This is a genomic window from Arthrobacter sp. BB-1 (assembly GCF_006151685.1).
Lineage (GTDB): Bacteria > Actinomycetota > Actinomycetes > Actinomycetales > Micrococcaceae > Arthrobacter.
Map to the genome: position 1 here is coordinate 55998 of NZ_VDEV01000002.1, position 55582 is coordinate 111579.

Annotated in this window: 58 protein-coding genes (1 of these 58 running past the window's edge); 29 read left to right on the forward strand and 29 right to left on the reverse strand. The window is 64.9% G+C overall.

Annotated elements, in window-relative coordinates; genetic code table 11:
• The 3 genes in view from FHJ30_RS00610 to FHJ30_RS00620 are tightly spaced (at most 24 nt apart) and all read right to left on the reverse strand, a layout consistent with a single transcriptional unit that may run on beyond the window.
• Positions 1 to 414, reverse strand: partial view of an excinuclease ABC subunit UvrA gene (locus FHJ30_RS00610; RefSeq protein WP_139027337.1) — the 5' end (the start) only. Its footprint begins 1980 nt before the window's first position; 414 of the gene's 2394 nt are visible here — the first part of the coding sequence; its start codon is at positions 412 to 414; its stop codon lies beyond the left edge, outside the window.
• Between the two features lie 24 nt (positions 415 to 438).
• A complete protein-coding gene (locus FHJ30_RS00615) occupies positions 439 to 861 on the reverse strand; it encodes a VOC family protein (protein WP_139027338.1) in 423 nt (140 codons plus the stop codon).
• Positions 858 to 1265 carry a helix-turn-helix transcriptional regulator gene (locus FHJ30_RS00620; RefSeq protein WP_139027585.1) on the reverse strand — a complete coding sequence of 136 codons (408 nt, stop codon included), beginning with the start codon at positions 1263 to 1265 and terminating at the stop codon, positions 858 to 860. The genes FHJ30_RS00615 and FHJ30_RS00620 overlap by 4 nt, the downstream gene beginning before the upstream one ends.
• 306 nt (positions 1266 to 1571) lie before the next feature.
• On the opposite strand from FHJ30_RS00620, the gene FHJ30_RS00625 reads away from it, so the two are divergent.
• Positions 1572 to 1946, forward strand: coding sequence for a YgjV family protein (locus tag FHJ30_RS00625; protein WP_139027339.1), 375 nt, complete (start codon positions 1572 to 1574; stop codon positions 1944 to 1946).
• Positions 1947 to 2018: 72 nt separating this feature from the next.
• Here the strand turns inward: FHJ30_RS00625 and FHJ30_RS00630 are convergent, their stop codons facing one another.
• The 7 genes from FHJ30_RS00630 to FHJ30_RS00660 form a co-directional block, all read right to left on the reverse strand.
• Positions 2019 to 3143 carry a Gfo/Idh/MocA family protein gene (locus FHJ30_RS00630; RefSeq protein WP_139027340.1) on the reverse strand — a complete coding sequence of 375 codons (1125 nt, stop codon included), beginning with the start codon at positions 3141 to 3143 and terminating at the stop codon, positions 2019 to 2021.
• Positions 3128 to 3826: a ThuA domain-containing protein gene (locus tag FHJ30_RS00635; protein ID WP_139027341.1), complete on the reverse strand. Its 699-nt coding sequence runs from the start codon at positions 3824 to 3826 to the stop codon at positions 3128 to 3130. Before FHJ30_RS00635 ends, FHJ30_RS00630 begins: the two co-directional genes overlap by 16 nt.
• A gap of 72 nt (positions 3827 to 3898) precedes the next feature.
• Positions 3899 to 4903, reverse strand: coding sequence for a sugar phosphate isomerase/epimerase (locus FHJ30_RS00640; RefSeq protein WP_139027342.1), 1005 nt, complete (start codon positions 4901 to 4903; stop codon positions 3899 to 3901).
• Between the two features lie 37 nt (positions 4904 to 4940).
• A complete protein-coding gene (locus tag FHJ30_RS00645; protein ID WP_139027343.1) occupies positions 4941 to 6134 on the reverse strand; it encodes a Gfo/Idh/MocA family protein in 1194 nt (397 codons plus the stop codon).
• 13 nt (positions 6135 to 6147) lie between these two features.
• Complete coding sequence (locus FHJ30_RS00650; protein ID WP_139027344.1) at positions 6148 to 7053, reverse strand: carbohydrate ABC transporter permease; 906 nt, start codon at positions 7051 to 7053, stop codon at positions 6148 to 6150.
• A gap of 1 nt (position 7054) precedes the next feature.
• Positions 7055 to 7990, reverse strand: a complete 936-nt coding sequence (locus FHJ30_RS00655; RefSeq protein WP_139027345.1) for a carbohydrate ABC transporter permease — start codon at positions 7988 to 7990, stop codon at positions 7055 to 7057.
• Complete coding sequence (locus FHJ30_RS00660; protein ID WP_139027346.1) at positions 7987 to 9315, reverse strand: extracellular solute-binding protein; 1329 nt, start codon at positions 9313 to 9315, stop codon at positions 7987 to 7989. Before FHJ30_RS00660 ends, FHJ30_RS00655 begins: the two co-directional genes overlap by 4 nt.
• Before the next feature lie 244 nt (positions 9316 to 9559).
• On the opposite strand from FHJ30_RS00660, the gene FHJ30_RS00665 reads away from it, so the two are divergent.
• From FHJ30_RS00665 to FHJ30_RS00675, 3 genes are all read left to right on the forward strand, one after another.
• Positions 9560 to 10606: a LacI family DNA-binding transcriptional regulator gene (locus tag FHJ30_RS00665; RefSeq protein WP_139027347.1), complete on the forward strand. Its 1047-nt coding sequence runs from the start codon at positions 9560 to 9562 to the stop codon at positions 10604 to 10606.
• A gap of 21 nt (positions 10607 to 10627) precedes the next feature.
• Positions 10628 to 11815: a mandelate racemase/muconate lactonizing enzyme family protein gene (locus FHJ30_RS00670; RefSeq protein WP_139027348.1), complete on the forward strand. Its 1188-nt coding sequence runs from the start codon at positions 10628 to 10630 to the stop codon at positions 11813 to 11815.
• A 135-nt stretch (positions 11816 to 11950) separates the two neighbouring features.
• Positions 11951 to 12367: a polysaccharide deacetylase family protein gene (locus FHJ30_RS00675; RefSeq protein ID WP_240793535.1), complete on the forward strand. Its 417-nt coding sequence runs from the start codon at positions 11951 to 11953 to the stop codon at positions 12365 to 12367.
• 70 nt (positions 12368 to 12437) lie between these two features.
• Here the strand turns inward: FHJ30_RS00675 and FHJ30_RS00680 are convergent, their stop codons facing one another.
• The 3 genes from FHJ30_RS00680 to FHJ30_RS00690 form a co-directional block, all read right to left on the reverse strand.
• Complete coding sequence (locus tag FHJ30_RS00680) at positions 12438 to 12683, reverse strand: hypothetical protein (RefSeq protein WP_139027349.1); 246 nt, start codon at positions 12681 to 12683, stop codon at positions 12438 to 12440.
• A 277-nt stretch (positions 12684 to 12960) separates the two neighbouring features.
• A complete protein-coding gene (locus FHJ30_RS00685; protein ID WP_139027350.1) occupies positions 12961 to 14067 on the reverse strand; it encodes a GTP pyrophosphokinase family protein in 1107 nt (368 codons plus the stop codon).
• A 108-nt stretch (positions 14068 to 14175) separates the two neighbouring features.
• Complete coding sequence (locus tag FHJ30_RS00690) at positions 14176 to 14502, reverse strand: GYD domain-containing protein (protein WP_139027351.1); 327 nt, start codon at positions 14500 to 14502, stop codon at positions 14176 to 14178.
• A 105-nt stretch (positions 14503 to 14607) separates the two neighbouring features.
• Between FHJ30_RS00690 and FHJ30_RS00695 the strand changes: the two genes are divergently transcribed.
• Together FHJ30_RS00695 and FHJ30_RS00700 are read left to right on the forward strand one after the other, a co-directional pair.
• Positions 14608 to 15408 carry a S9 family peptidase gene (locus FHJ30_RS00695; protein WP_171058871.1) on the forward strand — a complete coding sequence of 267 codons (801 nt, stop codon included), beginning with the start codon at positions 14608 to 14610 and terminating at the stop codon, positions 15406 to 15408.
• 80 nt (positions 15409 to 15488) lie between these two features.
• Entirely contained in the window at positions 15489 to 16430 is a 942-nt protein-coding gene (locus FHJ30_RS00700) for a carbohydrate kinase (protein WP_139027352.1), read from the forward strand.
• Between the two features lie 17 nt (positions 16431 to 16447).
• Here the strand turns inward: FHJ30_RS00700 and FHJ30_RS00705 are convergent, their stop codons facing one another.
• Positions 16448 to 17317: a ThuA domain-containing protein gene (locus FHJ30_RS00705; protein WP_139027353.1), complete on the reverse strand. Its 870-nt coding sequence runs from the start codon at positions 17315 to 17317 to the stop codon at positions 16448 to 16450.
• A 118-nt stretch (positions 17318 to 17435) separates the two neighbouring features.
• On the opposite strand from FHJ30_RS00705, the gene FHJ30_RS00710 reads away from it, so the two are divergent.
• Together FHJ30_RS00710 and FHJ30_RS00715 are read left to right on the forward strand one after the other, a co-directional pair.
• On the forward strand, positions 17436 to 18728 hold the full coding sequence (locus FHJ30_RS00710; RefSeq protein WP_139027354.1) for a DUF6379 domain-containing protein: 1293 nt from the start codon (positions 17436 to 17438) through the stop codon (positions 18726 to 18728).
• Positions 18729 to 18760: 32 nt separating this feature from the next.
• The gene (locus FHJ30_RS00715) at positions 18761 to 20239 is read left to right on the forward strand and encodes a sugar phosphate isomerase/epimerase (protein ID WP_139027355.1); all 1479 of its coding nucleotides are present in this window, start codon (positions 18761 to 18763) and stop codon (positions 20237 to 20239) included.
• Between the two features lie 62 nt (positions 20240 to 20301).
• On the opposite strand, the gene FHJ30_RS00720 is transcribed toward FHJ30_RS00715, so the two are convergent.
• Positions 20302 to 21246 carry a LysR family transcriptional regulator gene (locus FHJ30_RS00720; protein WP_139027356.1) on the reverse strand — a complete coding sequence of 315 codons (945 nt, stop codon included), beginning with the start codon at positions 21244 to 21246 and terminating at the stop codon, positions 20302 to 20304.
• Between the two features lie 231 nt (positions 21247 to 21477).
• On the opposite strand from FHJ30_RS00720, the gene FHJ30_RS00725 reads away from it, so the two are divergent.
• The 12 genes from FHJ30_RS00725 (at position 21478) to FHJ30_RS00780 (ending at position 33063) form a co-directional block, all read left to right on the forward strand.
• On the forward strand, positions 21478 to 22764 hold the full coding sequence (locus tag FHJ30_RS00725; RefSeq protein WP_139027357.1) for an ABC transporter substrate-binding protein: 1287 nt from the start codon (positions 21478 to 21480) through the stop codon (positions 22762 to 22764).
• Positions 22765 to 22820: 56 nt separating this feature from the next.
• Positions 22821 to 23780, forward strand: coding sequence for a carbohydrate ABC transporter permease (locus FHJ30_RS00730; protein WP_139027358.1), 960 nt, complete (start codon positions 22821 to 22823; stop codon positions 23778 to 23780).
• A gap of 2 nt (positions 23781 to 23782) precedes the next feature.
• Complete coding sequence (locus FHJ30_RS00735) at positions 23783 to 24619, forward strand: carbohydrate ABC transporter permease (protein ID WP_139027359.1); 837 nt, start codon at positions 23783 to 23785, stop codon at positions 24617 to 24619.
• Positions 24620 to 24762: 143 nt separating this feature from the next.
• Entirely contained in the window at positions 24763 to 25539 is a 777-nt protein-coding gene (locus FHJ30_RS00740; protein WP_139027360.1) for a TIM barrel protein, read from the forward strand.
• Entirely contained in the window at positions 25536 to 27095 is a 1560-nt protein-coding gene (locus tag FHJ30_RS00745; RefSeq protein WP_139027361.1) for a GMC oxidoreductase, read from the forward strand. The genes FHJ30_RS00740 and FHJ30_RS00745 overlap by 4 nt, the downstream gene beginning before the upstream one ends.
• 40 nt (positions 27096 to 27135) lie before the next feature.
• A complete protein-coding gene (locus FHJ30_RS00750) occupies positions 27136 to 27531 on the forward strand; it encodes a DUF6379 domain-containing protein (RefSeq protein ID WP_139027362.1) in 396 nt (131 codons plus the stop codon).
• Positions 27528 to 28631 carry a sugar phosphate isomerase/epimerase gene (locus tag FHJ30_RS00755; RefSeq protein WP_139027363.1) on the forward strand — a complete coding sequence of 368 codons (1104 nt, stop codon included), beginning with the start codon at positions 27528 to 27530 and terminating at the stop codon, positions 28629 to 28631. Before FHJ30_RS00750 ends, FHJ30_RS00755 begins: the two co-directional genes overlap by 4 nt.
• Positions 28632 to 28647: 16 nt before the next feature.
• Complete coding sequence (locus tag FHJ30_RS00760) at positions 28648 to 29673, forward strand: sugar phosphate isomerase/epimerase (protein ID WP_139027364.1); 1026 nt, start codon at positions 28648 to 28650, stop codon at positions 29671 to 29673.
• A 9-nt stretch (positions 29674 to 29682) separates the two neighbouring features.
• Positions 29683 to 30453: a nuclear transport factor 2 family protein gene (locus FHJ30_RS00765; protein WP_139027365.1), complete on the forward strand. Its 771-nt coding sequence runs from the start codon at positions 29683 to 29685 to the stop codon at positions 30451 to 30453.
• Positions 30454 to 30462: 9 nt separating this feature from the next.
• The gene (locus FHJ30_RS00770) at positions 30463 to 30861 is read left to right on the forward strand and encodes a DUF6379 domain-containing protein (RefSeq protein ID WP_120692592.1); all 399 of its coding nucleotides are present in this window, start codon (positions 30463 to 30465) and stop codon (positions 30859 to 30861) included.
• A complete protein-coding gene (locus tag FHJ30_RS00775; protein WP_139027366.1) occupies positions 30858 to 32045 on the forward strand; it encodes a Gfo/Idh/MocA family protein in 1188 nt (395 codons plus the stop codon). Before FHJ30_RS00770 ends, FHJ30_RS00775 begins: the two co-directional genes overlap by 4 nt.
• A gap of 13 nt (positions 32046 to 32058) precedes the next feature.
• Positions 32059 to 33063, forward strand: a complete 1005-nt coding sequence (locus tag FHJ30_RS00780; protein WP_139027367.1) for a sugar phosphate isomerase/epimerase — start codon at positions 32059 to 32061, stop codon at positions 33061 to 33063.
• Positions 33064 to 33270: 207 nt separating this feature from the next.
• On the opposite strand, the gene FHJ30_RS00785 is transcribed toward FHJ30_RS00780, so the two are convergent.
• Positions 33271 to 33849 carry a recombinase family protein gene (locus FHJ30_RS00785; RefSeq protein WP_240793536.1) on the reverse strand — a complete coding sequence of 193 codons (579 nt, stop codon included), beginning with the start codon at positions 33847 to 33849 and terminating at the stop codon, positions 33271 to 33273.
• Positions 33850 to 34186: 337 nt separating this feature from the next.
• Between FHJ30_RS00785 and FHJ30_RS00790 the strand changes: the two genes are divergently transcribed.
• Both FHJ30_RS00790 and FHJ30_RS00795 read left to right on the forward strand, forming a co-directional pair.
• The gene (locus FHJ30_RS00790; protein ID WP_139027369.1) at positions 34187 to 34624 is read left to right on the forward strand and encodes a hypothetical protein; all 438 of its coding nucleotides are present in this window, start codon (positions 34187 to 34189) and stop codon (positions 34622 to 34624) included.
• A gap of 22 nt (positions 34625 to 34646) precedes the next feature.
• Complete coding sequence (locus FHJ30_RS00795) at positions 34647 to 35273, forward strand: hypothetical protein (protein ID WP_139027370.1); 627 nt, start codon at positions 34647 to 34649, stop codon at positions 35271 to 35273.
• A 38-nt stretch (positions 35274 to 35311) separates the two neighbouring features.
• Here FHJ30_RS00795 and FHJ30_RS00800 read toward each other — a convergent pair whose 3' ends face one another.
• From FHJ30_RS00800 to FHJ30_RS00815, 5 genes are all read right to left on the reverse strand, one after another.
• Positions 35312 to 35875, reverse strand: coding sequence for a hypothetical protein (locus FHJ30_RS00800; RefSeq protein ID WP_139027371.1), 564 nt, complete (start codon positions 35873 to 35875; stop codon positions 35312 to 35314).
• Positions 35876 to 36070: 195 nt separating this feature from the next.
• A complete protein-coding gene (locus FHJ30_RS21500; protein ID WP_205677025.1) occupies positions 36071 to 36241 on the reverse strand; it encodes a hypothetical protein in 171 nt (56 codons plus the stop codon).
• Positions 36241 to 36921 (reverse strand): response regulator transcription factor, encoded by a 681-nt coding sequence (locus FHJ30_RS00805; RefSeq protein ID WP_139027372.1) that lies wholly within the window; start codon positions 36919 to 36921, stop codon positions 36241 to 36243. Before FHJ30_RS00805 ends, FHJ30_RS21500 begins: the two co-directional genes overlap by 1 nt.
• Positions 36914 to 38266 carry a sensor histidine kinase gene (locus FHJ30_RS00810; RefSeq protein ID WP_139027373.1) on the reverse strand — a complete coding sequence of 451 codons (1353 nt, stop codon included), beginning with the start codon at positions 38264 to 38266 and terminating at the stop codon, positions 36914 to 36916. The genes FHJ30_RS00805 and FHJ30_RS00810 overlap by 8 nt, the downstream gene beginning before the upstream one ends.
• A gap of 151 nt (positions 38267 to 38417) precedes the next feature.
• Positions 38418 to 39434, reverse strand: coding sequence for a restriction endonuclease subunit R (locus FHJ30_RS00815; RefSeq protein ID WP_139027374.1), 1017 nt, complete (start codon positions 39432 to 39434; stop codon positions 38418 to 38420).
• A 68-nt stretch (positions 39435 to 39502) separates the two neighbouring features.
• Here FHJ30_RS00815 and FHJ30_RS00820 point away from each other — a divergent pair, with 68 nt between their 5' ends.
• The gene (locus tag FHJ30_RS00820; protein WP_139027375.1) at positions 39503 to 39919 is read left to right on the forward strand and encodes a DUF6379 domain-containing protein; all 417 of its coding nucleotides are present in this window, start codon (positions 39503 to 39505) and stop codon (positions 39917 to 39919) included.
• Between the two features lie 24 nt (positions 39920 to 39943).
• On the opposite strand, the gene FHJ30_RS00825 is transcribed toward FHJ30_RS00820, so the two are convergent.
• Positions 39944 to 41206: an ROK family protein gene (locus FHJ30_RS00825; RefSeq protein ID WP_139027376.1), complete on the reverse strand. Its 1263-nt coding sequence runs from the start codon at positions 41204 to 41206 to the stop codon at positions 39944 to 39946.
• A gap of 106 nt (positions 41207 to 41312) precedes the next feature.
• Between FHJ30_RS00825 and FHJ30_RS00830 the strand changes: the two genes are divergently transcribed.
• The 6 genes from FHJ30_RS00830 to FHJ30_RS00855 all read left to right on the forward strand — a co-directional run bounded on the left by FHJ30_RS00830 (position 41313) and on the right by FHJ30_RS00855 (position 48293).
• Entirely contained in the window at positions 41313 to 42353 is a 1041-nt protein-coding gene (locus tag FHJ30_RS00830) for a Gfo/Idh/MocA family protein (RefSeq protein WP_139027377.1), read from the forward strand.
• Positions 42350 to 43144 carry a hypothetical protein gene (locus FHJ30_RS00835; protein WP_139027378.1) on the forward strand — a complete coding sequence of 265 codons (795 nt, stop codon included), beginning with the start codon at positions 42350 to 42352 and terminating at the stop codon, positions 43142 to 43144. Before FHJ30_RS00830 ends, FHJ30_RS00835 begins: the two co-directional genes overlap by 4 nt.
• A 172-nt stretch (positions 43145 to 43316) precedes the next feature.
• On the forward strand, positions 43317 to 44813 hold the full coding sequence (locus FHJ30_RS00840; RefSeq protein ID WP_139027379.1) for an MFS transporter: 1497 nt from the start codon (positions 43317 to 43319) through the stop codon (positions 44811 to 44813).
• 16 nt (positions 44814 to 44829) lie between these two features.
• A complete protein-coding gene (locus FHJ30_RS00845; RefSeq protein ID WP_139027380.1) occupies positions 44830 to 46407 on the forward strand; it encodes a GMC oxidoreductase in 1578 nt (525 codons plus the stop codon).
• 54 nt (positions 46408 to 46461) lie between these two features.
• On the forward strand, positions 46462 to 47412 hold the full coding sequence (locus FHJ30_RS00850; protein ID WP_139027381.1) for a LysR family transcriptional regulator: 951 nt from the start codon (positions 46462 to 46464) through the stop codon (positions 47410 to 47412).
• Positions 47413 to 47510: 98 nt separating this feature from the next.
• The gene (locus FHJ30_RS00855; RefSeq protein ID WP_139027382.1) at positions 47511 to 48293 is read left to right on the forward strand and encodes an SDR family NAD(P)-dependent oxidoreductase; all 783 of its coding nucleotides are present in this window, start codon (positions 47511 to 47513) and stop codon (positions 48291 to 48293) included.
• A 91-nt stretch (positions 48294 to 48384) separates the two neighbouring features.
• On the opposite strand, the gene FHJ30_RS00860 is transcribed toward FHJ30_RS00855, so the two are convergent.
• From FHJ30_RS00860 to FHJ30_RS00890, 7 genes are all read right to left on the reverse strand, one after another.
• Positions 48385 to 49161, reverse strand: coding sequence for an SDR family NAD(P)-dependent oxidoreductase (locus FHJ30_RS00860; protein ID WP_139027383.1), 777 nt, complete (start codon positions 49159 to 49161; stop codon positions 48385 to 48387).
• A gap of 1 nt (position 49162) precedes the next feature.
• On the reverse strand, positions 49163 to 50173 hold the full coding sequence (locus FHJ30_RS00865) for a fumarylacetoacetate hydrolase family protein (RefSeq protein WP_139027384.1): 1011 nt from the start codon (positions 50171 to 50173) through the stop codon (positions 49163 to 49165).
• A gap of 10 nt (positions 50174 to 50183) precedes the next feature.
• Positions 50184 to 51257, reverse strand: a complete 1074-nt coding sequence (locus FHJ30_RS00870; protein ID WP_139027385.1) for an amidohydrolase family protein — start codon at positions 51255 to 51257, stop codon at positions 50184 to 50186.
• Positions 51254 to 52378, reverse strand: coding sequence for an FAD-dependent oxidoreductase (locus tag FHJ30_RS00875; protein ID WP_139027386.1), 1125 nt, complete (start codon positions 52376 to 52378; stop codon positions 51254 to 51256). Before FHJ30_RS00875 ends, FHJ30_RS00870 begins: the two co-directional genes overlap by 4 nt.
• Positions 52379 to 52445: 67 nt before the next feature.
• Positions 52446 to 53486, reverse strand: coding sequence for a cyclase family protein (locus tag FHJ30_RS00880; protein ID WP_139027387.1), 1041 nt, complete (start codon positions 53484 to 53486; stop codon positions 52446 to 52448).
• On the reverse strand, positions 53483 to 54445 hold the full coding sequence (locus FHJ30_RS00885) for a fumarylacetoacetate hydrolase family protein (RefSeq protein WP_139027388.1): 963 nt from the start codon (positions 54443 to 54445) through the stop codon (positions 53483 to 53485). The genes FHJ30_RS00880 and FHJ30_RS00885 overlap by 4 nt, the downstream gene beginning before the upstream one ends.
• 6 nt (positions 54446 to 54451) lie before the next feature.
• A complete protein-coding gene (locus FHJ30_RS00890) occupies positions 54452 to 55471 on the reverse strand; it encodes a VOC family protein (RefSeq protein WP_139027389.1) in 1020 nt (339 codons plus the stop codon).
• Between the last annotated feature and the right edge of the window lie 111 nt (positions 55472 to 55582).

A 55582-nucleotide genomic window follows, 5' to 3' on the forward strand; every position in this document is an offset into this window, starting at 1 on the left:
GGAGCCCAGCCGGCTGAAAAGGATGCGCAGCATCGCGTGGGCGTCGGTGGCCGTCCCCACGGTGGAGCGCGGGTTGGCGCCCATGCGCTCCTGGTCCACGATGATCGCCGTCGTGAGCCCTTCCAGGAAGTCCACCTCGGGCCGTGCCAGCGAGGGCATAAAGCCCTGGACAAAGGCGCTGTAGGTTTCGTTGATCAGGCGCTGCGACTCTGCGGCGATGGTGGCGAACACCAGCGAACTCTTGCCGGAGCCGGAGACGCCGGTAAACACGGTCAGCCGGCGTTTGGGCAGCTCGACGCTGATGTCCTTGAGGTTGTTCTCCCGTGCCCCCTGCACGCGGATAAGTCCGTGGGTGTCAGCGATGTGCACGCCAGTTGTTTCGGTATGGCTGTGGGTGCCTGTGTCCGTGCTCATGCGTCTCCCTGTGCTTGGTGCGGCTTACGGCTGCTGGTTGATGCGGACGGTGTTCCCTGCCGGGTCGCGGAAGGCGCAGTCGCGGATCCCGTACGGCTGGTCCACCGGCTCCTGGACCACGTCGGCCCCGGTCGCCTCGACTTTTGCGAACGCCTCGTCCACGTCAGGTGCGGACAGGATGACGGTGGCGTAGGTGCCCTTGGCCATCATCTCCGCGATGGTGCGGCGCTCGTCGTCCGTGATGCCCGGGTCCACGGCCGGCGGGTGCAGGACGATGGACACATCAGGCTGTCCGGCGGGACCCACGGTGATCCAGCGCATGGTGCCGCGGCCAACGTCGTTGCGGACCTCGAAGCCCAGGGCGTCGCGGTAGAACGCCAGCGAGGCGTCCGGATCGGTGTGCGGAAGGAAGGTTGAGGAAATGCTGATGTTGTTCATGGCAGTCATGCTAATTGCGGCTCCGGCGCGGGCGCTTCTCGATTCCTGACCGGTCTGGTGACCTGTTTCGCCACGCACGCGGGGATGCCCGCCGTGGACATCGCCGCTTCCTGTTTGTAGGTGCTGGGCGGCATCCCCACCAGTTCGGTGAAGCGGGTGCTGAACGTCCCCAGCGAGGAACAGCCGACGGCGAAGCACACCTCCGTGACGGAGAGGTCGCCGCGGCGGAGGAGCGCCATGGCCCGTTCGATGCGGCGGGTCATCAGGTAGCTGTAGGGGGATTCCTGGTAGGCGAGCTTGAACCTGCGGCTGAGGTGCCCGGCTGACATGTGGACTCCCCGGGCCAGGGATTCGACGTCCAGCGGCTGCGCGTACTCCCGGTCGATCCGGTCCTTGACGCGGCGCAGCAGCATGAGTTCGCGCAGGTGCGGGTCAGTAGCTGGATGGGGGGTCACAACTCAGATCGTGCTACTCCTTGGCGGAGTTGTCCAGAGGCCGGGGAGGCCCCCGCCGTGCGCGTTAATCTCATGTTCGCGCAGGGTATGATTATCCCGCCGACCAACAAACGAGGTCCTCGCCTGCTTACGGGCTCGAGTAAACGGTTTGTCCGGCAAGGCCTGATCCAGCCAGCAGTGGCCTCCGGCAATAACCCACCCCCAAAACCATCAACACCCTTTGCCTGGCCCCTGCCTGCCGGGCACAACCCCTGAGAGGACTCCATGGAACTGCTGTGGGAGATTGCCGGCTGGGCCGGCGCGGTTGCGATCCTCAGTGCATACCTGGCCGTTTCCATGGGTTGGTTGAAGGCCGGGAAAGGTTTCCAGACCGCGAACCTCCTCGGCGCCGTCGCCTTCATCATCAACGGATCAGTCCACGAAGCATGGCCTTCCGTGGTCACGAATGTGGCCTGGTTCCTCATTTCCGCCATTGCGCTTGTGCGCATGCGGTCGGGGGGCCAGCCGCCGGTGGTGCCGCCTGAGGACCCGCAGGTTCAGTTCCCTGGCGTCCCGGACACCACCGGCCAAATGGCTGTTGTTGAGGTTCTTACTGGTTCCGTTCACGGCGACGACGGCGGTCACCGCCCGGTGCGCTGAGGCGCTCAGCGCGCTGACCGGCTCAACGCGCTGACCGCCTCAACGCGCGCACGTCCGGGGGCGCAGGCCCTTTTAGGAAGCTTCCTGGGCCTGGAGCGCGTCCACATCCTCAGCGAGGACGGTCAATTCCACGCTCGTCGGCCGCTCAACCGTGCTGCTGATGCGTACGGCCGCACCGCTGTGCGCTGATTCGAGCACTGATTCCATGACTTCCAGGGCGTGGTAGGCGAGGGTGCCGCCTGCGCGGGGCTCAGCGCCCTCAGGGGTGGAGGCAAGGTCGGCGATGCCGAAGCCGCGCCCGGCGTCGACGTAGCCGGCGGACACTGGAAGGGTTTCCCAGTCCTCGGCACCGAGGGAGAACAGTTCCACGTCGCCGTCGAAGTGGTTCGGGTCCGGCACCACCAACGACCCGCGCTCGCCGTGGATTTCGATGTTCGGGGACTTGGACTTCACGGCGTCGAAGCTCATGAACAGCGTGGACAGCGCACCGGAGGCGTGGACCAGGACGCCGGTGACGTGGGAGTCGATGTCCACCGGGACCTTTTCGCCCTGGCGCGGTCCCGAACCGATGGTGCGCTCATTGCGCGTGTGGCTCGCTGCGCCGATGACCGAGACTACGGGGCCCAGCAGGGTGACAAGGGCGGTCACGTAGTACGGACCCATGTCCAGGAGCGGCCCGCCGCCGGGCTGGTAGTAGAAGTCCGGGTTCGGATGCCAGCGCTCGTGGCCGGGCGTCACCATGGTGGCGCTGGCCGAGATCGGCGCACCGATCAGTCCGTCATCAATGGCCTTGCGTGCCGTCTGGATGCCGGTGCCGAGCACCGTGTCAGGGGCGCAGCCGACGGCGACACCTGCCTTGCGTGCCGCGTCCAGCACCTCACGTGCTTCGGCAGTTGTTGCAGCGAGCGGCTTCTCGCCGTATACGCTCTTTCCGGCGGCGATCGCTTTCAGCGCCACTTCGGCGTGCGCGGCGGGGATGGTCAGGTTCAGGACAAGTTCGACGTCGTCCGCGACGAGCAGTTCGTCCACGGACAGCGCCCGGACGCCCTCGTACTGCTCCGCCACAGCCTGCGCCCGCGCCGGGTCCAGGTCCGCCACCGCCACCAGTTCAATCTGGTTGAGCTTGCGGAAGTTGGCGAGGTACTGGGCGATGATGGCTCCGCAGCCAACGATTCCCACTTTCAACGGCTTGCCCACAGCAGGCCCCTTTCGATGATGGTGCGGACGTTCTGGTCCTGGAGGATTTCCACACGGTGCCCGGGGGTGACCACGAAGATGCGGCCCTTGCCCCACTGGCGGGTCCAGATGGCGGGGGAGGTGACTTCGCGGTTCCAGGGGTCCCACTCGCGCACCTTCTGGGTGGTGGTGGCCAGGACGTCGATGTAGTCGTCGGAGAGCACCCAGTACTGTTCAGTCACCAGGTCAAAGTCCTTGATGCCCTTGGTGATGGGGTGCTCCGCGGCGGCTGGCAGCATGTTGACGGTGTAGGGCACGTAGTTGTCGGACTGCTCGCCGATGCATTCGTCCGGGTGCTTGCCGGGGTGGCAGGCGAACTGGCCGCCGATGAGGTGCAGGTAGTCGGAATTGTTGCGGTAGGAATCGGCGATGCCGCCGTGCCACCCGGCCAGGCCTGTGCCGTTTTCCACCGCCGCGCGCAGCCCGGCGAACTCGTCTTTTTCAATGGTGGTCATGGTCATGCACTGCATGACCAGGTCCACCCCTGCCATGTAGTCGGCGTCCGCGTAGACCTTGGGCGACTCCTCGATCCGGACGTCGTAGCCGTTGTCTTTGAGGAAGGGGATAAAGAGCTCGGTGGCCTCGTACGGCTGGTGGCCGTCCCAGCCGCCGCGCACCACCAGGGCACTCTTGCGATCTGTCATTTCGGGTTTCCTTTTGTTTGGCTGCCGGCCGCAGGGGGCCGGTGAAAGCAGGTGGGCCGGTGAAAGGTAGGGTCAGCGGCTGGCGAAGGCGGCGTCGAACGCGGCTGCCGGCGGGGCGATCCTGGCCAGTTCCTTGACCATCGCCAGGGCCTGCGGGGCGCCGACGAGTCGGTCCATGCCGGCGTCCTCCCACTCGATGCTGGTGGGGCCGCTGTAGCCGATGGCGTTCAGGGTCCGGAAGATCCGGTTCCACTGCACGTCCCCGTGCCCCGCGGTGACGAAGTCCCAGCCGCGCCGGGGATCGGCCCAAGCCAGGTGGGAGCCCAGGCGGCCGTTGCGGCCGTCCAGCTGGCGGACGGATTCCTTCACATGGACGTGGAGGATGTGTTCTGCAAAGTCCTGCAGGAACATCACCGGGTCCAGGTCCTGCCAGATGAAGTGGGACGGATCGAAGTTCAGACCGAAGCTCTTGCGGTGCCCGATCGCTTCCAGGGCGCGCTTTGCCGTCCAGTAGTCGTAGGCGATTTCGGACGGGTGGACCTCCAGGGCGAAACGGACGCCCACTTCGTCGAAGACGTCCAGGATGGGGTTCCACCGGTCCGCGAAGTCCTGGTACCCGGCGTCGATCATGGCCTGGGAGGCGGGCGGGAACATGGCGACGGCTTTCCAGATGGAGGATCCGGTGAAGCCTGTCACCGTTTTGACGCCCAGGCGGGCGGCGGCCCGGGCGGTGTCCTTCATGGACTCTGCTGCCCGGCGGCGGACTCCTTCAGGATCGCCGTCGCCCCAGATTTCTGCGGACAGGATGCCCTGGTGCCGCTCATCGATGGGGTCGTCGCACACGGCCTGGCCAGTGAGGTGGTTGGCGATGGCGAAGACCTGCAGGTTGTTCTTCTCGAGGATGTCCAGCCGGCCCTGGAGGTAGTTGTCGTCCTCGGCAGCGCGGCGGGGGTCCAGGTGGTCTCCCCAGCAGGCGATCTCGAGCCCGTCAAAGCCCCACTCGCCGGCGAGCCGGGCCACCTCCTCAAACGGCAGGTCGGCCCACTGGCCGGTAAAAAGCGTGATTGGTCGTGTCATTGCGGTTCCTTGGTTGTACTGAAGCTGGCGGCGTTGCTCAGACTTTTTGCCATTGGCTGGAGTTCGCGGCGCTGGATTCCACGGCCGCGAGGACCCGCTGGACCTGCAGGGCATCGGCAAAAGACGGTTCGGGCTGGCGGCCTTCACCGATCGCGGTAACGAGGTCCACCACCTGGTGGGTGAAGCCGTGCTCGTAGCCCAGTCCGTGGCCGGTGGGCCACCAGTTGCCCACGTACGGGTGCTCCGGTTCGGTGACGAAAATCCGGCGGAAGCCGGCGTCCGGGGACTCGGCCGCGTCATAGAAGGACAGGACGTTCATGTCCTCGAAATCAAAGGCCAAGGAACCCTTGGTGCCGTTGATTTCCAGGCGCATTGCGTTCTTCCTGCCCAGCGCGTACCGCGTCGCTTCGAAGACGCCGACGGCACCTGCGGAGGCGGCGCCGCCGTCGAACTTTGCACTGAAGATGGCCGCGTCATCAACGGTGACCTTGCCTCGGGGCGCGTCGCTGCTGAGGTCGCCGTGGCCGCCCAGGCCCACCAGGTCGCCGGCCAGCGGGCGTTCCGGGACAAACGTTTCCAGCAGTGCCGAGACGCCGGTGATGTTCTGCCCGGTAACCCACTGGGCGGCGTCAATGCTGTGCGCCCCGATGTCCCCCAGGGACCCGGACCCGGATTTGCTCTTGTCCAGCCGCCAGGTCATGGGGGCGTCGGCGTCCGAGAGCCAGTCCTGCAGGTACTGTGCCCGGATATGCCGGAGGTCGCCCAGCCGGCCCTGTTCCACGAACCGCTTGGCCAGCGCCAGGGCAGGCGTGCGGCGGTAGCTGAAGCCGCACATCGAGAAGATGCCCTGCTTCGCCGCGGTCTCTGCCGCCAGGGTCATCCGCTCGGCTTCCTCCACGGAGTTGGCCAGCGGCTTCTCACACAGCACATGCTTGCCGGCCTCGAGGGCTGCGATCGCAATCTCGGCATGGGTGTCGCCGGGGGTGCAGATGTCGATCAGGTCGATGTCGTCCCGCTCGATCAGGCGGCGCCAGTCCGTCTCCACCGATTCCCAGCCAAGCTTGTCGGCTGCGGCCTTGGCGGCGTCAGCGTTCCGGCCGGCGACGGCGGCGAGCTGCGGCTGCAGCGGCAGGTCGAAGAACCGGGGCGCGGTGCGCCAGGCGTGGGAGTGGGCTGCACCCATGAAGGCGTAGCCCACCATTCCCACGCGAAGGGGCTTTGCGGTGGTCATAGGAATGTCCTTTCTATTTGCTGAAGCCCGCAGTGAGGCCGCTGAGGAGCTGGCGGCGGCCCACGACGTAGAGCACCAGGATGGGCAGCGTGCTCAGCATCACCGAGGCGAGCACCGCCGGGATGTTGACGCTGTACTCGCCCTGGAAGCTCCACAACGCAAGGGGCAGGACGCGCAACCCGGGGCTCTGGGTGAGGACCAGCGGAAGCAGGAACCCGTTCCAGACGTGCAGGCCGTTGTAGATGGCGACGGTCACGATGGCCGGACGGGTCAGCGGGAAGGCCAGCCGCCACATGATCTGCCACTCACTGCAGCCGTCCAGCCGCATCGATTCGAACAGTTCATTCGGAACGTCGCGGATGAAGTTGGAGAGGATCAGTACCGTCAGGGGTATGGCAAAGGCAATGGATGGCAGCATCAGCGCAAGCAGGCTGTCGTACAGGTTCAGGCGGATGATCATCAGGTAGATGGGGATGATCGTCGCCTGGAGTGGGATCGCCAGTCCCATCAGGAACATGCCGTTGACCATTTTGAGGAACCTGCCGCTGCCCCGGACGATGGCAAAGGAGGCCATGAAGGAAATCAGCACGGCGGGGGCTACAGAACCAATGGTGACGATGGCACTGTTCATGAAGTACTTCGCAAAGTCGGCTTCAAGGACCAGTTGGTAGTTTTCCAGTGTGGGTGCCGTGGGAAGTGCCAGCGGGTTCTGGCCGAAGTAGCCTTCCTGTGTCTTCAGGCTGGTGATCACCACGTAGTACACCGGAATGATGATGATGGCGAGCCAGATCCAACCACCCAGACCCGCTGGGATGTTGAGCCGCCGCAACCGGGACGCGAAGCCGGGGGCGCGGGCTGGCGAGGCGGCAGCGGAACCAGCCCCGGTTTCCTCCGTGCTGGTGTTCAAGACGGTGCTCACGCTACAGACCTTCCAGTTGGCTGCCCTGCTTGTCCTTGCCTCCGAGGCGCTGGAGGAGCAAGGCAAGGGCAAGGCCGATGAGTACGAGGATGACGGCGATGACGCTGGCGGGGCCCATCAGGTTGGCCCGGAAGCCCCGGAGGTACATGTCCAGGGCCAGGATCCTGGTCGAGTTGCCCGGGCCGCCGCCGGTGAGGACGAAGATCAGGTCGAAGTACGTCAGCGACCCCACCACCATCAGGGTGGAAGAGGTGATGATGGTGTACTTCAACTGGGGCAGCGTGATGTGGAAGAACTGCTTGATGGTTCCGGCCCCATCGATCTCTGCGGCTTCGTACAGCGACCTGGGGATCTGCCGCACGCCGCCTTGGTAGATCAGCGTGTGGAACGGCACGAACTGCCAAGCGATCACAAAGATCACCAGGCCCAGGGCCAGGTGAGGGACTCCCAGCCAGTCTTGGGCCAGGAAGGGCAGCCCCAGTCCGGTGGCCAGGCCGAAATTTGGATCCAGCAGTGCCTTGAAAGCAATGGCCACGGCTGCCGAGGAGAGGAGCAGCGGCAGGAAGTACAGCACGGCCAAGGCGGCCCGGTAGCGCTGGCTTCCTGCCGTGAAGACTCCCAGGAGCAGGCTGATCGGAGTCTGCACGAGCCAGGAAGCGATCATGATCAGGAAGGTCAGCCCCAGGGCGTTGTACAGCCCGGGGTCCGCGAGGACGGAGAACCAGTTGTCCATGCCTGCCACGCCGATGGCACCGATGCCGTCCCAGCTGGCGAAGCTCAGGATGAACACGCCGGCCAGCGGCACCACGGCGAAGACCAGGAAGAAGAACAGGGCGGGCACGGTCAGCCATGCGAGGGCAGCCTTGCGCTTTCCGGCTTGCTCGGACTCACCCCTTACGGCAGTAGTCCGGCGCGCGGTGGAGACGGCGTTACTCATTTTCCGAGGGTTGCATTCATGTTCTCGGCGAACTGCTGCGGCGTGATCGACTTCAGGAAAAGCTGGTCGATGTTGTTCAGCAGGGTCTCGGCGGCCGTGGGGCTAAGCGCCTGGTCCCAGGACTGCTGGAAGTTCGGCGCGTTCTTGGCAAGGTCGTAGACGAAGTTCAGGAAGTCCTTGTCGGGGGACGTGTCCAGCTTGTTTTCGATGCCGTTGACGATGGGCACAGACCCGGAGTTGATGTAGGTATCGATCACCGTCTCGGTCAGGATGCCGTCCTTGAAGAACTTCTTCGCCGACTCCTTTTCCTTGTCGGTGGCCTTGGAGGAGATCGACATGTACTGGGCCGGGTTTCCGACGCCGTTCTTGGGGTTGCCCTTTCCGCCCGGAACCGTGGGGAACTGGACGAAGCCCAGTTTTCCGTCCTGGACGAAGTTCTGGCCGTTCTTCTTCATGCCGCCGTAGGTCCAGGTGCCGTGCAGCATCATGGCTGCCTTGCCGGTGAACAGGAGGGCCTGGTCCGCGTTGGAGTCTGCGGTGATCGAGGAGAAGCCCTTGATGAAACCTTCTGCCGAGACGAGTTCCTGGATCTTGGTGCCGGTCTCAATGACGGCCGGGTCCATCCAGGCATTGGGTTTGCCTTCGAAGATGGCGTTGAAGACTTCGTGGCCGCCGATGCGGTCCAGGAGGTATTCCAGCCACATCATGGAGGTCCAGCGGGACTGTCCACCGAGGGAGAAAGGTGCCACGCCCATGTCGTTGAAGGTCTTGACCAGCGACATGACGTCGTCCCAGGTCTTGGGCGGCTGGACGCCGGCCTTCTCGAACAGTTCCTTGTTGTAGAACAGGACAATCGGAGCAACATACTGGTTGGGCAAGGCATAGATCTTGCCGTTGACGGTGGCTGCACCGAAGGAGGACGGGAAGAACTTCTTTTTCAGGTCCGGGTTTTCTTCAAACCAGCTGGTGAGGTCGTCCACCTGGTTGGCCTCTGCGTAGGTCTTCAGCGTGCCGCCGCCCCAGCCGTAGATGATGGTGGGGGCCTGGCCCGCGCCGATCGCGGTTTTGATCTTGGTCTTGTAGGCGTCGTTCTGGAAGTACGTCACCGTGATCTTGTTCTCGGGGTTTGCCGAGTTGAAGGCGTCCACTGCCTTCTGCATGGTGGTCTCGTTCGGTTGACCGGAGAGGTACCACATGCTGGCGCCACCGCCGCCGCTGGAGGTGCCCGGGCCGGACGTCCCGCACGCCGCGGTCGCAGCGACGGCGAAGGGGGTGAGGGCGGCAAGGGCGAGGAAAGAGCGGCGGGAGGACTGAGGCTGCTTCATTGCTTCTCCATCTGGAATTTGCTTCTTTGCAAGTATTGGAGCTTCGGCTCCAATGCCACTTTTCGAAATATTTCGAAGCTGTGGTTTAGGTCACTCTCTAAACTAAAGCCGCTACCTCCGCTTTGGTCAAGAGGAAGTTCGCATAATTTTCGGCCGATCCTACGTTCACCCGGACCCCTCTTGACTCCTATCGTGTCCGCCGAAAGAATTGGATTTCCGAAACATTCGAAAGATTGCGATCGCCATGACAACGAAAACGCCGCCGCGGACGAAGCCGACGCTGGCCTCTGTGGCGCGGCAGGCCGGCGTCTCGGCGCCCACAGTGTCCAAAGTGGTGAACGGCCGGGAAGACGTTGCTCCGGAAACGCGCGCCCGTATCCTGGCAGCGCTGGAGCAGTCCGGCTACCAGTCGCCCCAGCTGCGACGGGCCACGGCGGACTCCGCAACTGTTGTCGAAGTGGTAATCGACGTCCTGGACTCGGCCTACATGATCGAGGTCCTCAACGGGATTCTGCAGTTCGCAGCAAGTGCCGACGTGGAGATCCTGGTCAGTGTCACGGGCCGAGGAAACTCCAGCCTGCCAAGCCCTGAGCGGCGCGCCCAGCGCATGCTGGACGAGGGAAGGGCTGGGATGATTGTGGTGACCTCAGCCTTCAGCGAGGCACAGCTGCAGGCGTTCCGGCGCCGTAAAATTCCCGTCGTCGTCATCGATCCGCTCAATCCGCCGTCGGCTGATGTGGTCAGCGTGGGCGCCACGAACTGGGCCGGCGGCAAGGCCGCCACAGAACACCTCCTCGATCTGGGGCACCGCCGCATTGCCTACATCGGCGGGATCGAAAACGCGGAGTGCAACCAGGCGCGGCTGCACGGCTACATGGCGGCCCTGATGGCCCGCGGCATCGCGGTGGATTCCCGGTACGTCGTTTCGGGCGGGAAATTCCGGCGGGAAGGCGGTGTTGAGGGGTTCCAGAAGCTGCTCAAACTCGACCAGCTCCCCACAGCGATCTTTGCAGGCAGCGACACCATCGCCCTGGGTGTCCTCAGCGAAGCAGGACGAAATGGTATCCGGATCCCCGAAGACATGAGCCTCATCGGTTTCGACGGAACCAAGCAGGGAGCCGAATCCGTCCCCTCTCTCAGTTCCGTAGCCCAGCCGCTGGAAGAGATGGGCCGCGCAGCGCTGCGATCAGTGCTGCGGCAGGCCCACGGCGAATTCCCCGACTCGCACCGCGTGGAACTTGCCACCCACCTGATCGTCCGCGATTCCACAGTTCCTCCTGCAGTCGCGTAAAAGGAACAGGGGACTGCACCCATGAAAATCACCGACCTCGACACAGTTGTTGTCGACTTCTACCGGACAAACCTCATCTTCGTCCGCCTGCACACGGATTCCGGCCTCACCGGCATCGCCGAAGCAACGCTTGAAGGCCAGGAGCATGCGGTCCGCGGCGCCGTCGCGGTCCTCGCCGACGCTGTCCGCGGCAAGGACCCCACACGGATCGCCCAGAACATCTACGAACTCAACCGCGACGCCTACTGGCGCGGGGGACCTGTGACCATGACCGCTCTCAGCGCCCTCGAAATGGCCATGTGGGACGTTTCGGCACGCGCGCTGGGTGTGCCTGTCCACCGCATGCTCGGGGGCCAGGTCCGCGACAGGGTCCGCGCCTACGCCAATGGCTGGTTCTCCGGAGCCAGATCACCAGAGGATTTCGCAGACGCCGCCGTCCAGACAGTTGCCCAGGGCTTCCGCGGACTCAAGTGGGATCCCTTCGAAGCCGCTGACCTCACCCTCGAGCCGCGGGACCTGCGGCGCATGCTCGAGCCCGTCGCCGCCGTCCGGGAGGCCGTAGGTGACGACATCGAGCTGTTCATTGAAGGACACGGCCGTTTCGATGTCCCCACCGCAATCCGGGTTGCCCGTGAAATAGAGCAGTTCCAGCCGGTGTTCTTCGAAGAACCATGTCCGCCGGACGGGATCGATTCCCTCGTGGAGATACGCTCCAAGTCACCAGTACCAATCGCTGCCGGTGAGCGCTGGTTCGGACGCAACACTTTCGTCCCCGCCCTGGCACGGCATGCCGTGGACTACGTACAGCCGGACGTGACACATGCAGGGGGCCTGCTGGAACTGTCCTTCATCTCCACGCTGGCCGCAGCCCATTACATCCCGTTTGCACCCCACAACCCCAGCGGACCACTCAGCACCGCAGCCACCTTGCAGCTCGGGGCAATGCTGCCCAACTTCCGATACCTCGAAATCATGGCCTCCGACGTGCCGTGGCGGAGCGAGATCTCCAATGAGCGCCTCCGGTTGACCGCGGAGGGTGACATCCTCATCCCCGAGGGGGTGGGGCTGGGAATAGAACTCGACTTCGAGGCGATTGCCGAGCACCCCTACACGCCCCATCCCATGCGCATCTTCAATGACGCAGTGGCAGACATCAGGCCACCGGACGCCCGGTCCTACTTCAACCTCGACGGCGTGCCGGTTATCTGAGCCAGGGGCCTGTGCCATCGGCCCCCTGATCAGGATCTCCCACGGCGGCTTCACCCTGGCGTCCTTGCGGAGGCACGACAAAGAGCAGGAAAGACGGCGTCCCGGAACTTTTGGGGTTTCCGGGACGCTTCAATAGTGTTTGCTGCCGGCGGTGCTGCCTCGCGCTGCGAGGGTAAGTACCTCAGCCTGCCTTTCGACGACGGGCTCCACCCCATCAACACGCCAAAGTTGCTGGCGGTGCTGGAGGAGCACCACGTCAAAGCCACCTTCTGCCTCTGGGGAGACCATGTGAAGCAGTACCCGGAGATTGTCCGCAATATCGCCGGCGCAGCCCACTTACTGTGCAACCACACCATGCACCACGACAACATGGGCGCACGGACTCCAGAAGCGATCAGGGCCGATCTCGAGGAGACCAGCGCCGTTATCCGCGAGGCCGTTCCTGACGCGAAAATCGGTTACTTCCGGGCGCTATGCGGAAGCTGGGGGCAGACGCCGGCGGAGACCGGAGCCAGACTGTCGAAGCCGTCGATCAGGTCATTCCTGAAGTGAAGTCCGAGGGGTGGCGCTTCGACAGGCCTGCCCGCCGAGGCTGACTTAACCCGGCGGGCAGTCCGGTTGGCTAGCCGCGGCGGGTGTAGCTGACTTCCGTCTCGCCTAAGTGTGCCCAGTGCAGTGTCACGTAGCTACCCTGGGCCCTGTTCCCGCTACTGGTACCGCTCCCGGGCAGCGAGACGTAGCCGGCCTCGGTGCGGTGTGGGTTGGCCAAGTGGCCGGGCAGGGTCACGTAGCTGCCTCCGCGGGGTGTCCTGGCGGTGGCGGACGGGGTTGTTTCGAGGGTTACGGGGCGTTCGAGTATCTGAGTCATGTTGTTCTCCTGGTGCGTGAGGTTTGGGTGGCTGCCATGCCTGGCCCCTGCCGTTCCCAATTGCTGCTGTCCTGCGGGTGGCCACAGGGGCAATGGGGGTGGGGTTTCGATGCAGCGCGGGGAGCCGGCGCGTTGGCGCTCGGGGTCTGTTCACCCGCATCCAGCCCTGACAGGGCTTCAGTGGCCTACCTCAACGTTACGGCTTATTTTGAGTGAATCAAAATAAGGTGGCGGAACTCACGGGGTCACAGCGCGGCGCCTACCGCCGCGCTGTGCCCTACTTCTTTGTCAGCCTGTAGCGCTCGATCTGCCTCAGCCGCCGCAGGAGGCTGTCCCGCCGGGGGTGCGGGACGGCTTCGGCCGCTTCTGCGGTGAGGTCAATGTGCCTGGTGCCGTACTGCCACAGCAACAGGTCGTCCAGCAGGCGGTCGGGCCCGGGGGAGTAGCGGTGGTCCAGGGCCCTGCGGACCTCGGTGATGCGGTTGGCACTGAGCAGCCCGGCCAGCTGCATGGTCTGGTTCAGGCCGTGGGCTGCGAGGAGTTCGGCCGCCCAGCCCCAGTCATCGTCCACCTTGCGGTCAACGTGGGGGAGCAGTGTGCGCCAGACGTCGCGGATCCGGTTCGGCGTCAGCGGGGCAGCCCCTTCGCCGTCGGCGTCCCAGAAACTCCGGACTTCCTCGTAGCGCTCGTGCAGGTCCGCGAACGCGGTCTCCACAGTTTCCAGCATGGCGGCGGTGGCGGTGAACTGCCGGTCGAAATGGGGTGTCCAGGCCCGCGGGTCCTCGGCCTTGAACCGGATGTCATGCTCGATCTCGCTCCACGCGTGGGCAAAAATGGTGCGGATCTGGCATTCGAAGAAGTAGCTGCCGTTGGGCACGGCATCAGGATTGAAGACCGACTGGTATTCCTTGACGGCCTCGTTCTGGATGGTGCGCAGAATCAGGTGCCGGCTCGAGTAGCCGTAGGTACCCGACTCGATGGAGCCAATGTCCTTTTCCCGGTCCCCGCGGCAGTCGAAGAGCTGCCGCTGGTGTTTGATGATGTTGGCCACCAGGGCGTTCTCCGCGGGCAGCTTGGTGATAACGCGGATTCCCACCATGTCATTGAGGGTCCGGAAAGGGTCCGGGAACTTCAGGACCGGGGGTCCGCCCGGCTCCAGGGGTTCCTCGATCCGGGAAATCTTCTCCTTGAACGATTCCACGGTCTTGGTGCGGCCCGTGACGAACAGCGGCGTCACCTCGGAGTCCTTCAGCATGTCCCGAAGGGTCAGCAGGACGTCCCGCGTGACCAGCTTCAGGGCAGGGCGGACACGCTCATAGATCTCCACGTTCTGCTCCACGGATTCGCGGAGGCTCGCGTCCAGGCTGTCCCAATGACTCGGCATGGTTCCAGCTTAGGCGGAGCTCCGGCTGTGGGCCGCCCACCGCCGCCGCGCCTTCACCGCGTTGCCGGGTGCCGGCTTTCTGATTGGGGAGCATGCCGGGTGAGGCGCTCAGGCACCCGGAGGCTGGTATTTGATCTCGGCCGCCTTCTGCAGGGCTTCCATCGTTTCTTCAACGCTCATCAGGACGGTTGTCTCAAACGAACTCAAGGCGCCGCCGCCGCTGATGGCCAGCGCAACGGCAGCCATGGAAACGTTGTCCGGGGCTTCCCAGAGGTTGTAGCCGTCGTGGCTGCCGAAGGCGTACCAGAACCCGTGGAGTTTTCCGCCGACGGATTCAATATAGGCCTGCGCGGCTTTTCGCCGGTCTTCGGGATTGTTGATCAGCCGCCCCCAGGTCTCTGGCGTGTAGCTGAACCGTGACAGGTAGAGAGGCATTTTCCTGTCCTTTCGTCTCCTGCGGGGATGTGGATGGACCCAGAATGGCAGTGTGCGGCCCGGAGGGCAACGGCTTTGTGCGTCATTGCCCGGTACGCTCGGCACATGGTGCAGCGGCATAGGTACAACTACGGCGACGACCCCAGCCAGTGGGGCGAGCTGTTCCTCCCCGGACTGCCCAGCGGTGCGGCGCACCGCGGCGTGGTGGTGGTGGTCCACGGCGGCTACTGGCGGTCGAAGTACGGCGCGGAGCTGGGCGAGCCGCTGGCCGCGGACCTTGCCGCGCACGGGTTCGCCGCCTGGAACCTCGAGTTCCGGCGGGCGGGGAACGGCGGCGGCTGGCCCTTTACCTTCCAGGACATCCTTGCGGGCATCGACAAACTGCAGGAGCTCGCCGGGCCGCACGCGTTGGAGCTGGCCAAAGTGGTGGCGCTGGGCCACTCCGCCGGCGGTCACCTGGCAGTATGGGCGGCCGGCCGGGACCGGCTGGGGCAGCCGGGGTTGGCAGCGGAGCACCGCGCCGTCGGCGCCAACCCCGACGGCGTAGGCCTCACCGGCGTGGTCAGCCAGTCCGGCCTGCTCAACCTCGGTGACGCGGAGGAACTGAACCTCAGCGATGGTGCCGTGGCCAACCTGCTGGGCGGGCCGTCGTCGGACTTTCCCGGCCGGTACAGGTACGCGGACCCAATGGCTGCGTTGCCCCTTAGCGTGCCCGTCTTCGCTGTCCATGCAACGGACGACGCCGACGTGCCGCTGGGCATGTCAGTCTCCTATGTGGAGGCGGCCAGGTCCGGGCCGGTTCCCGCGCAGCTGGTCATGGTGCCCGGCGACCACTTCGCGCTGATCGATCCTGCCGCGGAGGCGTACGTGAAGTGCCGGGAGCTGGTGGCGGAGCTGCTGGCCTAAGGCGGGTCGGAGCTGGCGGTCATCGGCGTCATGGTGCTTAGCAACGTGCTGGTCAGCCGGTCCTCTGGCAGAGTATGAGCATGCTCACAGTTATAGGCGAAGGCCTCGTCGATGTTGTCCAGCGCGCCTCCGGGATCGAAGCCCACGTGGGCGGCAGCCCTCTGAACGTCGCCGTGGGCCTGGCCCGCCTCGACCACCCGGTCCAGTTCATCGGCCGCTACGGCCGGGACGCCTACGGCGATTCCGTCGCGGCGCACCTGCGCGCCAGTTCGGTGATGCTTCCCATGGGGCCGGATGACCTGCCCACCAGCGTGGCCACCGCGCTGATTGACGACGACGGCGCCGCCACCTATACGTTCGACCTCACCTGGCAGCTCCCCGGCATCGCCGACCGGCTGGCATTCATGCTGCAGGGAACCACCCTGCTGCACACCGGATCGATCGCCACGATGCTGGCGCCCGGCGCCACGGAGGTGCTCGCCGCCGTCGAATTCGCCCACCCGCACGCCACCATCAGCTTTGACCCCAACTGCCGGCCCAGCATCATCACCGATGTTGCTTACGCGCGCCGCCACGCGGAAAAGTTCGTGACCCTTTCGGACGTGGTGAAGGCCTCCGACGAAGACCTTGCCTGGCTCTACCCGGACCTGGACGTGCTGGACGCCGCCCGGCGCTGGCTGTCGCTGGGCGGGACGGAAGGTCCGGCGATGGTGGTGGTCACGCGCGGGGCGGACGGGCCGTGGGGAGTGTGTCGGGCGGGCGAAGCGCAGGTGGAGGCTCCGAAGGTTGAGGTGGCTGACACCGTGGGCGCCGGGGATTCCTTCATGGCGGCGCTGCTGTCCGGCCTGGTGGACCGCGGCCTGGACGGCGCCCAGAACCGCAAGGACCTGCGCGAACTTCCGGCAGAGGGGCTGGAGGAGCTGCTGGCCCACGCGGCGAAAGCCGCCGCCGTCACGGTGTCCCGGCCGGGCGCCAACCCGCCGACGCGCGCTGAACTGAATGGTGTGCCTGTGGAGGATTAGACGGTATTCCCCTTCGCTTACCCCTCGTGGTTGTAGTAGGGCCACGGCAGGAAACGTCGCTCGCCGCGCCGGTCGGGTCCTTCGAGGGTGACCTTGCCCTGCGCAGCCCACTCCACGCCGCGGGGGAACATCCGAAGGAATTCGATCCGCCGGAAGGTGTCTATGTCGTGGCCGATCGTGATCGTGAAGCTGCGTCCCTCGCCGTAGTTGTTGATCCATGCGAGGGGCTGGAGCGTGTTGATGCCGGGCAGGCCCTCAACGCCCTCCGCCGGAATGGCCACCGGATAGTGGGACATGGGCCACATCGGTGCGTTCCGGTACGACTCCACGTCGTCAAATACTGAGAGGAGCACCTCCGCACCTTCATACAGCTGCACGCCGGTCAGGATGTCGTCCCCCGTCACGGTCCAGGTGCCGCTGATGCCTTCCGTGATGGGGTGGCGCGGCTCGGCGGTCTGCAGCAGGGCCTCACCCCAGGGCCGCGGGCGCAGCCCGGTGGGAACGCTGAGCTTCGCGCCCCGCATGACGTTGTACTCCTCGGGATAGCCCCAGTCGTCCTCCTGGACAGCAGAGCCGTGGAACCAGACGATGCCTTTCCCGTCGTCGTGGACAAACTTCAGCAGGGCCGCGTCGGTTTCAGCGCCGAAACCTACGGCTTTTTCGTGGTACCCGTCGCGGCCCTCGAACACGATGATGACGACGTCGTATTTGTCGATGACGGCCGCCCCCAGGCCCCGCGGGTCCTCCACGACGCGGACACGGAATTGGCCCGTGTCCTCCAGCACGCTGGTGAGCCACTGGTTGTGGGCCCGGAAGCTGCGGAACTCGTTGTCGTGCTCGCGGGTCATATGCCCGGAGAGGATGAGTGCGTTCAGTACTTCGGCCATGGCATCAATGCCTCTTTCTGTCCGCCATTGGAGAGTTACGGGGAAAGTCTACATACTTTAGTCTGAAACAGACATAATGATGTTACGATCGGTGTGCACCTAGAGAGAGTGAGCAACGATGCTTCTCGAAAGAGACCTCATCCAGTCCGTCGGCTTCCGCAACGTCACCGAAGGCGGACGCACAACCGGCTTCCAGTTCAGGGTCCGGATGCCGTCCTACCGCGGCATGGCGGCTTCCCTCATCGACGGCATCGCCGTCCGGGTAGGCAACCTCGTGGACGTCGCCCCTGACATTCCGCTCTGGACCTTCGGCGGGCGGACCTTCACGCTGCAGCAGCTTTGGGAAAGCGACGGCGTCCGCTGGCCCCTCGAGGAGGCCGCGGTGGTCACGGTTCCGTACGACGGCGGCCTTCCGCAGGGAGTCCATGAGCTCACCATCGAGTTGCGGCTGCGCATGTCCTACATCCCCGTCGAGCACCAGCCCACCATCCACCGTGTCAGCAGGTCAGTGACCCTGGCTCCGGAGGGCGGGGAGGGCGCGTTCCGCTATGGTGTCTCCCTCTACAGCTACATGGGCGACTACGGCACGGTGATGGACCTGGAAACTGCATTGGCGTCCGTCGCCGATACAGGTGCCACCGGCGTCGAAATCCTTGGCGAGGGTCACATCCCGGGCTATCCGGAACCCTCGGCCGCGTGGACCGACACCTGGTTCGGCCTGCTCGAGAAGTACTCCCTGGAGCCCACCAACTACGGCTCCTGGATCGATACCCGCCTGCACCCGGGACGGAGCATGACCGTTGCCGAGGGCGCCGCGGCCCTCCAGCGGGACCTCCGGCTTGCCCACCGGCTTGGCTTCGGCTTCATCCGGCCAAAAATCGGCGTGGTGTCCAGCGACCTGGTTCCGGACCCGATCTGGACCGAATCCGTGGAGCGCTCCCTGGATCTTGCCCACGAGCTCGGGATCATCATCTGCCCCGAGATCCACTCGCCCACGCCCATCAAACACCCTGTGGTTGACGACTACATCAGCCTGATCGAACGGACCGGAACCAAGAACTTCGGCCTGCTCATCGATACCGGCATCTTCCAGGACCGGCCCATCCCGCTGCGGGAAGGCGAGAGCCGCGAAACGCGGCCGGCCTTCCTGGACGGGATCGGCGTCAATCCCGCAGACTTCGCGGACATCGCCCAGTACGTGGTGTTCATCCAGGCAAAGTTCCACGACATCAATGACCAGCTGGAGGACCAGCAGATCCCGTGGCGCCCCATACTCAAGGCGCTCAAGGACTCCGGCTACACCGGCTACCTTTCCAGCGAATACGAAGGCGAGCGGACGCCCTGGCGGGCCATCGAGCAGGTGCGTCGCCAGCACGCCCTGATCCGCCGCATTGCTTCCGAACTCCCCTGACCATTTCCTTCTGCCAGCAAAGAGATACAGCCATGCCAAACGGACTTCTTGACGAATCGAGCCTCCGCACCCACCCCGAGGGCCTCGCGCTGGCCCTCACGCTTCCCTGGTACCGGAGCCTGTGGCTCTCCTCTGTTTCCAGCCTCCGGCTTTTTGTGGACGGCGTCGAGGTACCCGCGGAGGACCTGTCGCTGGAACTGGGCGGCGTCCGCTATGCGGTTCCGGACCTCCCGGCCCAAAGCGAAACTCTCTGGTACCTCCAGGAGCACCCCCTGCTCATCACCAGGAGGGACACCCCGGTGTCCCTTGGAGGGCAGCACACGGTCCAGCTCATCGGAGAACTGCGCCTGCCCTACATGCAGATCGCCCCGGGCCGGGACGGCGGCCCTGGAATGTATGTCCCCAACTTCGTCAACCAGACGCTGGAGCTGATAGTCACCGATAAACCGGCACCGGCCCCTGCACTGACGACGGCGGTCACTCCGCCTCCGCCTAAGGCCGACGACGATCCGTTCTCGCTCGGGCTCACGCTGTACTCCGCCAGCGCCGAATTCCGGGCCGGCTGGTACGACTTTGACGGCCTGCTCAACCGTGTGGCGGAACTCGGCATTGGTCCGGGTATTGAGATCGTTGCCTCCCAGGTCCTTCCCACATACCCAAACGTGACGGATGACTTTGCCCGGTCCTGGCACCAGGCCTTTGACAAACACGGCTTCACCGCCAGCTCGTTAGGTGCCAACCTGGACATGGGCCGGCGCCGTGACCGGGACATGACACCGGACGAGGAGTACGAGTTCACTGAAAGGCTCTTCCACGGCGCCAGGAAACTCGGCTTCCCGCTGGTCCGCATCCAGAGCGCCAAACCCGAACTGCTCCGCCGGCTTTTGCCGTTGGCCGAGGACCTGGAGCTCAAGCTGGCCTACGAGATCCATGCACCCCTCGGACCCAACTCGCCGGAAATCATGAAGGTGCGCGACGTCTACGCGGACCTTGACTCGCCGCTGCTGGGCTTTGTGGCCGACTTCTCCTCCACCATGCACAGCATGTCTCCGACGCTCCTGCGGGCTGTTCGCCGTGCCGGGCTCGATGACGAGGCCGTCCACACACTGCAGTCCATTTGGGCTACTGACGCCCCAATGCGGACAAGGCAGGAGGAGTTCATCGGCTACCTGCGGGGCCGGGACTTTGACCCGGCGCGCCTTGGTTCGTTCGCGCATTTGGCCTTCAACATGCATGGGCATGTCAGCCCCAAGGATTGGGCGGACATCATGCCGCAGATCATGCACGTCCACGCAAAGTTCTACGACGTCGACGAGCAGGGCAACGAGCCGGCCATCGACTATCCGGAACTCGTTCGGGTGTTCGTCGAGGGCGGCTACCGCGGCTACTGGTCGAGTGAGTGGGAGGGCCATGCCTTCGCCGAGCTCGGCGAGGTGGATCCGCTGCTCCTGGTCCGCAAGCAGCACGACCTCATCCGCAAGAGCATGCGGTCGGCGTTGGCATCCGCCTGACTGCTGCCCTCGAACCAAACGCCTCGGTGCCCGTCCGTTCAGCCGGCCGGGCATCGAGGCGTTTAAGGGGTTTCCTGTGCCGCCGCGGCGGCAACGATGTCCCCAGCCTCCTTGAACAGGGCCCGCATCCACTCGTGTTCGGAATCGCGGTTGTGCACCGGGTGCCACCACAGTGCGTTGACCAGCGGCGTGGCATCGAAGGGCAGCGGCAGGATCCGCACCCCGCCGATCCGAAGCGCGAACGGCACCAGTGCCGCCTGGATAAGGGCGATCCGGTTGGTGCCCACCACAAAGTGGGGCAAGGACTGGAAGCTCTCCACCACCACGTCCACGCGGGGCTCAACACCGAGCTGCATGATCTGGCGTTCGGCAGAGGTTGACGCCGATCTGGTCTGGTAGGTCATCACCCAGGGCAGCTCTGCGATGTTCTCCATGGTGATTTTCTCACCGACCGCCTCGTTGGAGGAGGAGACGACGGCGACCCAGCCGTCGCGCCACAGGTCCAGGTAGGGGAGTCCGGACAGGAAGCCATGGGGGATCAGGATGCCGTCGACGGAGCGCAGGCGGTTGGCCGCGTCCTCGACGACCATCGGATTGTGGAGCATAAAGCGGAAGCGGACTCCGGGTGCCCGCTCGGCCGCGAGCTCGGAAGCCACCCGGCCGATGGTGGTGAAGCCGTAGTCGGAGCCGTAAATGGAAAATTCGCGCTCGGACTCGGTGGGTTCCCACGTTGCCTGGCTCTCGAAGACCCGCCGTGCGGCCTCAAGTGCCGTCGTGGTGTGCTCGGCAAGGCGCAGGGCGAACGGCGTGAGCTCATAGGCATTGCCGCGCCGGGCCAGAATGGGATCGCCGAAGTGGGACCGGAGCCGCGCGAGGGACGCGCTCAGCGCGGGCTGGCTGAGGTGGAGCCGCTCGGCTGCCCTCGTGACGCTCCGCTCGGTGATAAGGGCATCCAACGAAATGAGCAGGTTGAGGTCGAGCCGGGAAAGCAGGGCATGGTTTGTCACGGCGCACGGTCTTTCAGCGGTGAAACTTCGTCCCGGTATTCTATCAGCGCCATCGATACTTTTGGCTCGCTGCATCACAGCTCTTGATGCAATCCTTCCGCAAACCTCGGTGAAACTTATGTCTGTCATCGGCAAGACTTATGTGCTTTTTCTGCACATCTCCTTCATACTGATGAGTGACCGGGGTCACGGCTCCGGATATTTTCGACAACGAAGTCAGAAAGGCTGGACATGACACAGCACCGCCGCTATTCGGGCCTCAAGGCCGGCGCCCTCGCAGTCCCCACAATCGCCGCCCTCGTCCTCACGGGCTGCTCGGCCCCCGCCACCAGCAGTTCCTCCACGGGGGGCTCACAGGAATTCTCCCTGTCCTTCGCCACATCGAACACCATTGAGAGCCCCTTCCAGGTACTCGGTGAGAAGTACATGGAGGCGAACCCCAACGTCAAGATCACGTTCAACCCCCAGCCCAACGACTCCTACGACCAGACCCTGCGGACCCAGCTCCAGGCCGGAAACGCCTCCGACGTCGTCGTCACCTCGCCGGGCTCCGGCCAGGGACGCAGCATTCTTCCGCTGGCGGCGGCAGGTTTCCTCGAGCCCCTGGATGATTCTGCCAAGGCGCTCCTGCCTGAAGGAAGCGACAGCACCTTCGGCACGGACGGCAAGGTTTTCGGCCAGGCAACGGCCATGACCGTGTCTGCCCTGGTCACTAACGAGGCTGCTGTGAAGGCGACCGGCGAGTTCCCCGCGGACTTCACGGCTCTGGAGGAGCAGTGCAAGACCCTCGAATCCTCCGGGAAATCCCTCTTCGCCCTCGCAGGTGCGGCGCCTCCCAACACAGGCCTCACGGCGATGTCCCTGGCAGCCTCCCGTGTTTACGCGGAAGACCCCGAGTGGAACGAAAAGCGTGCAGCCAAGGAAGTCACCTTCGCAGGCTCGGACGGCTGGAAGTCGGCACTCGAAGCAGTCAACACGCTGAAGGACGCGGGCTGCTTCCAGAAGGGCGCCGCCGGTGCAGGTTTTGACGCCATTACCAAGGGCCTTGCCAGCGGTACGTCACTGGCAGGATTCATTCCGGCCACGAGCTGGAAGCAGCTGCAGTCCGCCGCTGCCGGTTCCGAATTTGCCGTGCGCGCACTGCCGGCTGAAAAGGGCTCGGGTAACGAATACGTCTACGCCAGCGCCAACTACGCCTTCTCCATCAACGCTGCCTCCAAGAACAAGGACGCCGCCAAGGCGTTCCTCGCTTGGGCTGCCGAACCAGAGCAGACCAAGGCGTTTGCAGAAATCGACGGCGCACTGCCGGTCAGTGGACTGGACAACTACGACTTCGACGGCGGAGCGTACAAGAACGTCGGCGACCTGATCAAGGACGGAAAATACGGGCCGCTTCCGAACATCCAGTGGCCGAACTCCGCCGTCTACGACGCCCTCGCAACAGGGGTCCAGGGCATCATCACCGGCCAGAAGACTCCGGACCAGGTCCTCCAGGCGATGGATGCAGCCTGGGGATAGGCAACCCCGATCCATCGAACGTTTTTACCGGCCCAAAGGGACAAGCAAGGAATATCATGACTGCCACGATGCAACCGAAAACGGAAGCAGCCAAAGCACCCCGACGGGGCCGGCGTGCTCCGGGGGCGGGTAAAACCACCCGCCCCCGGGGCCAGGGCCTGCAGTTCGGGCATTGGTGGTGGGCACTGCCCGGGATCGTCCTCGTCCTTGCCATCCACTACGTGGCTACGGGCATCGGCGGTTACTTCGCCTTCACCAACTGGACGGGCATCGGCTCGTTCAAGGTTGTGGGCTGGCAGAACTTCGAAGCAATCTTCAAAGACCCCGCCAAGCTCGGGGCCCTGTCCAACACCCTCTTCCTTGCCTTCGGCTCGGTCTTCCTCGGCAACGTGGCAGGCCTTGTCATCGCCCTCGGCCTGAACCGGGTCCTGAAGACGCGCTACATCCTCCGGACCCTCTTCTTCATGCCCGTGGTGCTCAGCCCCCTGGCCACGGCCTACATCTGGAAATACATCTTCGACTTTGACGGGCCCATCAACGTCTTCCTGACATCGATCGGCGCCGGCGACCTCGCCAAGCCGTGGCTCGCGGACCCGCAATGGGCCATCTGGACAGTCCTCGTGGTCCTGGTCTGGGGCTCCACCGGCTTTGCCATGGTCATCTTCATGGCCGGACTTGCCGGTGTTCCCGTCGAGGTGGAAGAAGCGGCAGCCATTGACGGTGCCAACCTGTGGCAGCGTTTCCGGAACGTCACGCTGCCAGCCATCCGCCCCGCCGTCGCCATCGCCACCACCCTGGGAATCGTGCAGGGCCTGCGCGTCTTCGACCCCATCATGGCCCTCACGGGCGGTGGACCTGCCGGAGCAACCGAAACACTGGCCACCCAGGTCTACAAGCAGGCGTTTGCGCTCGGCAACTTCGGCGGCGGCGCTGCCCTTGCCTTGGTGCTCGCCGTCATCATCCTGTTCTTCGCCGTAATCCAGCAGCGGCTGACGCGATCGAACCCCGAGGACTAGACATGTTCCGCTACACCAAATTCACCCTGCTCCGCGAAGTTGGCCTCTGGGCCCTTGCCCTGCTCTTCCTCGCCCCGTTCTACTTCCTGGTGACCACCGCACTGAAGCCGGACAGCGAGATGTACACCACCTCGCCGCTGGCGCTGCCAAAGAGTCCGGACTTCAGCAACTTCATCGACGTCCTCACCGCCACAGGCAACTCCAACGTCGTGATGGGGCTTGTGAACAGCACCATCATCACTGCAGGCAGCATCGTGGGACTCATCGCGCTCGGCTCGATCACCGGCTACGTCATCTCCCGCAGCACCGCACGCTGGAGCAAAGGCACGTACTACCTGTTCCTGATCGCGATCATCCTCCCCGGCCAGCTTGGCGCCGTACCCCTTTACATGGGGGCCCGGGCCCTGGGCCTGACGGGATCCGCCTGGGGCATGATCATCCTCTACACCGGCATGCTCCTGCCGCTTTCGATCTTCCTGTATTCCAACTTCTTCCGCGGGCTCGGAACCGACTATGAGGAAGCCGCCACCATCGACGGTGCCAGCAAGACCCAGATCTTCTCCAAAGTGGTGCTGCCCATGATGGCGCCGGCCACGGGAACTGTGACCATCTTCGCCGGGCTCATCGTCTGGAACGACTTCTTCACCTCCCTGATCTTCCTGGGCGGTTCCGCCAACCAGACCCTGCCGGTTGCCATGTACTACTACATCGGCTCACTGGTGTCCGAATGGAACTCGATCTTCGCCATCGTGATCGTGTCCATGGTCCCCATCCTTGCCCTGTTCCTGTTCGCGCAGAAGCGCTTCATCCAGGGCTTCTCCGGCGGCCTGAAGGGCTGAACCCCGCCGCCCTCCGCACACCGTGGAGGGCACCCAACCGCACCATCGACCGGCCGCGATAGCTTGCGCCCAAAACCCGTTTGCGCTGCGCGCCGCCGTCGCACATTTCTTACCTAAAATTCCCAACCACCCAGGAGACCCGCATGTACCAGCTTGCGCCCAATATCGACCTTTTGTTCTCGGAAGCAGGGGCCAGCGCCGCTGACCGCGTCCGCGCAGCAGCCGACGCCGGCTTCGACGCCGTTGAAATGTGGGGGCCCACCGGCAAGGACATTCCCGCCCTCAAGGACGCCCTCGAGGAAACCGGCGTCCAGCTCACTGCGCAGCTGGCCGAGCCCCGGATGCAGTTCATGATCCCGCCGAAGAACCACGAGCCTTTCTACGTAGGACTGGACGCAGGCGTAGCCGTGGCGCAGCAGCTCGGCTGCCCCCGGATCGTGGTGGGCAGCGGCACAGGGTTCGGCGGTCGCAAACGCCAGGACCAGTTGGACGAACTGATCGAAATCTTCACCAAAGGCACGGCGCACATTGAAGGCTCGGGCATTACCCTGGTCCTCGAACCGGTGAACATCCGCGTGGACCACCCCGGGGCGCTCCTGGACCGGACCTCGGAAGCCGTCTACGTCGCCAGGGGCGTCAACTCGCCCAACTTCGGCGTTCTCTACGACCTCTACCACTCCACTGTGGAGGGCGAGGACGTGGCTGCCGAGCTCGCCAATGCCGGGGACCTGGTCAAGTACGTCCAGATCGCCGATGCTCCCGGCCGCGGTGAACCGGGTTCCGGCTCCATCGACTGGCACGCACGGCTCGCCGACCTGCAGAACAGCGGCTACATCGGACCCATCGGGCTCGAGTACTACCCAACGATCGAGTCGGCAAAGTCGGTGCGCCGCATCCAGGAACTGGTGGCCGGGCGGTGAACGGCCACCGGTACCCCGCCGCCGTCGACGTCGCCATCGTCGGCAGTGGTCCCACGGCATCGGCGTATGCGCGAATCCTGAGCGAGGAAGCGCCGGGTGCCACCATCGCCATGTTCGAGGTAGGCCCCACCGTCAGCAACCCGCCCGGGGCGCACGTCAAGAACATCGAGGATCCTGAGCGCCGCAGCAGTGCGCAGCGGGCCTCGGAAGGCCCGGGAGCAGGTGCCGAAACTGTCAGCTCTCCAGGTGCTGTCAAGAGTGGAGAGCGCCGTGCCAGGCCCGGAACCTACCTCCTGCAGGACGGCTATGCCTTCCCCGGCGAGGATGGCATGCCTGTGGCGGCCATGTCCAGCAACGTGGGCGGCATGGCTGCCCACTGGACGGCTGCCTGCCCCCGGCCGGGAGGCAAGGAGCGGATCCCGTTCCTCCCTGACCTGGAGGACCTGCTGGACGACGCCGACCGCCTGCTCGGCGTCACCACCCACGCTTTCGACGGCGCTCCCTTCTCGGACCTGGTCCGCGAACGCCTCGCGGCAGTGGTGGACAACGGCAGGGGGCCGGCCTTCCGGGTCCAGTCCATGCCGCTTGCCGTGCACCGGCGGGAGGACGGTGGCCTCGTCTGGTCTGGGTCCGACGTCGTGATGGGGGACGTGACCCGGGAAAACCCGCAGTTCCACCTCTTTGATGAGTCCCTGGTGACGCGGGTGCTGGTGGAGGACGGGGTTGCTGCCGGCGTCGAAGTCCAGGACCGCCGCACCGGCGGGACACACCAGGTGTCCGCCCGGTACGTGGTGGTGGGCGCGGATGCCCTCCGCACCCCGCAGCTGCTGTGGGCTTCAGGAATCCGGCCGGATGCCTTGGGCCGCTACCTCAATGACCAGGCGCAGGTGGTGTTCGCCAGCAGGCTGCGCGGCGTCACGGCCCCGCAAGGATCCGCGGCTGCGGACGGTGCGCTCAGTGAGCAGAGCGGCGTGGCCTGGGTTCCCTACACGGATGAAGCTCCCTTCCACGGCCAGATCATGCAGCTGGATGCGTCCCCCGTCCCGCTGGCGGAGGACGACCCGGTTGTTCCGGGATCGATCGTGGGGCTTGGCCTGTTCTGTGCCAAGGACCTGCAGCGCGAGGACCGGGTGGCGTTCGACGACGGCGCCCGCGACTCGTACGGGATGCCCGCGATGCGGATCCACTACCGCCTCACCGAGCGCGATTACGAGGTGCTGGAGCGGGCCAGGCAGGAGATCGTCCGCCTGGGCAAGGCTGTGGGCGAGCCGCTCGACGAGCGGCCTTTCGTCCTCCCTCCCGGCGCGTCCCTGCACTATCAGGGCACCACGCGTATGGGGCGGACGGACGACGGCGAGAGCGTCTGTTCGCCCGACAGTGAGGTATGGCAGGTCCCCGGCCTCTTTGTGGCCGGCAATGGCGTCATCCCCACCGCGACGGCGTGCAACCCCACGCTGACGGCGGTAGCGCTCGCCGTGCGTGGAGCACGAAAAGTTGCAGAAAAGCTCAACAGCTCTTTACTTATGTCTAATTTAGACAATAGAGTGAGTAAATGATGAAGAAGTGGCAGGGCATGCCGCAGACAAGGAGGTCTCGATGATTGCCGACCGCATAATCGAGCAAGGAACACTCACAACCCGCGACGGCCGGGCCGCCGTCGAAGTCCGCATCCCGTGGTACCGCGCGCTCCCCGGCTCCTGCATCGCCGGGGCGGCGCTGACGGTTGACGGCGTGGCCGCACCGGAAGACTCGCTGCGCTGGACCATGAACAACCGCACGTTCAGCTTCGAGGAACTCGTTGACGAGACCGGCGAATGGTGGTTCCCGCTGGATTCTGCCGTCCTGTCCGGCGACCTTCCCGTGCGCGACGACCAGACGGAGCACGAGGTCCGGGTGGACCTGAAGCTCTACATCCCCTACATCATCACCGACCACGGCGTGCTGCACATCGAAGAGCACGACACCAAGACCATGAAGGCGGCACAGCGATGACAAGCCTTGGCACGCCGATCCAGGGCGTCACCCTCTACAGCTTCACCCGGGCCTTCCACGGCCGGCAGTACGACCTCGCAGGCCTCATCCGCAAGGTGGCGGCCGAAGGCTTCGGCCCGGGGCTGGAAGTCATTGGCTTCTCCAGCCTCCGCGGCTTCCCGGACCACATCGACGACAACTTCGTGGGGCAGTTCCGCGACCTGGTGGCAGAAGTGGACCTCATCCCCACATCGCTGGCCGTCAACGTGGACACCGGCATCCGCCGGGACCGGCTTATGAACCACGACGAGCTGGTCGAGTACATGCGCAAGCAGATCGAGGTGGCCGCCCGGCTCGGCTTCCCGATCGCCCGCGTGCAGATCTCGCTGACGCCCGACGCCATGGAAAGCCTGCTGCCCGTGGCCGAGAAGTACGGCGTCACCCTTGCCCTGGAAGTCCATGCGGACCAGCACGGCGCGCACGAGCGGGTCCTCGCACTGCGTGACCGCTACGAAAAGCTTGACTCCCCGCTGCTCGGCTTCACCGCGGACTGGGGTGCCACCGTCACCGGCTTTGCCCCCTCCCTCCTGGAGGCCTACCGCCGTCGCGGCGCCTCAGAGGACCTGCTCCGGCAGGTGGTTGAGCTGTGGAACGGCTTCTATGCAGAAGGACCTCCCAACACCCAGAAGGTCCACGGAGAGCGTTTCGGTGCCTTCATCGGCCTGGCTGCCCGGAACGGCAGGCCGGACCTCGGCATCGATTTCGGCATCAACGGAACGGGCCTTTTCGGTCCTGCGCCGCTGGACACCTGGCTGGAGATCATGCCGTGGGTGCGCCACGTGCACGGCAAGTTCTTCGGGATCGACGAGAACGGCGAAGAGCCCTCCGTGCCGGTGCGTGGCCTGGTCCGGCAGCTCGTGGAGAACGGGTACTCCGGTGCCATCTCCAGCGAATACGAGGGCTGGCACTGGAACAACTGGCAGGACCCGTTCGAGATCATCCGCAGCGAACAGGCCATCCAGCGCTCGGCAGCAGCCGACGCCGGTTCCGCCATGATCACCGATGCCGCCGAAGCCCGCCGCATCCTCAGCAGCCACCTCGCCCAGCCCGTCCGCGGCTGAAACAAAGGAATACGACATGTCAGAAGGCATCGCAGGCTCGGGCATCGAGCTTGGCATCACCCTCTATTCACTCACCTCCGAATTCGCCGCCGGGCTCTACACGCCCGAGACGCTGATACAAGCGGTCGCCGACGAAGGCCTCGGCCCCGGCGTCGAATTCAACATCGCGCAGATGCTGCGCACCTACCCCGACGTCGACAACGACTTCGCGAAACTGTGGCGCGACAGCATGGACCGCTACGGCCTGACCCCCAGCGCCGTGGGCACCAACCTGGACATGGGGCGGCGCAAGGACCGGGACATGACCCCGGATGAGGAGTACGACTTCTTTGCACGGCAGCTGAAGACGGCGAACACCCTCGGCTTCCACAAGATCGTGATCCGCTCCGCCGGCAAGGAGCTGCTCCGCCGGCTGCTGCCCCTGGCCGAAAAGTACGACCAGAAGCTCGGCTACGAAATCCACGCCCCGCAGGGCCCGAACGATCCCAAGATCCTCCAGATCCGCGAAATGTACGAGGAACTGGGAAGCGACCGGCTGGGCTTCACGGCCGACTTCAGCTCCACCATGCACAGCCTCTCGCCCACGCTGTTCCGCACCCTGACGCAGATGGGCCTGCCGGAGGAGCACTTCGCGGTGATGCAGGAGATCTGGCGCAAACCCCTGCCCATGCAGGAGCGCAACCAGGAGTTCGAGGACTACCTGAGGGAGAACAACTTCGATCCCGCCCGGCTGGGCCCGTTCACCCGGCTCGCCTTCAACATGCACGGCCTGGTCCCGCCGGAGGAGTGGCTGGACATCATGCCCCAGATGTTCCACGTGCACGCCAAGTTCTACGACATCGACGAGAACGGCAACGAGCCCGCCATGGACATCCCGCGCATTGTGCGCCAGTTCGTCAAGGGCGGCTACCAGGGCTTCCTGTCCAGCGAGTGGGAGGGACATGCCTTCGCCGATCTGGGCGAATCAGACCCCATCGACCTGGTCAAGAAGCAGCATGCCCTGATGCGCCGCGCCATCGAAGACTCAGTCGTTCCCGCCTAAGGAGGCCCAATGTCTGCCATCGATACCGATCTTGTGGCCGAGGTGGAACGCCTCCGGGGCGAGCTCGCCGAAGCCCTGAAACTGGCCCGCCGGGCCAGCGACCGCGGTGACATCGAGAACCTGTTCAACCGCTACATGTACCTGCACAACGCCTTCGAGGATGAACAGATCATCCCGCTGTGGGTGAAACCTGGGACCCCAGGAATCCGGGCCAGGTACACCAACGCCGGCCAGTACACGGAGTACGACAGCGTCATCCGCTACCACCAGGGCCGCCCCCGGCCCGAGGGAAAGCTGATTTTGCACTACACCACCACCCCGGTCATCGAAGTGGCTGCCGACGGCGAAACCGCCAAGGGTGTCTGGATCATGACCGGCAACGAGTCCGGCCTGACGGACCCGGAAGTGGCCAAGGACAGCCCCGACTACATGTACTCGCCGGGCGAGGTCCAGGGCAAGAAGGTCTGGGCCCATTGGGTGTGGTGCAAATACGCCGTGGACTTCCTGCGCCAGGACGGCGAATGGAAGATCTGGAAGTTCCGCTGCTACGAGCTGCTGCGGGCCCCGTTCGAGGAAAACTGGATCAGCTTCGCCGAGAAGAACCAGTACGCCTTCGCCCTGGACCTGATGTACTTCGGCGACGACGGGAAGCCGGTGTTCATGCCACCCGCCGATGAACCTGTGCCCCACGAATACCACCCGTACAGCCCAACCGCGCGGCAGAGGCTGGATCCACTGCCCCCGGTACCCCACGACACCTTCGTCGATACGTTCAAGTAAGGAAAGCCCATGGCAACTCACAACTCCCTGTTCCAGGACGCCGATGTCCGCAGGCACCCCGAGGGCATTTCGGTCTCCGTGCAACTGCCCTGGTACCGCAGCCTCTGGCTCTCCGCGGTTGACGACGTCGCGGCAACAGTCAACGGGGTGGAGATCCCCAAGGAGTCCCTCCGCTTCGAACTCCAGGGCAAGTCCTACAGCATCGCGGAACTCCCCGAACAATGGGAAACCCTGTGGTTCGTGGCCGACAAACCGGACATCATCATCCCGCTGGACCGAGTCCCCGACGCCGGCGAGGAGATCGACGTCGAGGTTATCCTCACCCTCCGCCTGCTCTACATGCAGATCGCACCCATGCGCTACGTCGGAAACCGGGTGGCGGTTGAGCGCAAGGTGGTGCTGGCATGACCACCCTCCGTGTGGCCATGATCGGTTACGGCTTCATGGGCGCCGCCCACTCACAGGGCTGGCGCACCGCACCGCGGGTGTTCGACCTCCCGGCCGAGCCGGACATGGCGGTGATTGTGGGCCGGAACGCTGAAGCGGTGGCTGCTGCAGCACACAAGTGGGGTTGGGCTGAGGCGGCCACAGACTGGCGTGAGGTGATCATGCGGGACGATATCGACGTCGTCGACATCGTTACCCCCGGCGACTCCCATGCGGAAATAGCGATCGCGGCACTTGAGGCCGGAAAGCACGTCCTGTGCGAGAAGCCGCTGGCAAATACGGTGGCCGAGGCGGAGGCCATGGCGGAGGCGGCTGAACGGGCCGCTGCCCGCGGTGTCCGTGCGATGGTGGGTTTCACCTACCGGCGCGTTCCCGCCGTCACGCTCCTGCGGGACCTTATCGCCGAGGGTGCCGTGGGGACCATCAACCAGGTGCGCGCCTCGTACCGGCAGGACTGGCTGGTGGACCCGAAAATGCCGCTGGCCTGGCGCCTGCAGAAGGAACACGCCGGATCCGGGGCGCTGGGCGACATCGGCGCCCACGCCATCGACCTGGCCCAGTTCGTCACCGGGCTGAACCTGGAGAAGGTGTCCGGAACCATCGACACCATCGTCAGGGAGCGGCCGTTGCTGGACTCAGGCTCCGGCCTGTCCGGCAGGGCCGGTTCCGGCTACGGCCAGGTGACGGTGGACGATATCGCTATCTTCACCGGCCGCTTCGAATCAGGGGCGCTGGCATCATTCGAGGCCTCCCGCTTTGCCACCGGCCGGAAGAACGCGCTGCAGATCGAGGTCTCGGGGGACAAGGGCGCCCTGGCCTTTGACCTCGAGGACCTCAACAGCGTCCAGTTCTATGACCGCACGGTGCCCGGGGACCGCCAGGGTTTCCGGAAGATCCTGGTCACTGAAGCGGTGCACCCCTACGTTTCGGCGTGGTGGCCTGCCGGCCACATGCTCGGCTACGAGCACGGGTTCTCGCACCAGGTCAAGGACCTCGTGGAAGGCATCGTGGGCGGCACCGACCCGCATCCCACGTTCGCTGACGGGCTGAAGGTGCAGCGCGTGCTCGAGGCCGTCGAGCGCAGTTCCGAAAATGATTCCGCCTGGACGCGCGTTGCAGCCGACGTCCCGGCGCAGGTTTCGTAAGAGGGGAAAACAGATGGCACGACCAATCACCTTGTTCACCGGCCAATGGGCCGACCTGCCGTTCGAGGAGGTGGCCCGGCTTGCCGGCGAGTGGGGCTACGACGGACTGGAAATTGCCTGCTGGGGCGACCACCTGGACCCGTGGCGCTGGGACGACGACGCCTACGTGCAAGGAAAACTCGACATCCTGGAACGCCACGGCCTCAAGGTGTGGACCATCTCCAACCACCTCAAGGGCCAGGCCGTGTGCGATGACCCCATCGACGAACGGCACCGCGGCATCCTGCCGGATGTGGTGTGGGGCGACGGCGATCCTGAAGGAGTGCGCCGCCGCGCCGCCGAGGAGATTAAAAATACTGCCCGGCTCGCCGCCAGGCTCGGGGTGAAGACGGTGACAGGCTTCACGGGCTCGTCCATCTGGAAGTACGTGGCCATGTTCCCGCCCGCCTCCGAAAAGATGGTCGACGCCGGCTACCAGGACTTCGCCGACCGTTGGAACCCCATCCTCGACGTGTTCGACGAGGTGGGGGTCCGGTTCGCCCACGAGGTGCATCCGTCCGAGATCGCGTACGACTACTGGACCACCCAGCGTGCCCTCGAGGCGATCGGGCACCGGGAGGCTTTCGGGCTGAACTGGGACCCGAGCCACATGGTGTGGCAGGACATCGATCCGGTGGGCTTCCTGTGGGACTTCAAGGACCGCATCTACCACGTGCACTGTAAGGACACGAAGAAGCGGCTCAGCAACGGGCGCAACGGCCGGTTGTCATCCCACCTGGCGTGGACTGATCCGCGCCGCGGCTGGGATTTTATCTCCACCGGCCACGGCGACGTTCCGTGGGAGGATGCGTTCCGGATGCTTAACTCCATCGGCTACCGCGGCCCCCTGTCTGTGGAGTGGGAGGACGCCGGAATGGACCGGCTGGACGGTGCGCCCGAGGCGCTCGCGTTCGTGCGCCGGCTCTCCAGCTACGAGCCCTCCGCCGCGGCCTTCGACGCCGCCTTCAGCACCAAGTAGCAGCCCGCCACGAATGAGTTGACGGCAGAAACGGCCGGTCCCGGAAACCCCGGGGCCGGCCGTTTCTGCCGTTTGCCCGTTCTTGCCAACCCTCTCTCACTTTCTGCAAGAAATCAGGGATCGCTCTCTCAGCTGATGCGGCATTTTGGCGAACCCTCTACCTGTGACTTTCGGTGATAGATGGCGGTCTTTTTGCGGCGCTATTTGTCACCTGGGCGGCGCTGGTGTTGCTCGCTGGATGGCGCGGTAGACCGTGGAGCGAGCGATGCCGAATAGCTCGGCAATCTCCGTGGTGGTGTGCACCCCGCCTTGATGGAGGCTAACGAGGTGCGCCTCTTGGGCTTTCGAGAGCTTTGGTTGTTTCCCTCGCAGCCGGCCCTTGGCTTTTGCCACTGCCATTCCTTCCCTTGTCCCGGCGCGGATGAGGTCGGCTTCAAACTCGGCAACCATGCCTAAGACGTTGAATAGCAGCTTCCCTCCTGGATCGTGCGGGTCGTAGACGCTGCCGCCTAGGTTGAGGGCGACCCCTTTGCGGGTGAGCTCGTCCGCGACGTCCCTGGCGTCGGGTAGCGACCCGGCGAGGCGATCAAGCTTGGTCACCACAAGGGTGTCACCGCTGCGGCATGCGGCCAAGGCCTTGCCAAGGCCGGGCCGTTCGCGTTGGCTGCCGGTGAATCCGTGATCGACGTAGATAGCGTCGGGATCCACGCCGGCGGCCGCAAGAGCGTCGCGCTGGGCGGTCAGATCTTGAGTGTTGGTGGAGACGCGGGCGTAGCCGATAAACACGGCGCCGAGTGTGGCGTTTAGGGCCCCATGATCGGGCAGTTTTGCGGGCGGGTCTTACGGGAATCTGGTAACCGCGGAACGCCGGGAATCTTGACGCAGGCTAATGGGACGCAACGGCGGCCGGTGGAGGACCGGCTAGCGGGCGCCTGCGGTCGAACGTATTCGAGACGGTATGGATTACTAGTGGAACTTCACCTCCAGGCTCTGTTGTGGGCCGCAACCTGAATCCAGGAACGCTGCCCGGAAGTAAGCTGTGCCAGATAGCAGCGAAGCTGAGGACTACCCCTGTAAACAGCCCGCGTGCAATCGGGGCGACCCTTACAGACAAGGAACGAGTATGTTCGACATCTATAAGCGCGAGTACAAAGATCCACTCTTGGGGCTCAAGTACGTTGCTGACCCAGATCGTCTGGTTACGTTGCAAAGGGTAGCCGGGTTGGCACATCGCCCCGGAGCCGCCTTCAAAATGACTGTCGGGGAGGCAGTTATTCCCTTTGAAGTTACCGGCGACATGTTGACTGATCCTGAAACTGGGCAAGAGTTCATTCTCCGACGGTTTCAGTCTTTCGGGGCCAGTCCTACCGCAAAACTCCTGGGACAGATTGAGCCCTACGAGTTCACTAATGAGGAGACAAGAGCAAGATTCCTCTTGCTTGCGGCAGAGGCGCTGATTGTCTTTGGTTGGAGCTACGACGGCTTCTCTCAAGATGAGGGATTTATCCGCGTAGATGTAGGCGGACGAACACTGACTCTCCGGGACATTGCCCATCCCTGAAGCGCCTACAGTTCGAGTTGAAGTGCCCTCGGCTCAGGGGATTGGTATTGATGCGATCAAAGGTTGGATGATGGGGAACGAAGACGGACGCTCGGATCACGACAACCACCCAGAGGATGCCAGTGAATCTGACTCAGTTGCTCAAATAAGGGTTGGCGCGGGCTGGCATGCTCGCTGCCATTTATACCGCGGATGGACTCGGGAACAAGCCATCGAACGAATGCAATCAGTCGCACCAGGGTTCCCACTCGAAGCTTATGAACGGGAACTCAGCCGGGCGATGGAAATGGCAGAGAAAAGCAGGCAAGACGATCTCCTGCGCCGGCAACTGGAAATTGAGGAAGCCAAGAAACTAGATGTGCTGAACGCAGTATTCGTCCTATACCTCCTTAATACGAGATACGGCAGCCACTACGTCGAGGATGGCTTGGGCTATATCGACATACAGCATGAACTGGGCAGCACTTTCTCATCACAGGAGATCGAAACGGCCAAGCACAAAACGCAGGATGTCATCGAATACGCCTCGAACCTAGTGTGGCGCTCCTGGGATGGCCCCCACTTGGAAGATCTGCGGGCCAAGTTTCCCGAGTGCAACGACAACAACCTTTCAGCAACTATCGGGCACGCGTACTGGCTCAACCGATAGCCAGTCCCATAAAGAATCACTGCTGAATCGCGTGCAGCTTATCGGTGTTCCCAGAGCAATCTGCTGATGATCAGATTAAGTCCGGCACGATCGACTTCTGGATGGGTGTCTGCCCAGGCCTTCAGCGCGTCATAGTATTCGCCGAGGAGAGGTCCGCCCGGGTCGGGCACGCTTTGCGCTTCTTTGTTGAGGGCGCCGCTGGCTGCTATGAATTTCTGGCCTCGCTCTGTGCCGAATTCCTCCAGGAATCGCTCATCCCCGGTTGGCACCTGTTCCCCGGCTTTGGGCGCCGGGTCCTCTCTGTACTGACGCCATGCTTCACGGTGGGCTTTCAGTGCTGCACTAAGTTCTTTGTCGACGCCCCCTCGCAGTCGTTCTACCCGGTGCTCGGGGGTCTCTTCCTTGTAAGGGTCCATGTTGGGCAAGGGGTCGCTGTTCAGTGCGTGTTCACCGACGTTGTGTCGATTTCGGCGGCCGATCAAGTGACCGATCCCGTTGCCGAAAACTACTCCGACTGCGATCCAGGGCAGCTGCCGCATCAGCAAGGTGAGTAACGAGCCGACCAGCAGGCCGAGAACCATGCCCTGATCAACTGGATCCAAGGAGCGCCAGGCGCCTTCCTTGAACACCCGTCGTCGACGAACCACCGGATCAGCCGCTTTCGCGGGCGCGGTCAGTTAGCACGTAGATATCCTCCCGCTGAGCAAATGACGGACCGGGCTTTCGAGATCGTCGATAACAGTATGCCCGGTATCTCTCACTTCCTAGGATTGCGCGTTGAGGGATCCTTCACCGTGCTACACGAAGGATCTAACTAGCCGGTCCAAAGCGATAAAAGCTAAGCGGCCGACGCCTACAAGCACCAGGGCGCTTGCGACCAAAATCAGGTGACAGCAAAAGAGTGCAAAGCCTATTCCGAGCGTGGTGAGAAACACCAGGTTCATGGCAACTGTCGTGGTGATGTCCATCAGCTGCCTAGGAGCCGGCGCTCGTGGGCGAAGGCGACCAATTGCAGGCGGGTGCGTAACGTCAGCTTGTCCAGGACGCTGCGCAAGTGGCTCTTAATAGTGGCCTCGGAAACAAAGAGAGCTTCGGCCATCACCGCGTTACTGAGCCCTTTGGCGGCGAGCAGGAAAACGTCTCGTTCTCGCGGTGAGAGGACGCTGAGGACTGACAGGTCCGGGTCGGCAGGTTGGCTTTGGCCGGCGTGCGCGAACAGGGAATGCACAGAGCCGGGCGCTATCACTGAATAGCCTGAGTGGACGGTCCTTATAGCTGCTAGCAAGAACTCGGGTTCGGCGCTTTTGAGCAGATACCCGCTGGCACCTGCCTGAACGGCGTCTACGACGGACTTATCCCTGTTGAAGGTAGTAAGGGCGATGATCCTTGGCCGGTCGGTGTTGTTCGCGTCCGCCCACTCAATGATGTGCCGGATGGCGGTAACACCGTCCATGACAGGCATGCGCAGGTCCATCAGCATCACGTCCGGGCGCCTCTCGGTAGCCAGTGCGACAGCTTCCTTGCCATCGCTGGCTTCCCCGCAGAACTCCATGTCGCTCTGGCTTTCGATCAACATCTGGATCCCGGCCCTGAACAGCGGCTGGTCATCGACCAGTGAAACTTTGATGCCGGCTGCCGCGTCAGACACGATCCTTATCTCCTACCGCTGCAGGATGATCCTTGCCACTGAGTATTGATTCACCGGTGCTGGTGCCTTCGCCGGCAGGCCGCTCATCACCGGTCCGGTAGGGAATGAACACCGCTACCCGGAATTCCTCCCCGTCTTGCCCTGCTGACAGCCAGCCCCCTGCCAAGTGGGCGCGTTCCCTCATCCCAGGGAGACCCCTTCCCAACCGTTCCGATTCCAAGGAGCCTTGATCTCCCTGCAGAGTGCTTTTCGTCCCTGATGCCACATGCAGTGTCAGGCCCGGTCCGCTCCAGTCGAAATGCGCTCTTACCGCGGTCCCCTGCCCTCCGTGCTTAAGGGCATTAGTCAGGCACTCCTGAACAATCCGGAAGACAGCAACCTGCTGCCCGTCCGACAGGGCCGCCGGGCTCGCAGCTTCGGTGACGGTGATCTTCAGGCTGTCCTGCATCCCCTCAATCAGGGGCTTGATGTCACTGAGTCGCGGCTGCGGAGTCGCCTGGCCGTCCTCCCGGACTCCCTCGATGACGCGCTGGGCGTCGATGAGAGCGGTACGGGCAGATCCGGCGATATTCTCCAATGCATTGAGCACGGGCTTTGGCTGGTCAGCGCTCAAATATCGCGTTCCGTCGGCCTGAGCCGCGATAACCGCCAGAGAATGAGCGAGAACATCATGAAGGTCCCTGGCTATCCGGGTCCTCTCCTGTTCAACGATCAGGTCCACCTCAGTTTCCTTAAGAGTGTTCTGGGCCAGCTCTCTGGAGCGGAACAGATGGCCGCGTTCCTGGTAAAGGGCAAGAACGAGACCAATGACGTAAAAGGCTGCAGCAACCAAAGCAAGCACCGAGAAGACCTGCCACCCGTACCTGCGCAGAAGGAAGCTGTCCCCGCCCTCCATGGGGTAGAGCCAGCCAACACCCCCGCCGTACCTCCACGAAATCAGCAGGAACGTCATAACCCCGGCGAACACCAAATTTCCCAGTCCTGCGATGATGCGCATTCGGCGACCTGCGGTCCAGACGATAAACCCCAGCGCAATGAAGGATCCGAAGTAGATGGGCCAGTGATTCGCGTACATCGCCGGGATATCATGTGTCAGCTGCCCTGCGAGAAGCGCCGCCACCAGCGCTAGAGAGACCAAAGGCTGCCACACGGCTACACCAATGGCCAGGGTAGTCAGCACAAGCGGCCAAGTCCCGGACCAGGTGAACAAGCCGGCGTTGCCCACTGCTCCGTTCGGTCCAACGCCACTCATACGGCCGGCTTCAGCAACACACCACAAGGAGAAGAACACGACAGCCGCCACAGGAGCGCCCCAACGCCGTCCAAAGTTCAAAACTGGTTCCATGCCTGTCACACTATCCACCGCAACGAACCCGCCCTGTCGGGACCTCGAAATATCCACCTAGAAGCCAACAACATTCATCCCCAGGGCTAACCATGCGATGCTCGGACCCGTCGAAGGCCACGTGTTGCGACGTCCGTGATAGAGCGTTGCCTTAGCCACCGAGAGTCTGGGCCGCCGGCACTGCGTCCGCGAGTGCTGCCCCTGCCAGTGCGAGGTGGCTGCGCGTCATCTCCGTGGGGTCATCCTGCAGCCACTCGTGGCCTCCCCACTCACTGGTGAGCGTGCCGCTGAAGCCGTTCCGGCACAGGAGGCCGCCCAGGTCCCGCAGCGGCCGTGAAACCCGCCCGCCGTCGTCGTCCAGGTCCCAGAACTTGAGGTGGAAGGCGCCCACCAGGGGCAGGATGTCCTGCAGCTCCGAGGCATCGCTGCGGCCAAAGCGGATGAGCAGGTTCATGTAGAGGGTGTGGATCCGCGGTGGCACGTTGCCTGAACGGAGCAGGGCTGTGACGGCTTCATGAGTGGCGGGATCGAGCCACTCATTCTCAAGGCGGGCCATGAGTTCCGTGGCTATGCCGCCCTGCCACAGTTCTTCGAGGTAGGTGACCGGAAGTGCAGGCATCAGCATGCTGATATCCACGAGGACCCGTACACGGTCATCTGCAAGCCCGGCAATGACTTCCAGGGCAGGTTCGACGGCGGGACTTCCGGGAGCCTGCTGCCCCTGGATTTCCTCGTACAGCACCAGGTCCAGTTCGTGCAGCAGCGGCCGCACCCGCGCGAGGAGGTCCACGCCCGCCTGCCCGATCGGCAGCCTGACACCGCTCGCGCCAACCCGATGGGCGGCCCGCAGCTGCGGGACCAGGAAGTCCAGGCGCTCCTGCAGGGACCGGGGACGGGCTGGTGGGGTGAAGTCGTCCAGGCTGGCGCCAACAATGCTGATGCGGCCGCCTTTGGCCGCCAGGGACTCCCGCAGGCCATCTACTTCACCGCCTTCCGGTGAGGGAAATGACCGCCACACCAGGCCGGGTTCCAGCTCAACTGTCTTCGCAGCGGTGTCGGCAATGTCCGCAACTATGTCCTGGGCTGTCCTGCGGGCAGCAATGATTTCCGGAGCCCAGTTGAAGGTGCTGGCGCAAAAGGTCCAGCTGCCGGGAAGTTCAGAAGCCATAGGGCGTCTTCCCCTTTATGCTAGTTAGCGACAAACTTATGTCTGTTTCAGAATAAAGGATGGAAGCCATGTTGGAAACCGCCTTGCGCGAAGATGCGCTGACCGCTGTTCCGGGGGGATTTGAGCTGCGGCTTGGCCTGCCATGGATCCGCTCCATGCCCCTGTCCAGCATTGCCGGGCTGTCCGTGGCGGTGGACGGCGTCGGTGTCGAGCCGGGGGAGTTGTCGGTGATGTTGGGGCCGCGGCGCGTCCATCCCGCGGCCCTGCAGGCGGAGCCCGGCTGGTGGTTCGTGCAGGACAGGCTCGTCCTGGAGGGCCAGCGCAAACTCTCGAGGGGGCCGCATGACGTCGCCGTCGACCTCCTGCTGATGGTGCCGTACCTGCAGGCCCGCCCCGGCTCTCCACTGGTCCTGCCGTTCCATCTGGAGGCCCGGCTTGGGCTTGACCGGGTACCGGTTCCAAGCGTGTCGCGCGATGTCGCCTGAAATTACCGCTGCGTAGCTGCGGACCTAGGCGGGGACGGACATGCGTTCCGGCGATGGCCGTCCGTCGGCGAACCAGCGCGGGAAGGTGACATCAAACAGCTGCTCGCGGGCCAGTTCGGCTCCGCCGCGCAGCGGCTCCCGCTCATCATTCACCGAGAGGGTGATGGTGAGGTCCCGCGTGGCAAGGGGCAGCGACAGTTCGTAGACGCGCTGCCGCACTTCGGCGAGGAAAACTTCACCGGCCGAGCCCATGGCCCCGCCGATGACAATCACGCTGGGGTTGAACATGTTCACCAGCGCAGATATCGTCTCGCCGGCTACCCGGGCCGATTTCTGGACGAGGGAGATCGCCAGTGCGTCCCCGGCCTGGGCTGCGAGGGTGATCTCCTCCAGTGACAGCCCGCCCTTCCTGGCCGCCGCAGCAAGTGTGGTGTTGGCGCCGTCCTTGATGGCCTCTTCTGCGTCCCGCACCAGGGCCCAGCCGCCAGCCACCGCCTCCAGGCAGCCGATCTTGCCGCAGCGGCATTGGGCATCCGAATCCGAAACCCGGACATGGCCGATATCACCTGCCGCGCCATTGGCGCCACGATGGATCCTGCCCTTCGACAGCAGGCCGGCTCCGATGCCCGAGCCGATTTTGCAGTAGATGAGGTCCACCAGGGAGTCGCGCCGGCGGGCGCGTTCGCCAAGGGCCAGCAGGTTGGAATCGTTGTCCACCCACACGGGGGCATGAAAGCGCTCCTCAAACGGAGTCCGGACATCGAAACCGTTCCAGCCGGGCATGATCGGCGGTGCCACCGGGTGGCCTGTGGCGAAGTCGACCGGGCCGGGCAGTCCCACCACCACGCTCCAGACGGGCACGTCGGGATGCTTCTTGAGCACCTCGTCGACGAGGGCCATCACGGCGTCGATGGTCTTCTCAGGTCCCTGGGCAATGTCCCAGTGACGGTGCACGTGGTCCACGACGTCGCCATCAAGCGCCGCTATACCCACCCGGATATGGGCCGCCCCAAGCGCGCAGATGATGATCCGCCCCTGCTCGGCCCGGAAGCGCAGCGTGCGCGGTGCGCGGCCACCGGATGAGGCGCCGAATTCACCCTCGCCGAGGAAGCCGATCGAAATGGCCTGGTCAACGCGCTGACTCACAACGCCCCTGCCCAGGCCGGTGACCTTTCCGATTTCGGGGCGGGTGGTGGCTTCACCCGTCCGCACCAGGTTGACGATTCGAAGCAGGCTGGTCACTTCGTCCGTCTGTGCCCCAAAGCGGAGGGTGGAGTCTGTCGTCATGGCAACAATTCTCACACATTGCGGCGCACTAAGGTGCAGGTTTGCCAGGACTATCGCTAAAACCTTCCCGACTTATGAATAATAAAGACATAAGAAAGGGGCGACCATGCCTTGGAACGTTGGGATTCTTGGGGCAGGGCCGGGTGTCGCCGCCCTTCACCTGCCGGTGTTGGGGCGGCTTGCAGGCGTGTTCAGCGTGGTGCACATTGCGGATGCCGGCAGCGGCAGGGCCCGGGGGCTGGCCGAACGGGTCGGCGCCCGCTGGTCAGAAGGAGAAGCGGAGGTGCTGGCGGATCGCAGTGTGGATGCGGTGCTGATCTGCAGCCCGCCAGCTGACCACGCACGCCAGATCCTTGCCGCGCTGGCAGCGGGTAAGCGCGCCATTTTCTGTGAAAAGCCGCTGGCCACCAGCCGAGTGGAAGCGGAGGACGTCATCCTGGCCTGCCGGACTGCCGGTGCTGTCCTCCTGGTAGGAACGAACCACCTGTTTGATGCCGCGTGGGGGCGGGCGAAGCACCACCTTGTGGCCCTGGAGGGCAGGGTGCAGGCCATCTCCGTGACTCTGGCGCTTCCGCCGAACGACAGATACCACCGGCTGGTCGCCGAAGGCGGTCCCTTCCAGGCGGGCAGGCGGGGGCGACCCGACCTTGGTGACCCTTCCGTGGCGGCCGGGGTCCTGAGGCAGTTGTTGACTGGTCTTGCGGTCCATGATCTTCCGGCGGTGCGGGACATCGCGCCGGGCATTGACGAAGTGGTCTATGCGAGGCTGGCTCCGCCCATCGGCTACCTCGTGGGGTATCGGGCCGGCGGCGTCCTGGTCCAGTTGGCGCTCACCATGCTTCCGGCGGGTCCCGATGCCCTGTGGAGGATGAGCATCTGCACGTCCCACGACCGGCTCGAGGTGAATTTCCCACCTGCCTTTGTCCATGCGGGAAGCGCCGCCATCCGGGTGCGAAGCGTGGATGGGCAATGGACGGAGTACCGGCGCGATGAGGAAGACGGCTATGTGACCGAATGGCGCCTGTTTGCCTCTCTCCTTGAAGGGGATGCCCCGGTGGAGTACGACGAACTGCTGGCTGACGCGCACTATGCGATCGACCTTGCCGACGCTGCAGCCGCCAAAATGCTTGAAGGAGTGCGGCAGTGAACCGGGTCCGCGTCTTCACGAAGCTGCCTGAATATGCCGCTGCAGCGGCGGAACTTCCCGTCAGTGCCGCACTTGCCGGTGACGGGAGGGGCGCCGTGGTTGTTGTCCCGGGATCGGGAGATTGGTGGAACGCCATGCTTGCTGCCGCGGCCGGGGGAGCTGCGGCTGTGGTGGTTGCCCAACCTGCGGTGCTTCGGCAGGGGGATGTTGGGGCTTTCCCCTGGCCCGGCGATATTCCGGTGGCTGTGGAGCGTCCCCGCCTGCGTCCCGATGTTGTTGCTGATGCCCTCCGGGCGCGTCGTGGCACCCCGCCCGGCCTGGTAACTGTCGACTGTGCGGCCCCCTCCGCGGCCCTGGACAGCGTCATCCTCGATGGCCTCGGCTGGGCACGGTTCCTTGCTGGAGGATCCTTGACCTTCCGGGCCGGTCTTGCCGCGGCCCAGGGCAGGATGGCGCTCCTGGATTCGGCGGAACCAGCCGGCTCCGGCGGCGGATCGGTTCCCGCCACGCTGGCAGCCACACCCATTGGCGGGCGCCAGTCGGGAGGCCTGCTCCAGGTGTTGGCCCTCGGCGAGGTGCGGTCCGAAATTACGGTGGACCAGCCCGCGGGGCTGACCCGGGTAGAGACCTGCACTGAGGAAGGCGCGCTGAGGGCTCCCGAACGGTACGAATCGTCAGCCCGGCTGGCTCTCCGCCGGGCCATCGAGGCCTGCTGGTCGGGTGCGCCGGTGCCGGACCTGGATGAGCTGGCCGAAGACCAGGCCCTTGCCCGGACGCTGCTTGAGGCGTAGCCGATGGGCCTCGACCGAACGTCCATTCCTGACATACTTATGTTGTTTTCTGACTAAAGTGGGCTATGATGGTAACGGCGCCGGGGTTCCCCGCGGACCCGTTCTCCGTCGTGATGGTGCGCCGGAGGCACACCACGTCGCGTCGACGGCCCGATCGTTCGGGCAGATCACTATGCCACTTTCGCCTGTAAGACTCCGCCTCCTCGTTGCCTCCCTGTTGACTGTCTCCTTCCTGGGGGCGCTGGACCATACAGTGGTGTCCACGTCCCTGGCCACCATCGCCGGTGAGCTCGGCGCCCTCAAACTCATGAGCTGGGTTGTGGTGGGCTACACGCTGGCCAGCACCGTACTGCTGCCCGTGCTGGGGAAACTCGGAGACGTCCTGGGCGCCCGCCGGATCTTCCTCGCATCGCTGGTGATGTTCCTGGCGTCTTCCCTGGCCTGCGGCTTTGCCACCGATATGGCCTGGCTCATCGCCGCCCGCATCCTGCAGGGCATGAGCTCCGCCGGCCTGCAGCTGATGTCCCAAACCATCATTGCCCGCGTGACCACCCAACGTGAACGGCCGCGCTACATGGCGATCATCGGCGCAGCGTTTCCCATCGCCATCCTGGTTGGCCCCGTCCTGGGTGGTGCCATCACCGATTACTGGGGCTGGCAGTGGGTCTTCTGGATTAATATCCCCGTAGGGGCCGCAGCCCTGGCGCTCGCGCTGTTTGCCGTTCCGCACCTGGAGCCGGGACCCGCGCCCCGCCGCTTCGATGTTGCCGGGTCGGTTGTTTTCACCGCAGCCCTGGTGGCCCTGGTACTGGCCGCCACGTGGGCGGCCGAACGAAGCTCCGGGCCGGCCACCGCCGTGGCGCTGGCAGCCAGCATCCTTGGCTTCATCGCGTTCTTCCTGATCGAGCGCGGAGCTGCCGAGCCCATCGTGCCGCTGCATTTCTTCGCCAACCGGACGATAGCTGCCGGCACGGCGCTCTCGGCGATCATCGGCGTCGGGCTCTTCTCCATCACTGCCTACCTTCCCACGTACTTCCAGATGGCGTACCAGACCACCGCCACCGTGTCAGGCCTCGTGCCCATCGCCACGGTCTTCGGCATGCTGATCAGCAACCTGCTCACCGGCTGGTTGGCCAGCCGCACGGGACGGTACCGCATCTTTCCGATCCTGGGGACCATGCTGGGAGCCGCTGGGTTGTTTGTGATGGCCGGGCTGCCCGCGGGCCTTCCGCTGTGGGCTCCCATGATTGTCATGGGCGTTGTTGGCATGGGCACGGGCGCGTTCATGAGCCTGATCGTTGCCGTGGTCCAGGGCGCTGCCCCGGCACACCAGACCGGCACCATCACCGCCACCATCAACCTCGTGCGGCAAGTGGGGTCAACGGTGGCGACGGCGGTCATCGGCGGGGTGATCGGCTCCGGGGTGGCGCCACTCCTGCCAGCCGGGCTGGACGCCTCCACGCTGACCCCGCAGCTGGTCCATGCTGCGGCACCGGATGTGCAGGCCAGCGTTGCCCAGATCTACGGAACCGTCTTTACCCCTATCTTCATTGCCCTGGCGGCCGCTTATGCCTTGGGAATTGTTGCGGCGGTCCTGCTTCCCCACGGCCGTCTTTCCGACGAGCCAATTCCCGTTTCCCATACCCCTTCCGAAAAACTCTCGGCCTGATTTCAAAGGAGACATCATGTCCAATCCCACTATCGCCATTGTCGGCAGCGGACCCATCGGATCCGCCTATGCCCGCGTGCTCCTGGAACAGGTCCCCAGCGCACGGGTGGTCATGTTCGAGGCCGGACCGCAGCTGACGGACGTTCCCGGCGAGAGCGTGCGCAACATCGCCGACCCCGCCGAGAAAGCACGTGCCAGGGAAATGTCGCAGGGGCCGCAGGCGGGGGAGTTCCGGGAATCCCTCGGCATTCCTGCTGCCACAGTCACCGAGGGCATGTTCACGGCACGGCAGGGCACCCACCTGCTGGATTTCGGCGGAACGGGCTCCGCCCACGCTTCCTCCTTCCCGGCAGCGGCTGCGGCCACCAACGTGGGGGGCCAGGGTGCGCACTGGACCTGCGCGACGCCGTCGCCCGCCTTCAGCGAGAAGATCCCCTTCATCGCGGATGACGAATGGGACGGACTGATTGAGGAAGCCAAGCAGCTCCTGCACGTCCACAGCGCCGCGTTCGCCGACTCGAAAGTCGGCGAGGCCATCCGGTCCCTCCTGGACGAGGAATTCGGTGCGGAACTGCCGGCAGGCTACGGCGTGGGCACCCTTCCGGTGGCCGGGGACCCGCAGCCTGACGGGTCCGTGCGCTGGGCGGGGGCCGACGTCGTCCTCGGCCCGCTGATCGACAAGGACAGCCCGTTGGCCAAGCGGTTCGAACTCCGCGACCTGACTCTGGTCCGCCGCGTGGAACTGGACGGAAAGCGGGTGACCGGCGTGACGGTCCAGGACCTCCGGACGGGGGAGCAGTCCTTCGTGGCAGCAGACCTCGTGGTGGTGGCCGCGGATGCCTTCCGTTCGCCGCAGCTGCTGTGGGCCTCCGGGGTCCGGCCGGCGGCGCTTGGCCACTACCTGACCGAACACCCTGTGGTGATCTCCACGGTGGCGCTCGACGCCGAAAAGATGCAGCGCTACGCCACGGAGGAGGACCTGAAAGCCGAACTGGCCCGGCGGGCGCAGAATCCCGCAGACCCGGTAGCGGCTGTGAACCGCATCCCGTTCTCGGAGCCTGAGCACCCGTTCTCGGTGCAGGTGATGTACACCGAGAACACGCCGTTCCCCATGGAACCGGGTACGCCGTACTCGGAGAACCGCTGGGGCTACGTGAACATGGGCTACGGCATGCGCAAGCACCCCCGCTTCGAGGACGCCGTCACATTCGATGACACCGAGTCCGACTACCGCGGCTTCCCGAACATGACCATCGACTACGCGCTCACCGAACGCGAAGAAGCCGAGATCGCCGAGGCCACCGAGAGGCTGCGGCGTGCTGGCAAGGCGCTGGGCGTTTTTGTTGCCGAACCAAGGCTGATGCCCAACGGCTCGAGCCTGCACTACCAGGGCACCATGCGCATGGGGGAGACCGACGACGGTACCTCCGTGGCCGATCCGTGGTCCCAGGTGTGGGGCTACGAGAACCTGGTGGTGGGCGGCAACGCGCTCATCCCGACAGCAACGGCCATGAACCCGACGCTGATGAGTGTGGCCATCGCTGTCCGCGGTGCCCGGAAGGTTGCCGGGGAGCTGGGTCCAAGGAGCGAATAAGGCTACCTTTTGCGGGCGGGGCGCGGCGGGACGGGGCATGGATAACCTGTGGGTATGAAGAACCTGGACCTGAACCTGCTGCCCCACCTGCAGGTCATCCTGGAGTTGCGGAACATCACCAGGGCGGCGGAGCGCCTCCAACTGAGCCAGCCGGCCACCAGCGCGGCGATGTCCAGGCTCCGGCGCCATTTCGACGACGAACTCCTGGTCCGCAACGGCCGCATCTATGAGCTCACGCCCTTTGCGCAGTCGCTGGTCCCGCTGGTTGATGAAGCGATGCTCCACATCCAGCGGGCCACGCGCGTCAGGTCAGGGTTTGATCCCGCAACCAGTGAGCGGGAGTTCGTCATCGCGGCGTCGGACTATGCGGCTGCGCTGATCGTGGGGCCGCTGCGCGGGATCCTCCGGGAAGAGGCCCCGGGGGTGTCGGTGGATTTCGTCCCCACCGCAAAGACCGGGATCCAGGGCCAGATGGCCGATTACTCCAAGATCGACCTGCTGGTGGGGCCCACCGGCTACCAGATGCAGGGAGCCAGCAAACAAGTGTTCCGCGATAGCTTCGTTGCCATCGCCGATGCCGGGAACCCCCTGCTGCAGCAGCCCCGCCTGACCCTGGCGGACCTGACAGCCGTGCCCCACGCCGTCGGCTACTTCGGCGAGGGCATCAGCACCCCGGCGGACAAGCTGTTTGAGTCCAGGGGCTTCCAGCGCCGCGTGGCTGCGGTGGTGGCCGGGTTCCTGTCGCTGCCGCTCCTGGTCGAAGGGACGGACCTGGTGGCGCTCGTCCCGCGGATGTTGGCGGCCCGGGCCCAGCGAGGCGCGGACATCGTTGTGCTGGAGTTCTCCGAAGGCGCGGAAGCGTCCCTGGTGGAGGCGATGTACTGGCACCCGTCCCAAGCGGAGGATCCGGCCAGCGTCTGGCTCCGGTCCGTGGTTCAGCGGTCCTGCGCCCGGCTGCACGAACTTTTCCCCGCCGCCGCCCACGGGGTGACTATCCAGCCCTGACTATCCGGACGGCGAATACCACGTAGAGCCAAGACGCCGTTCCCCTTCCTGCCCATCCCTGCGAAAGTCGAGGAAACCCGCTTCCGAAAGGATCTCCCATGCCCGCTTCCAGCCAGCGCCTGGCAGGCAAAACCGCCGTCATCACCGGAACCGCCAGCGGCCAGGGCAGGGCCGCGGCGCTCGCCTTCGCAGAGGCGGGGGCCTTTGTGGTGGGCTGCGACATGGACGACGACGGCGCCGCGGCCACCGTCGCGGCCGTCACTGAAGCCGGTGGCCGGATGAGCAGCAGCCGGGTGGATCTCACGGACGAGGCAGCCGTGGCGGCCTGGGCCGCGGACGTCGTCGCAACGCAGGGCCAGGTCCACATCCTCTACGCCAACGCGGCAGTCACCCGCTTCGCCCCGGTGGAGCAGCTCACCTTCTCCGACTGGAAGTGGAACGTTGAACACGAAATGGACGTTGTGTTCCTGCCGGTCAAGTATTTCTGGCCCCAGCTGATCCAGGCCCGGAATGCCGCCATAGTGCTGGTGGGCTCCACTGCAGGAGTCACCGGGTCCATGACCAACGGCCGGCTGGCGCACACCGCCACGAAGGGTGCCGTGGTGGCGATGACAAAGCAGCTTGCGGCCGAGGGAGCGCCTCACGGTTTGCGGGTTAACGCGGTCAGCCCTGGCATGATCCGCACCGCGGCCACGGAAGGAAACCTCCTCGCACCCGACCACCCGATGCGGAGCATCGCCGGGAGCATTCCCCTGGGCCGGATAGGCTCGCCGGAAGAGGTGGCCCAATGCGCGCTGTTCCTGGCCTCCGACGAAGCCTCGTACGTCACCGGCGCCAACTTGATGGTCGACGGCGGCTGGTCGGCGGTGCTGCCGGGCTGACCTTCGCCGTCCTCCCCCAACTAGGTAGCGCTAAGTGTCGTTTTGAGGGTTCAAAACGACACTTAGCGCTACTCAGTTGGGGTGGAGGGGGTCAGCGGAGGGCGTCGGCGATGGACTTGGCGCCGCCGTGGGAGGACTGGCCGCCGTCCACCGGGATCTCCGCGCCCGTCACGAAGGAGGACAGCGGGCTGAGCAGGAAGAGCACGACGCCGGCCACCTCCTCCACGTTTCCGGTGCGTCCCAGCGGGGTCTCGGCGAGGGTGGCGTGGCGGAACTCAGGTTTGGCGCTCGCGGTCATGGGTGTCTCGATGAAACCCGGGTGGACCGTGTTCACCCTAATCCCGCGAGGCCCGAGCTCCATGGCCGCCACCTGGGAGAGCCCGCGCAGCGCCCACTTGCTGGCCGTGTAGGCCACTGGATAGTGGGCGGTCAGGCCTGCGACGGAACCGACATTCACGATCGAAGCCCCGCCGGGCATCAGCGGCGCCAACGCCTGGATCCCCAGCAGGCTGCCGGCCACGTTCACTTCGTAAACCTCCTGCAGATCAGCCACGGAGGCGTCCAGGAGACGGCTGCGCTGCGTGATCCCGGCGTTGTTCACCAGCCCGTCCACCTGCCAGCCCTCGGACCGGATCCATGAAGTCAATCGAGCCCAAGCGGCCGCATCGCTCACGTCCAGCTGCCGGTACAACAAGGATCCTCCGGGACTTGTGGACACATCTGCCAGCCCGGCAGGCATGTCCGCCGCAAGGTCTGTGGCGATCACTCGTGCCCCGGCCTCCGCCAGCAGCCGTGCTTCCGCGGCACCCTGGCCTCCGCCGGCGTCGGTAACCACCACGGTCCTGCCTTCAAGCTGAAGGGAAACCACCCTAAATTCCGGCGTCAACCGCAGCGTTAACCGCGGCGGCCACCCGGTTCCGTGGACGCGGCCGGGCAGGAACCCGGGTGATGGCTTCGCGCCGGGAACCGACGGTGTTCTCGATGGTGCCGATGCCTTCCACGGTCATGCGGACAACGTCGCCGGTCTTCAGCGGCGGGGGAGTCTGGGAGCCGTTCCGTCCCCAGAGCTCGGCCAGGCAACCGCTGCCGCAGGTGCCGGAGCCCAGCACATCGCCGGGCCGCACCACGGAATCCTGCGAGGCGTAGGCCACCAGTTCGGCGAACGGCCACCCCATGTTGGAGAGCAGGTCCTGGCCGATAGTCTCGCCGTTGACTTCCACGGCCATGGAAATGGGCAGGAACCCTTCGGCGTCGTGCCGGTCCTCGAACTCGTCCGCGGTGACAATCCAGGGCCCCAATGTGTTGGAGAAGTCCTTGCCCTTGCACGGCCCCAGGCTGACTTTCATCTCCCGCCGCTGCAGGTCCCGCGCAGACCAGTCATTGAGGATGGTGTAGCCGAAGATGTGCCGGTGGGCCTGTTCTGCGGTCAGGTTCCGGCCGTCACTTCCGGGTACGCGTCCGACGACGGCGGCCACCTCGGTCTCGAAGTCCAGGTCCGTGCAGCCCGCCGGAATACCAATCACCTCGCCAGTGCCCGTCACTGTATGCGGGTTGGTGAAGTAGAACGTCGGGGCCTCGTACCATTCAGGCACCACGCCGGCCACGCCGTCGATGCTCTTGCGCACGCCCTCGACGTGTTCCTCGAATGCCACGAAGTCCCGGATGGTGGCCGGGACAAGCGGGGCCAGCAGTTGCACCTCCGCCAGCGGAACGGGCACGGCGGAATCGATCGTCGCCCGGGCAACATCAAGCGTCTCCGCAAGTCCGGCGTCGAGCAGCGTCTGGACGGACTGGCCTGCGGGCAGGGCGTGGCAGGCGCCGTCATCAACAAAGCCGGACTGGGTCCGGCCGTCGTGATTCCAACGGGCAATCTTGACCATAAAAGCCTCCTTAGGCGGTGTGGCGGGCGGCGAAGGCGGATGCGGGCGTGATGCCTAAGGCGGCGGCGTTGCCGCCGAGTACTGCCGCCTCATCCGTTGCCGGCAGCTGGGCGTCGATGACTTCCGTGACGGGACTGTCCGAGCCCATGTCGAACGGATAGTCGGACCCGAGCAGCACCCGCTCCGGCCCCGCCGCCGCCACGAGCGCCCGCAACTCAGCGGGGCTGTGGACCAGCGAGTCGAAGTACAGCTTCTGCAGGTAGGACGACGGCGGTTCTGCGCACCCGTGTGCCTCCGGCCGTACCCGCCAGGCGTGGTCCGACCGGCCCAGGGTGGTGGGCAGGTAGCCGCCGCCGTGCGCCGCCAGGACTTTGAGGCCAGGGTGGCGGTCCAGGACGCCGGAGAAAATCAGGTGCGACAGTGCCACCGCGTTTTCCGCGGGCTGGGAGACGGTGTTGGCGAGGTAGAAACGGTCCAGCCGCTCATCCAGCGAGCAGCCGAACGGGTGCAGGAACACCAGGGCGCCCAGTTCTTCGGCGCGGCTCCAGAACGGTTCGAGCCTGGGGTCGGAGAGTTCCACGGTGCTGCGCTCCGGACGGTCCGGGGTGGCAGCGAACGATCCGATCTCGACGCCGAGCAGCCCGCAATCCAGCACCGCGTGTTCCAGGGCTTCCACCATCAGGGCGGGGTGCTGGAGCGGGACCAGGCCCAGGCCGTTGAGCCGCTCCGGTGCACGGTCCACGAACTCCCGCACCGCCTGGTTGGCCGCCTTCGCCACCTGCAGCGCAAGTTCCTCGCCGGCAAAGTAGTAAAAGTGCGACGGCGACGGCGAGACCAGCTGCACGTCCACGCCCTGGGCGTCCATGTCAGCGAGCCGGCGGTCCAGATCAGTCAGCTGCGGCCAACGCTCCTTGATCATCTTGCCCGAAGCAGCCATGGACTCTGGCCCGTTACGCCGCACCTCCAGCTCCTGCTGCGCGCCGAAGCCCGCGGGATCGGCCTCGGCCACGAGCTGCTGCAGGGCCGGGAGCAGGACGTGGGCGTGGACGTCGACTGTGGGGCTTTCACCAGGGCGGGTACTCATGCAGGTTCCTTCAGCATGGTGGAGAGGGAGTGCATCAGGCCCGGCACATCGGCGTCACGGACGCCGTCGAGCATCCACTGGCCCAGCTGGACTGACGCGTTAACCACGGTCCTGGCCCGGTCCAGGCGGCGGTCAGTGAATTCCTTCCAGAGCGTTTCGGTGACATCGTCGGCCTGGATCAGCAACTCGGCCAGCACGGCGGCGTCCTCCAGGGCCATCGCGGCACCCTGCGCCACCGTGGGCGGGCAGCTGTGGGCGGCGTCGCCGATGATCACGGTGCGGCCGCGGTTCCACGGGCCGTCCACCAGATGGGTGGTGAACCACGTGTAGTTAATGCGGGCGCTGTGGTCCAGGTTGGCCCGGATTTCGTTCCACGGGCCGCCGTAGGCCGCCGCGAGTTCGGTCATGATGCGGGGGCCGTCCTCGTGCTTGCGCTCCTGGGCCTTCTCCACGAGGTAGGCGTAGATGGTGTCCGGGCCGGTGGGGCAGTAGCCAGCGATGAAGCAGGGGCCGCCGTAGGTCAGGTCCGTGCGGACCACTTCCTCGGGCCGTTCCACGAAAGCGCGCCAAATGCCCATGCCGGTGGGCTGGGGCTCCACATCGATGCCGATCGCTTTGCGGACGGCGGAGTGCAGACCGTCGGCACCGATCACGAGGTCATAGGTGGCGCTGCCGCCGTCGGCGGTGCTGACGGTGACGGAACCGCCGTCGTCCGTAATGTCGGTGACCGTCTTGCCGTAGCTGATCCGCGCGCCTGCCTGCTCCGCACGTTCGCGGAGGATGGCGGTGAGGTCGGGGCGGTACATGCCCATGGTGGCAGGCAGGTCGTCGCCGCCGGTGCGGATGTCCTCCAAGACGGCGATGACGGTGCCCTCCGGGTTGGGAGCTCGCAGGCCCAAGGTGCTGAAACCATAGCCCTTTGCCTCCACCTTGTCCCAGACGCCCAGCTGGCGGAGCACCCGCAGGGCGTTTCCCTGCAGGGTGATCCCGGACCCGAGGGTCTGCGGGGCGTCGGCCCTCTCCAGGATTTCAACCTGGACTCCGGCGTCGGCCAGGAGGATGGCTGCGGCAAGCCCGGCGGCTCCCGCCCCAACGATTCCGACGTTCTGTACTGCTGCCATCGCTGACTCCTTTGTATTGACGGCGTTACTGCTGGTGGTTGTTGTACTGCAAGTTACCGGACTGTCTTTATCGAACGGCGATCGGGTTCACGGGAGATCCGACGGCTCCGGTAATGGGGAGCGGGGCTGCGGTAAGCAGGAAGTCGTACCTGCCGTCGGCCGCGCATGCCTCTGCCAGTCCGTCCGGATCCCACATCTCGCCCAGGAACATGCCGAGGTTGGGGATGGCGATCTGGTGGAGGGGCTGGAACGCGCCATCGAATTCGTTGGGGCGGACCTCGAAGCCCCAAGTGTCAGTGGCGATCCCGGCGATCTCGCTGCGGTGCAGCCAGGGGGCGGTGCTGAAAGACAATCCTGGGGCTGAGCCTCCGGCGTAGTCACCCCAGCCGTCGCGCCGCACCCGGGTGTACTGGCCGGTGCGGATGACCACGATGTCGCCCCGGCCCACCTTGGAAGTGGCCCCCTGGAGCTCAATAGTCCGCTGGAGGTGCTCCGGGGTGATCGCGAATCCGTCCGGCAGTTCGCCGTCGTTACTTCCCAGCTCCGGGCCGAGGGCACGGCCGACGTCGAGCAGGACCCCGCGGGTGACGATCTTGGCGGCGGCGGTCTCGATGCCGGTCACCAGGTCACCTTCGGAGGTGACCACGTCCCCGGCGGCGCGGCCGTTCCAGGCCTTGCCCTGGTCGAAGATGTGGCCCAGGCCGTCCCATTGCGTGGAGCACTGCAGCGGCATGGCGATCACATCGTCCGCGCCGCCGAAGCCGTGCGGGAAGCCCTGGTTGCCGCGTTCAGCGTCCACTCCAGTGTCCGTCATGGTGTGCACGGGGTTGGTGCGGCGGCGCCAGCCCTTCTGGGGGCCGTTGGTATCGAACGGCTGGGAGAGCGAGAACGCCTCACCGGTCCTAACGAGGGCGGCGGCTTCGACGCGCTTGCCGGCGTCGATAAAGTTCAGGGTCCCCAGGACGTCGTCCTGGCCCCAGCGGCCCCAGTTGTTGTGGGACTGGGCCATGGCGCGGATGCTGCCAAGGGGATCGTCACGCCGGATAACCGGGGAATCAGTGGTTGATTCCCCGGTTCCGGTGGTAGGTGCTGTGTCCTGTGTGGTCACGGCTTGCTGCTTTCGGTGGTGGTTTCGTCGTTGCAGTGGATGAGCTGGGTGCCCAGCCCGGTGATGGTGCCTTCCATGACGTCCCCGTCCTGCAGGAGCCGGCCCCAGTGCTGGCCGTTGCCTGCAGGGCTGCCGGTGAGCACCAGATCGCCCGGTCGCAGCGGCATGATCTGCGAGGCTTCGCTGACGAGCTTGGCGACGCCGAAGATCATGTCGGACGTGGATTCGTCCTGCATGGCCTTGCCGTTGAGCTTGAGGGTGACCTGGACATTCTGCGGGTCGCCGAAGAACTTGGCCGGCACCAGCAGCGGCCCGGTGGGCAGGAAGCCCGGCGCGTTCTTTGCCCGGTACCAGTCCGACCCGATGGCCGGCATGTCCTTGCGGAAGACGTACTCACGGGTGGTGATGTCGTTGACCATGGTGTAGCCGAACACGTGGTCCAGGGCTTCCTCGGGGGTGACCCGGAACGCTGTCTTCCCGATCACTGCCGCCAGTTCGAGCTCCCAGTCGTGGGACTTGGAGTAGGCAGGCAGGGTGAGGTCGTCCGTGGCGGACGCGATCGCCGTCGGAAGCCCGATGAAGAAGTACGGCGTGCCCTGGCCCGCGCGCTTGTCCATCATGACGGCTGTCCTGGCGCGCACTTCCTCTGCGTCCTCGCCAGGCTCGCGGTGCGCGACGGCAAGGTCTATTACATGCTTGCGGTAGTTCGCGCCCGTCTGCAGGATCTGGACCGGCTCCACCGGGGCGAGGATTTCGACGTCGGCCAGCGCCAGGCCGGCTTCCTTGCCCGCGGAGGCGGCCAGTGAGTCCAGCTGGCTTTCCGTGGTGTCCCAGTGCTCGATCAGGGAGTTGATGTCCCCGTCCAGCGGGAGGACGCGGTCTTCAACAACCAGTCCCACGCGTGCCTTGCCGTCACCGGACTCCTGGTAGCGGATGAGTGCATACTGTGCTTCGGCCATGATGCCTTAGCCCCGGCCGTGCTTGGCGTACGGGTTCAGCAGGGCTTCCTTCATTTCGGGCGAGGCGCCTTCCTCCGTGGCGGTGAAGCCCTCGGCAGGCGGGAAGGATTCGGTCATCGAGTGCGGCATGGCGCCGTTCTTGTAGAAGTTGTTCGAACCCAGGGACGGCTTCCAGGTGTTGGCTTCCCAGTCGGGGACGTAGTTGCGGTAGCCGCCGGAGTTCAGTTCCACGCGCAGGCCGGACGGCTCGCGGAAGTAGAGGAAGTTCTGCTCGCCCACGCCGTGGATGGAGGGGCCGTATTCCATGGGGGTGCCGTTTTCCATCATAACGTCGGCGGTGCGGAGCAGGTCCTCGGTTGCGTCCACCCAGAAGGCGATGTGGTTGACGCGGCCGGGACGGCTGGACGTGTCCAGGACAACGCCGAGGTCGTGTGACTTTTCGTTCGTGGTCAGGACGGAGAAGACGGTGATGGGTGCTTCGTCCAGGTCAACGAAGGCCATCACGCGGAAGCCCAAAGCCTCGTTGTACCACTTGGCGAAGCCGCGGACGTCGGAGGTGGCCACCGTGACGTGGTCCAGGAAACGGGGCGCTGCGGCGTGGCTGCTGCGGCGTTCCGGGCGGTCCGGGTAGGTGGACTCGAAGCCGGGCTCGGCCACGAACTTCTCCACGTCATAAAAGAGGCGCATGTGGTGGCCGTAGGGCCCGGTGAATTCGTAGGCCTTGCCGTAGCCGTGGCCGCCGGCGGTCCAGGCGCCCTGCACGCCGGTGGCTTCGATGCGCTGGGCCGCGGCTTCCAGGGCTGCCTGGGAATTGGTGCGCCAGGCCATCCGGCCCAGGGACGCTTCCGGGCCTTCGGTGACCACCAGGCTGTAGCGGTAGTAGTCGCCCCAGCAGCGCAGGTAGACGTTGCCGTCCACGCGGTCGATGATGCGCATGCCGAACTTTTCCTCATAGAAGCGTGCCGAGGCTTCGACGTCCGGGCTGGTGATTTCGAGGTGTGCAAGATGGGAGAGGGGAGTTTCCACGTTGAAGTCCTTCTGGTTACTGGCTGCGGTTTCTTGGTGCAGGTCCTGTTACTACTGTGAGGCACTTCATATATTCGGGGAAGGCGGTGTTTTTGATATCAAGTATCCGTC

Coding starts and splice junctions, on each gene's coding strand:
- FHJ30_RS00615 (WP_139027338.1), bottom strand. CDS start 861: ATGACTGCCATGAACAACATCAGCATTTCCTCAACCTTCCTTCCGCAC.
- FHJ30_RS00620 (WP_139027585.1), bottom strand. CDS start 1,265: ATGCTGCTGCGCCGCGTCAAGGACCGGATCGACCGGGAGTACGCGCAG.
- FHJ30_RS00625 (WP_139027339.1), top strand. CDS start 1,572: ATGGAACTGCTGTGGGAGATTGCCGGCTGGGCCGGCGCGGTTGCGATC.
- FHJ30_RS00635 (WP_139027341.1), bottom strand. CDS start 3,826: ATGACAGATCGCAAGAGTGCCCTGGTGGTGCGCGGCGGCTGGGACGGC.
- FHJ30_RS00640 (WP_139027342.1), bottom strand. CDS start 4,903: ATGACACGACCAATCACGCTTTTTACCGGCCAGTGGGCCGACCTGCCG.
- FHJ30_RS00645 (WP_139027343.1), bottom strand. CDS start 6,134: ATGACCACCGCAAAGCCCCTTCGCGTGGGAATGGTGGGCTACGCCTTC.
- FHJ30_RS00655 (WP_139027345.1), bottom strand. CDS start 7,990: ATGAGTAACGCCGTCTCCACCGCGCGCCGGACTACTGCCGTAAGGGGT.
- FHJ30_RS00660 (WP_139027346.1), bottom strand. CDS start 9,315: ATGAAGCAGCCTCAGTCCTCCCGCCGCTCTTTCCTCGCCCTTGCCGCC.
- FHJ30_RS00665 (WP_139027347.1), top strand. CDS start 9,560: ATGACAACGAAAACGCCGCCGCGGACGAAGCCGACGCTGGCCTCTGTG.
- FHJ30_RS00670 (WP_139027348.1), top strand. CDS start 10,628: ATGAAAATCACCGACCTCGACACAGTTGTTGTCGACTTCTACCGGACA.
- FHJ30_RS00680 (WP_139027349.1), bottom strand. CDS start 12,683: ATGACTCAGATACTCGAACGCCCCGTAACCCTCGAAACAACCCCGTCC.
- FHJ30_RS00685 (WP_139027350.1), bottom strand. CDS start 14,067: ATGCCGAGTCATTGGGACAGCCTGGACGCGAGCCTCCGCGAATCCGTG.
- FHJ30_RS00690 (WP_139027351.1), bottom strand. CDS start 14,502: ATGCCTCTCTACCTGTCACGGTTCAGCTACACGCCAGAGACCTGGGGG.
- FHJ30_RS00695 (WP_171058871.1), top strand. CDS start 14,608: ATGGTGCAGCGGCATAGGTACAACTACGGCGACGACCCCAGCCAGTGG.
- FHJ30_RS00700 (WP_139027352.1), top strand. CDS start 15,489: ATGCTCACAGTTATAGGCGAAGGCCTCGTCGATGTTGTCCAGCGCGCC.
- FHJ30_RS00705 (WP_139027353.1), bottom strand. CDS start 17,317: ATGGCCGAAGTACTGAACGCACTCATCCTCTCCGGGCATATGACCCGC.
- FHJ30_RS00710 (WP_139027354.1), top strand. CDS start 17,436: ATGCTTCTCGAAAGAGACCTCATCCAGTCCGTCGGCTTCCGCAACGTC.
- FHJ30_RS00715 (WP_139027355.1), top strand. CDS start 18,761: ATGCCAAACGGACTTCTTGACGAATCGAGCCTCCGCACCCACCCCGAG.
- FHJ30_RS00725 (WP_139027357.1), top strand. CDS start 21,478: ATGACACAGCACCGCCGCTATTCGGGCCTCAAGGCCGGCGCCCTCGCA.
- FHJ30_RS00730 (WP_139027358.1), top strand. CDS start 22,821: ATGACTGCCACGATGCAACCGAAAACGGAAGCAGCCAAAGCACCCCGA.
- FHJ30_RS00735 (WP_139027359.1), top strand. CDS start 23,783: ATGTTCCGCTACACCAAATTCACCCTGCTCCGCGAAGTTGGCCTCTGG.
- FHJ30_RS00740 (WP_139027360.1), top strand. CDS start 24,763: ATGTACCAGCTTGCGCCCAATATCGACCTTTTGTTCTCGGAAGCAGGG.
- FHJ30_RS00750 (WP_139027362.1), top strand. CDS start 27,136: ATGATTGCCGACCGCATAATCGAGCAAGGAACACTCACAACCCGCGAC.
- FHJ30_RS00755 (WP_139027363.1), top strand. CDS start 27,528: ATGACAAGCCTTGGCACGCCGATCCAGGGCGTCACCCTCTACAGCTTC.
- FHJ30_RS00760 (WP_139027364.1), top strand. CDS start 28,648: ATGTCAGAAGGCATCGCAGGCTCGGGCATCGAGCTTGGCATCACCCTC.
- FHJ30_RS00765 (WP_139027365.1), top strand. CDS start 29,683: ATGTCTGCCATCGATACCGATCTTGTGGCCGAGGTGGAACGCCTCCGG.
- FHJ30_RS00770 (WP_120692592.1), top strand. CDS start 30,463: ATGGCAACTCACAACTCCCTGTTCCAGGACGCCGATGTCCGCAGGCAC.
- FHJ30_RS00775 (WP_139027366.1), top strand. CDS start 30,858: ATGACCACCCTCCGTGTGGCCATGATCGGTTACGGCTTCATGGGCGCC.
- FHJ30_RS00780 (WP_139027367.1), top strand. CDS start 32,059: ATGGCACGACCAATCACCTTGTTCACCGGCCAATGGGCCGACCTGCCG.
- FHJ30_RS00790 (WP_139027369.1), top strand. CDS start 34,187: ATGTTCGACATCTATAAGCGCGAGTACAAAGATCCACTCTTGGGGCTC.
- FHJ30_RS21500 (WP_205677025.1), bottom strand. CDS start 36,241: ATGGACATCACCACGACAGTTGCCATGAACCTGGTGTTTCTCACCACG.
- FHJ30_RS00810 (WP_139027373.1), bottom strand. CDS start 38,266: ATGGAACCAGTTTTGAACTTTGGACGGCGTTGGGGCGCTCCTGTGGCG.
- FHJ30_RS00815 (WP_139027374.1), bottom strand. CDS start 39,434: ATGGCTTCTGAACTTCCCGGCAGCTGGACCTTTTGCGCCAGCACCTTC.
- FHJ30_RS00820 (WP_139027375.1), top strand. CDS start 39,503: ATGTTGGAAACCGCCTTGCGCGAAGATGCGCTGACCGCTGTTCCGGGG.
- FHJ30_RS00825 (WP_139027376.1), bottom strand. CDS start 41,206: ATGACGACAGACTCCACCCTCCGCTTTGGGGCACAGACGGACGAAGTG.
- FHJ30_RS00830 (WP_139027377.1), top strand. CDS start 41,313: ATGCCTTGGAACGTTGGGATTCTTGGGGCAGGGCCGGGTGTCGCCGCC.
- FHJ30_RS00840 (WP_139027379.1), top strand. CDS start 43,317: ATGCCACTTTCGCCTGTAAGACTCCGCCTCCTCGTTGCCTCCCTGTTG.
- FHJ30_RS00845 (WP_139027380.1), top strand. CDS start 44,830: ATGTCCAATCCCACTATCGCCATTGTCGGCAGCGGACCCATCGGATCC.
- FHJ30_RS00850 (WP_139027381.1), top strand. CDS start 46,462: ATGAAGAACCTGGACCTGAACCTGCTGCCCCACCTGCAGGTCATCCTG.
- FHJ30_RS00855 (WP_139027382.1), top strand. CDS start 47,511: ATGCCCGCTTCCAGCCAGCGCCTGGCAGGCAAAACCGCCGTCATCACC.
- FHJ30_RS00865 (WP_139027384.1), bottom strand. CDS start 50,173: ATGGTCAAGATTGCCCGTTGGAATCACGACGGCCGGACCCAGTCCGGC.
- FHJ30_RS00870 (WP_139027385.1), bottom strand. CDS start 51,257: ATGAGTACCCGCCCTGGTGAAAGCCCCACAGTCGACGTCCACGCCCAC.
- FHJ30_RS00875 (WP_139027386.1), bottom strand. CDS start 52,378: ATGGCAGCAGTACAGAACGTCGGAATCGTTGGGGCGGGAGCCGCCGGG.
- FHJ30_RS00885 (WP_139027388.1), bottom strand. CDS start 54,445: ATGGCCGAAGCACAGTATGCACTCATCCGCTACCAGGAGTCCGGTGAC.